Origin of the sequence: Parafrankia irregularis, assembly GCF_001536285.1 — a bacterium.
GTDB lineage: Bacteria > Actinomycetota > Actinomycetes > Frankiales > Frankiaceae > Parafrankia > Parafrankia irregularis.
Map to the genome: position 1 here is coordinate 1 of NZ_FAOZ01000042.1, position 57,318 is coordinate 57,318.

Below are 57,318 nucleotides of genomic sequence, written 5' to 3' on the forward strand. Positions count from 1 at the left end.
GGCTTCGAACTCACCCACGGACTCGAACCCTGCTGCGCATACAGAATATGCGCACGCTTCCACTGCTCAGCCACACTCGCGTTCTGCGGCAGACCCTTACCACCCACCGCATGCCACGTGCCCGGCATGAACTGGAACAACCCACCAGCCCCAATCGAGTTCACCACACGCGGATTACCACCGGACTCACACGGCACCACAGCACTCAGGAACCTATGCGCATCCGGCCGCGCCGCAGCACCCGCCGGCTGGGACATCGCGATACCGCCACCAATCGTCGCCGCCAACACCGGCGCGACCAGCAAAGCACGGCCACGACGGATGGAACGACGGTTCCTGCGAGCACCCGAAGTCATCAGGGACAAAATAAATACCCTTCCCCACACCTACGAAGTTAGCTGTCGGGTTCGAGCCGGAAAAGCCCGGCCACACAGTGCGTGACAGGTCGACCGCACTACGCGGCTTCACCCCGAGGACGCCTGCCTACGACGCCCGGGAACCTGGGTCCCCCGCTCCCGCCTACTGGATGTCGAAGCACCGGGCGAGGCGGGATTCGGCGTGCCACCCGATGTGCGCTTCCCAGGTCGGAAGCACGTCACCAACGTTACCCACCACCCGCCCGCGATTTCCAGGTCTCCGTGAAGAGCACCACTCAGCACCAGGAGGCCTTGAAAGCCGCTGCCGGCCTCCTCGACCCGGTGGAACGCCCCTTTCATGCCGCCGATATTCCATCAGCGTCAGCATCCCGCCACAGCGCAACTGGAACCACCGTGCACCCGGTGACCGCCGGACTCGGCTGCGCGACGAGAAATTCTCCGGCCCGCGGAGAACACATCACGCGAAACAGACAGAACGCCGCCTGGCCACAGGGCTTCCGGCCGGCGGTGCGCGGGGGATTTGTCAGTACTATCCCGCGATTGGCGACAGAGATGATGGTTGACGCCATCCGCCGATATTCGAAGTATAAGTCGCGACGCACGTCGCAGAGGAGCTCGCGATGGACAGCGCACCGCCGCCGCAGAAGACCAGCGAACAGCCACCGCCGATCCTGGTCGCGCTGGACGCGGTCAGCCGGCAGAACCCGTACCCCACCTACCGGTCGATCCAGGAGAGCGGAGCGTTCGTCCGCAGTGAGGTCCGCGGCTGGGTCACCACCATCATCACCGGGCACGCCGACTGCTCCGCGGTCTTCCAGAGCCCGGACCTGGGCAGCGGCTACTCGGCCGGCCTCCACGCGGGTGCCCATCGGTCGACCGGATCCGATGACAGCGGGCTGAAGTCCCTGCTCCGGAAGGACCCGCCGGAGCACACCCGGCTTCGCGGCCTGGTGAACCGTGCCTTCACCCCGGGTGTCGTCGCGACCTTGACCGCCGAGATCACCTCGATCGTCGACACCCTGCTCGACGCGGCCCTCGCGGCCGGCGAGGTCGACATGATCGAGGCGTTCGCGCGCCCGCTGCCGCTGTCGGTCATCTGCCGCCTGCTCGGCGTCCCGGCCGAGGACGAGCCGGTCTTCAGCGAATGGGTCGTCCCGCTCGTACGCGGTCTGGCCCCCGATCTGACCCTCACACCGGAGGACCTGCGTGCCCGCGCCGCGTCCACGCACTCCATCCAGGACTATTTCCGCGGCCTGATCGCCGAGGTCCGGGCGAAGCCACGCGAGGACCTGCTCAGCCAGCTCGTCACGGCCGGGCAGGACAACGACGTGCTCCCGGAGCAGGAGCTGCTCGACCTGTGCATCCTGCTGCTCCTGGCCGGGTTCGAGACGACGGTGAACCTGATCGGCAGCGGCATCGTGGCACTCCTGCGCAACCCCGGTCAGCTGGCTCTGCTGCGGGACGCACCCGAGCTCGTACCGGCGGCGATCGAGGAGATGCTCCGCTACGACCCCACGTTCCCCTTCCTGATCCGCACCGTGCTGCGGGACACCGAGCTGAACGGCCATCCGTTCAGCCGCGGCGACAGCGTGGTGCTGCTCATCGGAGCCGCGAACCGTGACCCTGACGTGTACCGCGAACCCGACCACTTCGACGTCGCCCGCTACGCGCAGACGACCAGCGCTCCCCGCCATCTCGGCCTGGGCCTGGGCATCCACTACTGCCTCGGCGCGCCGCTCGCGCGCGCGGAGGGCGCGATCGCACTGCGTGCCCTGCTCTCCCGCACCGAGAAGATCACCCTGCTGGACGAGCCCAGCTACCGGCCCAGCGCCTGGGTACGCGCGATGAGCCGACTGCCACTACGCCTCTCGGCATAGCCGGGCTCTCGGCGTAGCCGGCCTCCGAGCGCTAGTCCCGCTGCACCCGCGGCAGCGGGACGGCGCCGTGATGCGAGGTCAGCCCGCCGTCGGCGACGAGCGTCGTGCCCGTGATGTAGGAGGCCGCCGCGGAGGCCAGGAACCAGACGGCGCTGGCCTGCTCGTCCGCACGGCCCCAACGCTGCAGCGGGATCCGCTGGCTGCTGGCCTCCACGACCGCCGGCTGCGACAGGTACGGGGCCATCAGCGACGTCTCGGTCAGGCCGGGCGCCACCGCGTTCACCCGGATGTTCTGCGCCGCGTAGTCGACCGCCGCGGCCCGTACCAGATTGATCACCGCGCCCTTCGACGCGTGGTAGGCCCAGTTGCCGGGATCCGCCTGCAGCCCACCGCTCGACGCCGTCACGACGATCGAGCCCCCGCCGCCGGCCCGCAGCGCCGGTGCGACCGACCGGATGCCGATCGCCACACCACGGACGTTCACGGCGAGGATCCGGTCCAGTCGCTCGATCGCGCCGTCGGCCTCCCAGGGCACGGTCCCGCCGATGCCGGCGTTGAGGACGGCCACGTCCAGACGCCCGAAGCTGGCGAGCGCGAGCTCGGTCATCCGCGCGCCGCACTCCGGCGTCGAGACGTCCGCGACCAGCGTGACCAGCCGCGGGCGAACGGCTCCGTCGAGGCAGGCAGCGGGCTGCGACGCAGGCGGGGCGGGCGGGGCGGAGGAGGCAGGCGGTTCCGCGGAACCGGCGTCCGCGGCCAGATCTGCCAGCCCGGCCTCGTCCGCGTCGACCGCCACCACGCCGAACCCGCGGGCGGCGAACAGCTCGACGCAGGCCCGGCCGATGCCGGAAGCGGCTCCGGTGATGACGACAGCCTGGGCGACCACGTGACCTCCGCGCGTCTCCCGACCCGGCGCCGCCGGCTCGGCCTGACCAGATCAATCAGCCAGCCGAGTCTCGCCGACCGGCATGAACGGGACGGATCGACCAGGTGAGGGCCAGCGGTCGGCTCAGGGGCCACCGTTCGCTCAGGCCGCCACGGCAGAAACTGTCGAACCGTCAGCCATCCCTGCGGCACGAAGCCCGGTACCGCCCAACGTGGGCCGGCCGGCGATGCTGCGCGGCTGCTGCCGGGCAAGCTTGCCGGCGATCTGATCAGCGATCAGCTGCAGCCGTTCTATCGGCGGGGCCGGGTCGTAGCTCGTGTAATTAACGGTCACCTTGACGTGATCGACGAGGAAGAAGAGGGTGTCCGTCGCGATGTCGTAGGTGATTCCCCGGCCCCGTGCCTGCGTCGTCATTCGCACGTACCCGGTGGCTCCGGTCGGCGCCGGGGGGCTCAGGGTCCCGGTCAGCTGATATTCGAGCTCGTCGTCGCCGGCGGCGTTGCGCGCGTCCATTCTGGCCTGGGTCTCCTGGCCCAGGCAGTCCGCGAACCAGGGATTGGACCACATCACAGTATCGAAAACAGCCTGCTTCTCGGTCACTATCTCGGCGCCGGAAATGATGACCGTTCCGTCGTCATTGTCACTCACGAAGGTCGCGCCGAGAGCGGTTGCCTCGGGCTCGTTGTCGAGGTCCTCCGCCGACAGGCCGACGCAGTCCGCGAACTCAGGTGAGTACTGTTCCACGGACTGGGCAGCGGCGACGGCTTCGGCGGCGGCATCGGCATCGATGGGCACACCGGTGAAGCCGGCTGTCGCCGGGCCCTCGGTCAGCACAAAGTCCTCGGGCCACAGACCCAGCGCGCTCGGCGCTGACGTGGCGGGCCCCGGCGACGAACCAGCGCTCGACGAGGCCGTTCCCGAGGTGACCGCGGGTTCGGGCCTCCCAGTCGTGTCACCGTCACCTGAGCACGACGAAACGGTGAACGCGATGACCGCCAGGAGAATCCCGTGGCGCTTCAGCGGGAGCAGTCGCGGTCGACTCCCGGGGACCGAGGGCAGCACCTGGCCCGCGGTGTCCTTCTTCAGAACGGCATCGTGGCCCGCGGCCGACCCGCCTCGGGCCTCGGCCACCGCCCGTCCACCCAGTCGAAACAGATCACGAACAGCCATGTCTCGCCCACCCCCACGCATGCCAGCGCCGACACAACCACCGGCGCCCGCAACGTCACGAGAACGCTACGGGCGCACCGGTGTCGTCTACTCAGGTCACCGCGCCTCAGGCCGCCACCGGAAGCACGGTCGAGTGGCCGGCATCTCCTGCGGCACGGAGCCCGGGACCGCCCGACGTGGGCTGGCCGGCGATGCTGCGCGGCTCCTGCCGGGCCAGCTTCCCGGCGATCTGGTCAGCGATCAGCTGCAGCCGTTCCATCGGCGGGGCCGGCTCGAGGTTCGTGTACGTGACATTCACCTTAACGCGACCAACACGGAAGAGAAGGATGTCCCTCGCCATGTCGACGGTGACCCCCTGGCCTCGTATCTGTACCGCCAGGCGCACGTACCCAGCGGCTCCGGTCGGCGCCGGGAAAATCTGGGCCCCGGTCAGCTCGTATTCAAGCCCGTCGTCGTCGACGACGGGCCCGTCGGCTTCGGCCTGGACCTCCTTGACCATGCATTCCTCGAACCGGGGATGAGCCAGCAACGCGCGATCAGCGGCGGCCTGTTTCTCGGTCACCACTTCGGCGTATGACTCGATCGTCAAGGGCCTGTCATCGTCGCTCACGAAATTCAGTCCGTCATATGCGGCCTCGGGCTCATATCCGAGGTCTTCCGCCACCACGCCAAGACAGTTCGAGAGCTCGGCGGAGTTCAGCTCGGCCGAGCTCACCTCGTCGGCATCGGCGGGGGCACCAGTGAAGCCGGCCGTCGCCGGGCCTTCGGTCAGCACGTAGTCCTCGGGCCGCAGACCCAGCGCACGCGGCGCTGACGTGGCCGGTCCCGTGGGCCGGCCGGCGATGCTGCGCGGCTGCTGCCGGGCAAGCTTCCCGGAGATCTGGTCAGCGATCAGCTGCAGCCGATCCATCGGCGGGGCCGTCTCGTAGTTCGTGTACGTGACGGTCACCGCGACGTGATCGACGATGAAGACGAGGGTGTCCACCGCCATCTCGTAGGTGAAATCCTGCTCTCGCACCTGCAACGTCACACGCAGGTACCCAGCGGCTCCGGTCGGCGCCGAGGGACGCTGGACCCCGGCCACCTGATATTCGACCCCGTCGCCGTCGGCGCCGGACTCGTCGATTCGGGCCCGGGTCTCCCTGCCCGTGCAGTCCGCGAACCGGGGACTGGCCCACATCGCGCGGACGCCAGCGGCCTGCTTCTCGGTCACTATCTCGGCGTAGGACGAGATGAACGAGTCCCCGTCCTCACTCACGAAGGTCTCGCCGACAGCGGTTGCCTCAGGCTCGTAGTCGAGGTCGGTCGCCGACAGGCCGAGGCAGTCCGCGAACTCAGGGGTGTACCGTTTCGCGGGCTGGTCACCGGCGGTATTGGTCCCGGCGGGAACGCCGGTGAAGTATGTCGTCGCCTCACCCTCGGTCAGCACGTAGTCCTCGGGCCACAGACCCAGCGTGTTCGGCGCCGACGAGGCCGTTCCCGAGGTGACCGCGGTCTCGGGCCTCCCGGTCGTGTCGCCGTCACCCGAGCAGGACGACACGGTGAACGCGATCACCGCCAGAAGAAGCCCGTGGCGCTTCAGCGGGAGCGGTCGCGGTTGACTCCCAGGCACCGAGGGCGACAGCTGGCCCGCGGCCGGGCCGCCCCCGATCTCGCCCGGCGCCCGACCACCCAGTCGAAACAGATCGCGAACAGCCACGTCTCGCCCACCCCCACGCATGCCAGCACCGGCACAACCACCGGATGCCTCCCGCGCGGCAGGCACACGCAACATACGTGCTCTATCGGGACGGAAGGACAGCGAAGCTATCAGACTGCTGTCAGCCCGCTGTCAAATGACTGTCAGCGGACCCAATGAAGATCGGTTAGAATCGATATTTCACTACCAATAACCACCAGAATGCCAGGCAAAATCAATGCGCCCGCAACGTCACGAGAACGTTGCGGGCGCATTGATTGCCGCATACTGTGGATCAGATCTTGCCGCCCCAACAGCTCTTCGAGGCATACCAGGGGCTGGTGCCCTGCTGGGCGTACAGGATGTGGGCACGCTTCCACTGCTCGGCGGCACTGGCGTTCTGCGGCAGGCCCTGGCCGCCGACGGCGTGCCAGGTGCCGGGCATGAACTGGAACAGGCCACCCGCGCCGATCGAGTTCACCGCGCGGGGGTTACCGCCCGACTCGCAGGGAACAACCGCGCTCAGGAAGCGGTGTGCGTCCGGCCGGGCAGCGGCGCTCGCCGGCTGGGACATCGCGATACCACCACCGATCGTCGCGGCAAGCACCGGTGCGACGAGCAGAGCGCGGCCCCGACGGATGGAACGACGGTTCTTGCGGGCAGCCGAAACCATAGCGGACAAAGTTGTGTCCTTCCCCCACGCCTGCGAAGTTAGCTGTCGGGTTCGGGCTAGGGAATCGCCCGGCCGACCGGCGCGTTCAGATCGCGCCCGGTGGCTTCACCCCTGAGGACGTCCGAAGAGAAGGCTCATTCGACGTCCGGGAACCTGGGTCCCCCGCCCCTGCCTGCGGTTCTGTTAATCACCGGGTGTGGCAGGGTTCGGCGTGCCACCCGATGCGCGCTCCCCAGGTCGGAAGCACGGCCAAGACGTTACACACGAACCGCAAACCATTTCAAAGCCTTTGTGACGAGCGCCACATCCGGCACTGCGGCCTTGAATTCCACCGGCATCGCGTCCCCTCGGCCGCATATTCACCGTTTCCTCCCGGCGTCATTCGGCCAGGGTCAGCGATTCGGCACTATCGGTCGACCCGACCGCCACGCAAGGTGCGCGACGCGTTCGTGCCCGCGACCGAAATTCCGGCCGCGGCGACGAAGAATCTTCCTGAACCGAATTCCGACACATCATGAAGTCGACCGTTTTCGACCGCGCGGCGGGACGACGGCGGGGGTGATCGGCCGGACGGCGACGGAGGCCGGCAAAGGCCGGATCAGGGCTGGCCGGCGCCGACCTCGCCGTAGGCCACGACCGACAGGAACCGGATAGGCAGCTGGACCAGCTCCCGCGGCCCGTGCGCGCCCTCGCCGTCAAGCTGCAGCGCGTCGCCGGGGCGCATGACGTAGCTGGCATCGCCGTGGCCGTAGATCATCTCCCCTTCGAGCATGTAGAGCAGTTCGGTGCCCGGGTGTTGGAAGAGCGGGAACTCCTCGCTGCGCTCGGTCAGCGTGACGATGTGGGCCTCCATCCGCTTGTGCGGGCCGCGCAGTGCTCCGAGCAGGGTGTACTCGTGGCCCACCCTGGTCCCCCGCTGGGTGATCCGCGGCCCGGTGCCGGCGCGGGTGAAGACCGCCTCCCGGGCGGCGTCAGCACCGCGGAACAGGGACGTCACCGGCACGTCGAGCGTCTCGGCGAGCCGGTCGAGCGTGGTCAGGCTGCAGGAGATCGACGCGTTCTCCACCTTCGAAATCATCGCGCTGGACACACCGCTGCGCGCCGCGAGCTCGGCCAGGGTCAGCCCACGGTCATGGCGCAGGCGCCGGACGTTGCCCGCGATGGCACGCTCCAGCCGCCCCTGCCGGGACGCGTTCTCCTCCCCCACACCCGAAACACTAGCGATGGCGCCCTCTTTGCCCGATCCGTCCGGCAGCCTGCTCAGCTGACCGTCCGGCCGCCCGAGTGGCTGCCTGCTCGGCTGCCCGTCCAGCTGCCCGGGCGGCTCGCCGCTCAGCGCGTCTCCCCGTTCACCGGTCGGCGCCGGGGATCCAGGTGGTCCCGGCGAGCGGCACCCGGGCCATCGCCGCGGCTTCGACCGTCAGCGCGACGAGGTCCTCGGGCTCCAGATTGCGCAGGTGGGCCTTGCCGCAGGCACGGGCCAGCGTCTGCGCCTCCATGGTCAGCACCCGCAGGTAGTTCGCGAGTCGCCGGCCGCCCTCGACCGGATCGAGCCGGGCCGCGAGCTCCGGATCCTGGGTGGTGATGCCGGCCGGGTCACGGCCGTCCTGGAAGTCGTCGTAGTAGCCGGCCGCCGAGCCGAGCCGCTCGTACTCGGCCGCGTACCGTGGATGGTTGTCACCGAGCGCGATCAGCGCCGCCGTGCCGATGGCGACGGCGTCGGCGCCGAGCGCCATCGCCTTCGCGACGTCCGCCCCGGTACGGATGCCACCGGAGACGATCAGCTGGACCCTGCGGTGCAGGCCGAGCTCGTCCAGCGCCTGCACCGCCTGCGGCAGCGCGGCCAGCGTCGGGATGCCGACGTGCTCGATGAAGACGTCCTGGGTGGCGGCGGTGCCGCCCTGCATGCCGTCGAGGACGACGACGTCCGCGCCGGCGGCGACCGCGAGCTTCACGTCGTAGTAGGTGCGGCTCGCGCCGATCTTGACGTAGATCGGCTTCTCCCAGTCGGTGATCTCACGCAGTTCGAGGATCTTGATGGCGAGGTCGTCGGGGCCGGTCCAGTCCGGGTGCCGGCAGGCGGAGCGCTGGTCGATACCGGGCGGCAGGGTACGCATGGCGGCGACCCGATCGGAGATCTTCTGGCCGAGCAGCATGCCGCCGCCGCCGGGCTTCGCGCCCTGCCCGAGCACCACCTCGATGGCGTCGGCCTTGCGCAGGTCGGTCGGGTTCATTCCGTAGCGCGACGGCAGGTACTGGTAGACGAGGTGCTTCGACTGGTCTCGCTCCTCGGGGGTCATCCCGCCGTCGCCGGTGGTGGTGGACGTCCCGACCTCGCTCGCGCCGCGGCCGAGCGCCTCCTTCGCCTGCGCGGAGAGAGCCCCGAAGCTCATCCCGGCGATCGTCACCGGAATGTCGAGGTGCAGCGGGTACTTCGCGTTGCGGTCCCCGAGGATCACATCGGTGCCGCACCGCTCGCGGTAGCCCTCCAGCGGGTAGCGGGACATCGACGCGCCCAGGAACAGCAGGTCGTCGAAATGCGGCAGGGCCCGCTTCGCCCCCCAGCCGCGAATGTCGTAGACGCCGCTGCCCGCGGCCCGCTGAATGCCGGCGATGGTGGCGCGGTCGAAGGTCGCCGACTCGCGCAGGCCATAGGTGGCGGGCGACGAAGGATAGCCGGACATGAATCTCCTCAGGCTACGGACGATGTCCGCGGTCAGTGCGCCTTTTCCATCTCACGTTTGTCGAGCGCTGTAGCCACAGGCCGGAGTCGACGGTGGAAAAGGCTCAGTACGCGTCCGAGTTGTGGGCGGCGAAGTGGTAGAGCGTGCGGGCCGAGCCGTAGCGGCGGAACTCGGCCGGGTCGTACCCCTGTTCCCCCGGCTCCCCTGGTTTCCCGGGCTCCCCGAGGCCGGCGGCGGTGAGCAGCTCGGCCAGCTCCGCCCGGTGCTCGTCCCGCATCGGCTTCTCCACACAGTCCGCGCCGAGGGAACCGACCTTGCCGCGGACGTAGATCCGGGCCTCGTAGATCGAGTCACCGAGCCCGTCCCCGGCGTCGCCGCAGACCACCAGCCGCCCCGCCTGCGCCATGAAGGCGCTCATCGGACCGATGTCACCACCGACGACGATGTCGACGCCCTTCATCGAGATCCCGCAGCGCATCGACGCGGACCCCTCGATCACCAGCAGCCCGCCGTGCGCGGTCGCCCCCGCCGACTGCGACGCGTCCCCGCGGACCCGCACCAGCCCCGACATCATGTTCTCGGCGACCCCGGTGCCCGCGTTGCCGTGCACGACCACGGTCGCACCGTCGTTCATCCCGGCGCAGTAGTAGCCCACATGACCGCGGATGTCGATCGTGACCGGCGCGTTCACCCCGGCCGCGATCGCGTGCGCCCCCTGCGGCCGCAGCACCTCGAACGCTGCCGGAACGACATCCGCGACGCCGCCCGCAACGCGGTCCGACGGCCGCGCCAGGCCGGACGGCTGCCCGCTCGCGCCGCCCACGCCGCCCACGCCGCTCGCGCCAAGCGCGTGCAGCGCGGCGTTGAGCTCGCGGACCTTCGACGTCGACAGGTCGAACGTGCGGGTGTCCGTCACGCGGGTGTCCGCCCTGCTGGTAGCGGTGTCCGCCCCCGTCAGCGCTGCCATGCGTAGACCCTTTCCGGCTCGGGCTCGTAGATGCGGGCGGTGTCGATGCCCGGCAGGTCCGCCAGGGCGCGGAACTCGGACGCCATCGCCACCCAGGCGTCGGTCTCGGCGATGATCGCCGGCTTGCAGGCGATCGCGTCCCGGACGACCGCGAACCCGTCGGCGCTGGTCACCAGCAGCGTGTAGAACCCGTCGAAGCGCTCGCACAGCCCGCGCAGCGCCTTGTCGAGATCCTCACCGGCGGCCAGGCGGGCGGCGACGAAGCGGGCACCGACCTCCGAGTCGTTGTCCGAGTCGAACCGCACCCCCTCGGCCTGCAGCTCACGCCGGATCGTCGCGTGGTTCGCGAACGAGCCGTTGTGGACGAGGCACTGGTCCGGCCCGACGGAGAACGGGTGGCAGCCCTGCGGAGTCACCGCCGACTCGGTCGCCATCCGGGTGTGCGCGAGCCCCTGCCAGCCGGACGCGCCGGCCAGGTCGTAGACGCCGGCGAGCCGCCGCGGGTCACCGGTGCCCTTGTAGACGGTCAGATCCGTCCCCGACCCGACGATCAGCGCCGCGGGCAGCGCCCGACGCACCGCCGCGACCAGGTCGTCGAGGGGGACGGAGGCGGCGACCACGGTGGTGTCACCGGCCACGGTGACCAGCGGCGATGTCTGGGCACCTGCCCCTGGACGCGCATCCGCCCCTGAACCCGCATCTGCGCCGGCCAGCGCCGAGGCGATCAGCGTTCCGACATCCGCGGGTTCGGTGGACGTCCCGCCGAGCAGCAGTGAGACCGCGGCATGGCCTGGCGGACAGCGGCGGACGTCCCCGTAGACGGCGACGCCGGCCGAGTCGGGGCCGCGTTCGACGACCTGGCCCAGCATGGACTCCAGGAGACGTCCGAGCCGCGGGTACAGGTCAGGGTCACGCAGGTGGAGTCCGACGATCCCGCACACGGGCCGTCTCCTCTCTGTGTTCTCTTCGGTTCTGTGTTCGCTTCGGTCAGAAGGCGGTGAGGTAGCGGTCGTGCTCCCAGGAGCTCACCGTGCCGTGCCAGGCGAAGAACTCGTCCCGCTTCAGCTCGGCGAAGTAGGAGCTGACGCCGGCGCCGGCCGCGTCGAGCGCGCCCCGCACCACCGGGTCCGCGTCGAGCGCCTCGACCGCGTGCAGCAACGTCGGTGGCAGGGCGGGCCGGGCCGACAGCGTCGACGGCGCGGACGGCGTCGACGGCTCCCCCGCCTGGGCCAGGCCGGGCGCGCCCGGGTCGAGATCGAGCTCGATGCCGTCGAGACCGGCGGCCAGAACGACGGCGAGGGCCAGGTACGGGTTCGCCGAGCCGTCGGTGCCGCGCAGCTCGATGCGGTGCGGGTCGGGAACGCGCACGAAATGGGTGCGGTCGTTCCCGCCGTAGCTGGCCTGGCGCGGTGACCACGTCGCCCCCGAACGGGTCGACGTCGCACCGGTGCGCTTGTAGGAGTTCACCGTCGGGCCGAGTACGGCCTGCATGCCCGGCGCGTGCGCGAGAACGCCGGCCAGGAAGCGGCCCGCGAGGACCGACAGCCCGAACGGACCGCTCCGGGCCCTGTCCCCGCCGCCGCCGACGGCGCCTCCACCCCCGTCGCCGCCGCCGTCGCCGTTGCCGTTGCCGTTGCCGGGGAACAGTGCCTGGCCGGCGCGCCACAGCGACAGGTGCAGGTGCATGCCGGAACCGGTCTGGTCCGCGAACGGCTTCGGCATGAACGTCGCCGTCATCCCGCGCTGCTCCGCCAGCATCGAGATCAGGTAGCGGGCGGTGATGACCCGGTCGGCGGTGGTCAGCGCGTCGGCGTAGGCGAAGTTCTGCTCGAACTGGCCGTTGGCGTCCTCGTGGTCGTTGGCGTAGTTGCCCCAGCCGAGCGCGTTCATCGCCGTCGAGACGCCGGTGAGATGGTCGTACATCCGGGTCAGGCCACGGGCGTCGTAGCAGGGCCGGGCCGCGCCGTCGCGGGCGTCGGCGGGGGTCAGACGTCCGTCGGCGTCCCGGTTGACCAGGAAGTACTCGACCTCGGCGCCGGCGAACAGCTCCAGCTCACGCTCACGCGCCCGGGCCAGCATCGTCTTGAGGATGACCCTGGGCGCGAACGGCCACGGCTGCCCGTCGACATGCGGGTCACAGTGGACGAGCGCGAGCCCGTCCCGCACCTGCGGCAGCAGCGTGTAGCTGGCCAGGTCGGGCAGCGCGATCAGGTCGGGGTCGGCCGGCCGCTGCCCGATCGCGCCGACGGCGAACCCGGCGAACCCGACCCCGTCCCGCTCGAACTCGTCCGCGGCCTCGACGGGCACCAGCTTGGCGCACGGCTTGCCGGTGAGATCGACGAACAGCGCGAGCAGGAACCGGACCCCGTCGGCCCGCGCCCGCGCCGCCAGCTCACCGCCACCACGGCCGCTGGGCGCGGGCGGGGCATCGACCGGGCCGGGGAACACGTCGAGCGTCATCGGAACTCCAGATCGGGGACGTGCCGACTGCTCAGGCCGGCGGCGAGGCGGGCTCCTGCCCACTGAATCCATGTCTTGAGAGGAGAACTTCTCTCCCCACAGGAGAACAGCGCCGGGTTTCGGCTGGATGAACCCGCGTTAAGAACGCGCAGCACGAACCGTTCGCGACGAATCAGTCACGCCAGGCCAGCCCGCGAGCGCTGGGTGTCGCCGCTGAGCAGCACGCCGACGCTGACTGGCTGGCTGGCTGGCTCGGATCGGATCGTGGGTGGTGCTGACGCCAGCGGACCGGCCTGTGTGAGACTCCGACGATGATCGTCGTCTTCGAGAGCGAGCTGTGGGAGTGGGCGGCGCGGCGCCCCGACAGCTGGGTGTTCGTCAGCCTGCCAGTCGACGTGTCAGAGGAGATCCGGGATCTGACCGGCGGGCTGCGGCGCGGATTCGGCTCGCTGCGGGTGCGGGCCACGCTCGGCGGCAGCACCTGGCGGACGTCAATCTTTCCCGACAGCAAGCGAGGCAGCTACGTACTCCCCGTCAAACGCGCCGTGCGCAAGGCCGAGGCCCTGGAGATCGGGGACGTCACCTCCACAACCATCGAGCTCCTCGACGCCTGACTCCAGCCGGCCACGCGATTCAGATCGGCGCCATGGCACGGCTCGAGGAGCTGAGGACTTTCGACGCCCCAGACCCTGTCGCGGAATCGCAAGCTTCGGATCGGCCTTGCCAACGGATCGGCCTTGCCAACGGGAAAGCGTTGAGTATTTTTGCCGCTCAGATGTCCAAAATACTCACCGCTTCGGGTCGCGACTTCGAGCCGCCGCCAGGGTTGCCGTTGCCGATGAGCAAGATTTGAGGATTTCGGCTGTTCGAACGACCAAAATTCTCACCTTTTGTCGATCGCCAGGTGGCCCTGCGGATACTTTTGAGCTTTTTGTCCTTAATTGCTGGCACGGTGCGGCGCTTCGAAACTCCCAGCGGGTGGCAGGCGGTGAGTGGCAGCTGGTGAATAGCAGGCTCAGGACCTACCGCGGACCGGGAAGCGCCGCTCGATCGCGAGAAGAGCGTCGATCAGCGGCACGAGGTCGGTCTGGTCGAGGCCGGGCAGCGAGAACCGGAGCCGATTGTGGGCCGGTGAGGACGTGCTCAGCTCTCCTTCCACCTCCAGGTGCCCGTTCCGCTCGCACCGGACCTCCACCTTGATCCATTCTTCGAGCGTCACGAGCCGGGCGCTCCCCCGCAGCTTCCGGTGCAGGTTCTGCAGTTCCTTCCGGAACGAGCACAGCTCGTCTGCCCGCAACGCGGCGTCGAGGTCCGCGGTGAAACCCGCTATCCGGGCCGCGATGGGGCTGGTGAGCCAGTTTCCGTCCCAGAAGTCGCCGGCCCCGGGATACATCCGGTCGACAACGCGGATCAGGACATGGTCCGAACCCCTCCGCCCAAGCACGACATCCAGAAAATCGTCCCGCATGGCGGAAGTGTGGCATGTGGGCACGCCACACGGACTGCGACCACCCCTCCAGCACCGACCGGGCTGGGCAAGCTACGGGGCAGAAGTGCCACCGACTTGCGGCTTTCTCGCGTGCGATGAACGCTGGTACCCACCTTCGGCGAGGGGGCTCGACGTGACCGATGATCTGCTGGAGCTGGCCACCGACGCCTACATCTACGGATTTCCCCTGGTCTACAACCTCATGGAGGTCGAACGCATCTCCAACCAGGGCATGGGAACCATTGATCCGGCGCCGTTCAATGTGCTCAGCCACGCCTCGGATCTGGCCGGGCCGGCCGACAGGTTCGTCTCGATAAACAATGACACGATCTACTCCTTCGCACAGGTCGACGTGAGTGGTGGTCCGCTCCTGCTGCATGTTCCGGATACTTCCGGGCGTTACTACGTGCTGCAGTTCATCGACGCCTGGACGAACAACTTCGCGTATGTGGGCCGGCGGGCGACCGGGACGGCTGCGGCTTCCTTCCTGCTGGTCCCCCCGGGGTGGCGGGCCGGCGGGCCCGCCGGCGTCCCGGTGATCGAGTTCCCGACCGCGGTGGGCTCGATCGTGGGCCGATGGGCCTGTGACGGCCCAGCCGACCTGGCCAAGGTCCGAACTCTGCAGAGCAGGCTGACCCTCGAAGCCACCGCGGGCACCACCGGCGGCGCGGGTGCCACCGGCAGTACGGGCACCACCGGCAGTACCGGCACCACCGGCGCCGCCGCCGGGCTGGTGGGGATCCCTGCACCCACGGCTGTTCCGATCGAACTCGGTTTCTTCGAACGGATGCGAGCCTGGATGCGCGCCTTCCCTCCCGCGGGCCCGGACCTCGCCTACCAGCGACGGTTCGCACCCCTCGGGCTGCTGGACGAGACCTCGCCGTACGCCGACGCCCCGCCCGAGCTGGCCAAGGCGCTGACAGCCGGGCAGCACGCGGGCAAGCAGCGGATCGAGGACCGGCTACGGAAGGGCGGCCCGGCGCCGGTGGTCAACGGCTGGGCGATCACCTTCCACATGTTCGACTACAACCTGGATCACCTGGGGCTGGGCACGATCGACACCCCGGAGTGGAAGATCGATGACCGCGAGGCCGGCTATCTCGCCCGCGCGCTGGCCGCCCGGGCCGGCCTGTGGGGCAACCACGGTTACGAGGCCGCATACCCGATGACCTACACCGACTCGGACGGCGACCAGCTCGACGGCCACGGCCGCTACACAATCCGGTTCGACCAGGAGCCGCCGGTCGACGCGTTCTGGTCCATCACCATGTACGACCTGCCCGGGTTCCATCTGGTCGCCAACCGCGCGAACCGGTACTCCATCGGCGACCGCACACCTGGCCTGCAGCGCGACAGCGACGGGTCGCTCACCATCGTGATCCAGCACGACCCGCCCGCCGACACCCGCAACTGGCTGCCTGCCCCGGCAGGTCCGTTCCGTCCGATCCTGCGGCTCTACCAACCGAGAGCAGCCGTGCTCGACGGCACCTACCAGCTCCCCGCCATCACCAAGGCCGGCCCGCGGCAGACGATCTGACCCGACGCCGGGTGATCTCGAGGTAGCGCGGGTCGGGCGGGAGCGGTCCGGCGGGAGCGGTCGGATGATCGCCGCGGTGCCGCGGTGCCGCGGGCATCCGCAGAGCTCAGGGCTGCGGAATCTCCACCCGATCACGCACGTAGAGCGGGTTGTGGGCGATCACGGCCCGCGGGGTCAGACCAGCGCCGGACACCCGGTAGCGCACCCGCCCGGAGACAGCTTGGGCGATGGAGCCGATGAAGGCCTGGGCCGCGGTACGCAGCGGGCCGAGCCACCGGCCCTCAACGGCCTCATGTACCCAGATCTGCTCCAGGTGGATCTTTTCGCGCAGGGTTGCCGCGTCCACGCTGGCCTGCTCCAGGCGGCGGTAGGCGTCGAGGAGCAGATGCGCGGCAGGCATCTCCCGCACCTCCTGCACCTTCTGCCCGTTCGCTATCTCCTCCAGCCCGATATACCTGCCGAGGCCGTACGCGCCGACCAGGGCGTTGAGGGAACGGACCAGGTCGGCCGCTGGAAGCGCCCGTCCGTCGAGCGCGACCGGCACGCCGCGCTGAAAGCTCACCTCCACCTCCACCGGCTCGGTGGCCGTGGGCGTGGTCCACTCGTAAAGCGCTTCCGGGACGTCGATCCGCTCCGGGTCGTCGAGGCCATCGGCTTCGAACTCACGGCACCACAGGTTCACGTCCGTGCTGTACCGAGCGGATTCGGGCCGGGAGCGTTCCACCAGCTCCAGCAGCCCGCTGTCGGCGAGTTTGAGTAGCTTCTTCTCTCGTGATGGCGCGTCGACGACGAACGGGGAACCGTAACTGCCCGCGAAACGCAGTGCCGCGAAGGTCTGGTTGAAGCGGCGCAGGCTGTTCTGCGTGCCGTCCGCGGTGTGCAGTACCGCGTCGTAGCCCTGTTCATGGGCCACCGCGGTGGCCACCTGGACCATCAGCGGTCGGGTCAACGACGCCGAGATCGGATGGGTGCCCAGGTAGACGGCCTGGGCAGCGATCGCCGGGAAGGCATAACCCGTGAGGAACTCGTCCGTCTGGTCCAGCACCAGGTGGTCGAATCCGAGCCGGTCACACACCCGCCCCGCCCGTAGGCCATCACCGCCGCCAAGCTCGATGGTGAGCGCGAGCACAGACGCCGACGGCAGCACGGACGCTATGTGATGAAGCAGATAGGTACCGTCCAGCCCACCACTGAACAGGCAGATCACCCGGTTTTTCCGCAGGAATCTCTCGTCTATGTCCGCCAGGTCCACGACAATCTTGCTCATGGCTACTCTTCTCGAATTTGACGTATTTTCTGAATGATGAGATTCGCGACGAAGAAGCAGTCGGCGGCCAGATCTCCATCATTCACGGGGGTCACGAAGGTCTCCAGCGCCGCCATCGCGGCAGGGTATCTTTCCTCAAGCCGTAGTTCGTTGACGACGTCACCAAACTCAACCGGCCCGGCGAGACGGCCGGAGTGAAATGCCTCTCGAGCCCGAGTGACGGCCTCGGAGTACTCCCGCCGGTCCCGGTGGTAACTGCTCACTATGAGTGCTCGTAGGGCGGTAAAGAAGGAACCCCGATCGAAGGTGACGAAAAAGGAGTCTTCTTCTCCGCTGACGCCCTCGTGCTCCACCGTGCTCACATGAGCCGATGCCGGCATGGTGAGCTGCGCGGCTCGCTGCTGTTCCGGCAGGTTCATCATGAGCGCCGAGATCTGTGGCAGGGACTCGTTCAGAAAGCCCTTGATGTAGCCACGCCAGAAAGCGGCGAGCGCCGGTGCTTCGGCCGGGTCGGCGGACCGCAGGAAGCTCCGGCCCACAGTGATCTTCCAGGCATCGTCCGTGACGCTGTCGAGCGTGTACGTACCCCATCCACCGGTGCGGTCCCAGTAGTTCCACAACGCCACGAAGGCCTTCGGGCCGATCGGCACGAAACGACCACCACGCAGCACGAACTCGACCAGGTCGCTCGCGGCACCTGCCCCGATCTTCTGCGCCGCGTTCTCCAGCAGGTCCACGCGGTCCGGGAGCAGCAGCCGGAGCAGCTGGACAACCGTCTCGGTGCGGAGGATGACGTGCCGGACCCCGGCCCGGCTGATCACACCGTCCTCGGCCGAGAGACTGAATTCCGGCAGCATGTCACCCAGCCGTTTACCGGCCTCACGCAGCAGGGGATGCGTCCCGTAGGACGACCGGTCGATCGTGAACAGTGGCTGGAACGACTCCGCGAGAAATCCGAGGAAGCCCTGTACCTGCACCCGGGAGGACGAGTTCCCGGCGTCGATCAGGTCGCGGACACCCTCGAGGTCCGAGTCGAAGACGGCGTAGGCCTGGGCGGGCGCTGGGGCGTTCATCTCCCCTACTACGCGCGCGAGGTCGACCGTCACCCGGAACGCGAGGTCCGCCGGGCTGGTGAACAGCCGTGCCGGGTGCCGACGGCGCAGCTCGTCACGGAAGTCCGCCTGGTGCTCACGCAGTTCGTCGGACGGCACGATGTCATGCGGGACGGGCAGGCTCTCATCCGCCAGGTAGACGAGAACCCGCTTACCCGTGGCCCGCGCGTAGTCGTACTCGGCCATTGCCACGGACCTGGTCGGATACTGGGAGGGCACACCGAACGTGTGCCCGAAGATACCGATGAAAACCGCACAGGCGTCCACGGCCTCCGTAGCCGGATGCTCGGGCTCCTCGACCCGGGCGCCGACCGTGGTCACCACCACGCCGTGGTCGGTCATGCTCCCGTCGATCGCGTCGGCGACAGCCCGTCGGTGATCCGTGAGGTCGACGTATGTACCCCCGACGAACACTGTGATCCCGAGCCGCGCGGGCGCCGGCAGCTCGGCCGGGCGGGCATCCGCCGGCCCTTCGAGAATCTTGATGGCCAGTTCCTCGATGGCCTCGTTCTCGTAGTTCTCAATCGTGTCCGGATGCAGCTTGAGCGCCTCGGCGAGCTGGCGGCGGCGTGCGGTGAGATAGCCCGGGTCGCGGCCAGGCCACGTCGCCGGCGTGGAGGAGTCCGCCGCCGGCTCCGGTACCGCGAGCGCGTTGCGCAGCGAATGCGCCTTCGCACCTGTTCCCAGGTCGACCAGCAGCGCACGCAGCAGATCGAGGGCCGCGGTCACCGATTCGGTGCGGCCAAGAAGCCGGTTCCAGTCCTGGAGCGCGACGAGCAGGGTTCCGCGTTGAGCCAGAGCGGCCAGTGACAACCCCCGACCCCTGCGTAACTGTGTCAACTCCACGACAAGAGATTTCCGGGTCCCTTCCCCATTGGTTCCCGTTTCGTTCCGGATCACTGGCACCCCCTTTTTCTTCCCGCTCACATCCGGTCAATCTCCGCTTGCCGATCACGCTGACATCAGCAACTCTAGGGACTGTACGACACGGTGCAGCGCCGGACCACAGCCGGCACCGCCGAGCAGAAGCAGCCGAAGGGAGTAGTCCAGATGACCCAGCTTCTCGTCGTGCTGCTCGCCGTATCTCTCGTACTGGCGATCGGCAGCGTATTCCTTCTCACTCTTTCCAGGTTCACCGACGAGCGGCGTGACGTGGCGGATGTGGAACGGCTCCGCGCAGCACAGTACGTCATCGCCCAGGGCGGGCAGCAAGACGGCGACGTCACCCGGAAATAACGCTGACGCCCGATCACACGGAAATAGCGCCTGTTTCACAGCGCGACATTTTCGTCGCCCCGGTCCGCCGGAAATCTCCGGTGGACCCGCGCCTCCGCCGTACATCCCGGTTCTGCCGATCGTGCCTCGGGGGGACGATCGGCGTCAGGCGGCTCCCGCCGCCTCTGCCCGTGGCCAGCCGAAACGCGCCGGCCACGGGCAGGCACGCTTTCCGGACTGTTCTCGGCCGCGTGCTATCGGGCCGCGTGCTATCGGGCCGCGGTCAGGGCGGCGCGGATCATATGGGCGGGGTCGCCCAGGTGGTAGCGGTGTTCGCTGGCCTCGATGTTGTCGAGGAACTCCTGGTAGCGCACCGCGTAGGAGACGTTGCCCAGCGGTGCGGCGAGGGTGAGCGCGCGGTGCGGGTCGCAGCCCGGCCGGCACTGCGACCAGGCGGTCGCCCACACGTCGGCGACGTGTTCCCACAGATCGTCGGGCAGGAACTCGCGGGGCCGCAGGCCGTCCAGCACCGGGTGGCCCCGGTGGCTGTCCGCGAAGTCGACGGCGACACCAGCACTGCTGCCGGTGCCGGTGGCGGCACCGGCGTTCTGGTTGTCCGATCTCCAGTTGCCGGGGTGGAAGTCACCGTGGACGAGGGTGAGCGGCAGGCCGCAGGCGGCCAGTTCGGTGACGAGATCCGGCAGGCGCGTGGCGAGGTCGCGGGCAGCGGCCAGCTCGGTGGCGGTCAGCTCTGCCCCGGCCGCACCGTCGAGCAGGCGGTCGAACTGGCCGATCAGGGCATGCGGAGTCCGGTCGGGCAGGTCCGCGGGCATCAGCTCGGGCTGCTCGGCCAGTGCCGCCTGCGCCCGCACGAGCCGACGGATCGTGGTCTCGATGTCCGTCCGCGACGGGTTCCAGCAGTCGCGGCCCGGCACATGTTCGAGCAGGATCCGTCCCGCGGGCACATCCGCGGCCACCACGGCGGGTACCAGCGACGGGTCGATCCGGGCGAACGCCGCGATCACGTCGGGCTCCCTGGCGGCGAACGGCGGTGTCGTCTTCAGCCAGACCAGCCCGGCAGCCGTCGGGATGCGGAACAGGCCGGAGAGGTTCCAGGTCCTGACCTGTTCGGCGGCGCCGACCGGCGGGCGCCCCTCGGCCCGCAACGCCGCGTCCGCCCAGCTCAGGGCGTCCTGAAGGCCCTCCCTGGTGGCCCAGGTCGCCCGGCCCGCCGCGGGCGCCACCAGACTGTCGTGGTCGATCGGCACCACGGTGAGGCGGCCGTCGGGCGGACGCCTGGAGGCTTCGACGTGGTAGGTGACGTGTCCGTCCCGTGCCCCTTCGCCGTTCTCGACATCGATGAGCCGCAGCACCGTCACCCGCACCCCGAGTTCGCGGCCGAGGCGGCGTACGACCGGGCCGACGTCCGCCCACCAGGGGCTGTCGGCCTCGAACGGCCCGAGACCGCCCAGACATTCGCCGCCCGTCGTCACCACCGCGCTGAACGTCCGCCCCGTCCTGCGTTCCACCCGCCCAATGTCACGACGGTGCGGCGTCAGGGCAAACGGTTTTCCGGAACGGTCGTTGACGGCGCGGTGCTGCCGCAGGCCTGAACAGGCAGGCCTGCGGCAGCGTCACGATGGACGGGTGTGTCGCCTGGTCACGCTGCCAGGCGCGACCCGCAGTAGTTGGGGTCGACCACCTCGAAGCTCCGCCCGCTGGCCGCGACCCGGACGAAGGCGTAGCACTCGCGAAGCTGCCCGAAGTCGGCCTCGAAATCGGTGGTGGGGACCAGTCCACCGGCGGTGTAGTCGTGAACCCCACGCAGCCCGTCGATGAAGCTCTTCCGCGTCGGGCACGGCCCCGCTTCCTGCAGGCCGCGGATGAACATGTCCGCGTTGATGTAGGCGGCGAGCGCGGTCGTCTGGTTCGGGTCGGTGGTCTCCGGCGCGTGCAGCGCCATGGCTTCGTGGTAGGCGTCCAGAGCGGGGCTGTCGAGCTCGAATGGCGTGAACGGCTCGAAGAAGGTGAGGCCAGCCAGGGACTGCCCATGCTGCTCCAGCAGCGCGGCATCGGGTGCCGTGGCCGCCAGCACCACCTTGAGCTGCACTCCGGCCTGACGGGCGGCGCTGATGACCTCGACGATGTCGGCGGCAGAACCACCGGTCACAACAGTGTCGATGTTCTCCGCGACCATCCGCTGCGCCAGGCGCGCAGCGCTCGTGACGCCCGGCAGGAACTCCACGACCGGGTTCGCCTCATCGACCTGGACACCCGTTGTGCGAAGGCTGACCACCAGCTGACTGTTCAGATCAGTCCCGGTCAACCTGGTGGTCGGCCCGATGACCAGCGCCCGCGTGCCGCCGTGCTCCTTCACGAACCGACCGAAGGTGTCGACCGACGAGCCCTTGGTGGTCAGGTAGCCGAAGGCGAACATGTTTCGGTAGGCGGTCCAGACCTCTTCCGCCGAGATTCCGATGATCGGAATGTTCTCGTCGGCGAGATATTTCGCGGCACCTGACGTCGACGCGCTGGACTCGAGGATCGCAAACGCGTCGTAGTTCTCCACAAGATCCCGGCTGACCGCCAGGTTCCGAGCGGGGCTTCCTTCGTCGTCACGCCACTGGGCGACTATCTGACGGCCGTTCACCCCACCCTTTTCGTTCTCGACCGCGAGACGCGCCTCGAAACCGGCACGCGACGGTGAGAACGCGGCTGACAGCACACCGCTATCGGTATAGACGACACCGACCCGCACCTCGCTGCCGGTGACTCCGGCGGCCACGCAGGAATCTTCGGCGACCGGCGCCTGCGGCGACCCGGAACAGGCGGCCAGCGTGACGACCAGCGATGACACGAGCACCACACCGCACAGGCGGCGAGCGCGGCCAACGACAGCGCCACGGGAACAGGCGGGTAAGCGTGTCGACACTCCCGGTAACACATCGCCCCCACAAGGTAATCAGCCAAAGGTTGACGGAGAAGCTCCGGCCGGCAACGAAACGGCGGTCTCGTCGTTGGACCGGGTACCCGAAGCAGCGATCTGAGACCGGGCACGATTCTGCCTGGTCATCGCGCGACGAGCCAGGACGAAAGCGGCAGATCGGGGCAGATCATGCTCCAGTCCTGCGACGACCGAGGCTCGGCGCGCCCCCGTACTGTCTGACGAAGGCGCTGAAGCCGCCGCCGGAGGTCTCCGTCGGCCCGGTGAGGAGTTTGCGGTGTTCCGTTCACCTCGTTCACGTCCGGCTGTCTCGCTCGCCCGACTGTTCACTTCCTCGCTCGCCACGCTCGCAGCCGCCGGCACGCTGTTGGCTGGCTGCGGGCCCGGCGATACCGACGGCGCTGCACCACCCGGGGCCGCTGCACCACCCGGGGCAGAGCCACACCGGTCAGGCGCACCCGGAGCAGGCACACCCGGGACGGACGCAAGCGGGACGACGTCCGATGCGCGGGATCTGCGGCAGGTGGCAACAGATCTCACCTCGCCCTGGGGGCTGGCCTTCCTCCCGGACGGCCGTGCCCTCGTCGCCACCCGGGACAGCGGGCGCATCCTGATCGTGCCCGCGGCGGGCGGAACGCCGACGGAGGTGACGACGCTGCCCGTGCGGCATCGCAGCGAGGGCGGTCTGCTCGGGCTCGCGGTCTCGCCACGGTTCGATCAGGACCACTGGGTCTACGCCTACTACACCTCGGCGGCGGACAACCGTGTCGTGCGCTTCCAGCTCGACGGCGACCGTGCGGGCGCACCCGAGAACGTGCTGACCGGGCTACGCGCCGCACCGAACCACAACGGCGGGCGGATCGCGTTCGGCCCGGACGGCCAGCTCTATGTGGCCGTCGGCGACGCCGGCGAGCCTGCCACGGCGCAGGACCCGACGAGCCCGAACGGAAAGATCCTGCGGATCACCGCCGACGGCGGGATACCCGCCGACAACCCGGACCCGTCGTCAGGCGTGTACAGCCTCGGCCACCGCAACGTGCAGGGCCTGGCCTGGGACTCGGCCGGGCGGCTGTGGGCATCCGAGTTCGGGCAGAACACGTTCGACGAGATCAACCTGATCCGGCCGGGCGGGAACTACGGCTGGCCGGTGGTGGAGGGCACCGGCGACGCGGCCGGCGGGCGCTACACCAACCCACAGGTCACCTGGTCGACCGACGAGGCGTCCCCCAGTGGCATCGCGATCCGGGACGACGTCCTCTATGTGGCCGCGCTGCGCGGTGAGCGCCTGTGGGTGATGGACCTGGCCGGCGGCCGCGTGGCCGGGGCGCCCCGGGCGCTGTTCACGGGCGAGCTCGGCCGCCTGCGCACCGTGGAGCCGGCGCCCGACGGCAGCCTGTGGCTGATCACATCGAACACCGACGGCCGCGGCACTCCCGGCGCGGGCGACGACCGGATCCTCGCTCTGCGTTGAGCCGCCCCGATCCGCTCAACGCGGAGCGGCTCGGGGCCAGCCGGGTACAGGACCGCCTGGATGCAGGGCCGCGCAGGCCAGCTGGGCTCAGCCTCGGATCGGCCCCACATCAGATCGGCCCAGCCTCGCTCAGGTCAGTGCCAGTCGCCTATCTGGACGTCACGCGGAGCCGGCGCCCCCTGCCCGGTCTCCACCAGGGACTTCAGGCTCATCAGGTACGAGCCCCACTTGGTGCTGCAGTGGTACATGAACTCCACCGGCTCCTTCCAGCCCTGATGCCGGAACAGGACGATCGTGTAGTCGCCGGACTGCTGCAGGTCCCAGTCGATCGTCGTCCCGACCCACTCCTCGGGTCCGTCGACCACTCGCCACACCACCCGCTCGGACGGCCGGGTTTCGACAACCTCCATGTCGAAGCCACCGGGCAGGAACCGGAACTCGAGCACACCGCCGACCTCGGCTGTGCCCTTCGTGTCGTCCGTCCACCAGCCGGCGAGACCCTCGACGGTCGTCAGCGCGTCGTACACCTTCTTCGGCTCCGTGGTCCGGACACCGATCCTGTGCAGAATGTCCACGATTCTTCGTGCTCCTCTTTCTGGTCAGCTTTGCTGTTGGTTCTGTGGCTTCTGTTGGTTCTGCTGGTTCTGCTGGGCACGTTGGATCGCCTCGGCGATCCTCTTGATCCGGCGCAGGCGGGCGTCCCAGGCCGACCCGACCGAGGCGAGCTGGGCGACCGCGCGGGCGAGCTGGGCGTCGTCCACTCGATAGCGCTTCTCCCGGCCCACCGGCGTCGCCTGGACGAGCCCGGCCCGGTCGAGGACGCCGAGATGCTTGGCCACGGCCTGGCGGGTGACCGGCAGATGTTGGCTCAGGGTGGTCGCTGTGCCGCCACCGTCGGCGAGCAGCAGGTCGAGCATGCGGCGCCGGGTCGGATCCCCGATGGCGGACCAGAGATCGTCGTCGATGGCCTCGGCCACCGCAGTGCTCACGGACGCACCCGCAGCGTCGCGACGTACGAGACGAGCCGCGGCAGGAAGTGGGCCCAGCCGCTGACGTGGTCGTTGTAGTGATGCTCGAGGACGGCGGCCTCCCAGCCCATCTCGCGGAAGCCGGTCTCGGTCATCCGCAGCAGCGTTCCGTCGCCGGACGGCGAAAGGTCGAACGTGACCAGCAGCGAGTTGCCCTCCGCCGCCGGCTCCCCGGCCGGATGCGTCCAGCGGAACGAGAACATCCGCGGCGGCCGGGCATCGATGACGGTGACCGGCACCACCGTCCCGCCGGCGTCGCGGTCGCCGAAGACGATCTCCCCCACGGCCCCGGGCACCGGCTCGAACCGAGCGTCGTCCGGCCACCACTCCTTCAGGTGCTCCGGACTGCTCACGACGTCGAAGACGATCTCCGGCGACGCCTCGATGAAGATCTCGCGCTCGATGGATCCGAACTCCATGCCAACCTCCAGCAACCTTTGGTTGCACGTCACCATAGGCGGCGGGGCGGCTTCATGCAACCATCAGTTGCGCTGTCGGCAAGTCCACGCGTCCAGCGCGGATACCGGCGGCCCACGGAGGCGGGGCGGGGGCGGGGCGACCCGCCGTAACAGACCGAGCGGTCACGCTGTCGCACGTCGATCCGGGCGAACGAGGCGCTTCCGCGGGTCTGAACAGGCAGGCCCGCGGAAGCGTCACGGCGGACGGCTACACCGCCGGGTCACCCAGACAGGCGGGTCCCGCAGTAGTTGGGGTCGATCACCTCGAAATGCTTCGCGTCGGCCGCGACCCGGACGAATGCGTAACACGCGCGAAGCTGCCCGAAGTCGGCTTCGAAGTCGGTGGTGGGGACCAGGCCACCTGCCGTGTAGTCGTGTACCTGGCGCAGCCGATCGATGAAGCCCTGCCTGGTCGGGCACGGCCCGGCCTCCTGCAGGCCACGGATCAGCATGTCCGCGTTGATGTAGGCGGCAAGTGCGACCGTCTGGTTGGGATCGGAAATCTCCGGCGCGTGCCGTGCCATCGCCTTGTGGTAGGCGTCCAGCCCGGGGTTTTCGGACTCGAACGGCGTGAACGGCTCGAAGAAGACCAGGCCAGCCAGTACCTGCCCGTACTGCTCCAGGAGCGCTGCGTCGGGGGCCGTGGCAGTCAACACCACCTTCAGCCGCACACCGGCATTGCGAGCGGCACTGACGACCTCGGCGATGTCGGCGGCAGCACCGCCGGACACCACCGTGTCGATCTTCTGGTCGACCATCCGCTGTGCCAGGCGCGCGGCGCTCGTCACCCCCGGCAGGAACTCCACGACCGGGTTCGCCTCGTCGATCTGGACACCCGTTCCGCGAAGGCTCTTCACCATATGGCTGTTCAGGTCAGAGCCGGTCAGCCTGGTGGACGTCCCGATGACCATGGCCCGCGTGCCACCGTGTTCCTTCACGAACCGACCGAAGGTGTCCACGGGCAGGCCTTTGCTCGCCAGGTAGGCGAAGGCGAACATGTTCCGGTAGGACGACCAGACCTCTTCCGCCGAGATGCCGATGACCGGAATCTTCTCGTCGGCGAGGTACTTCGCGGCGCCGGAAGTCGTCGCGCTGGACTGGAGGATCGCGAACGCGCCGTAGTTCGCCACGAGATCCCGGCTGACCGCCAGGTTCCCCGCGGTGCTCCCCCCGTCGTCACGCGGCTGGTAGACGATCCGGCGGCCGTTCACCCCACCTTTTTCGTTCTCGACCGCAAGGCGTGCTTCAAATCCGGCACGCGCCGGGGCGAAGGGAGCCGACAACGCACCGCTGTCCGTGTACACAACACCGACCCGCACTTCACTGTCAGTGACTCCTGGTGATGCGCAGGAACTCGCGTCGACCTGACCCCGAGGCTGCCCGGTACAGGCGGCGAGGGCTACGAGCAGCACGGACACGACGGCGGCGCCACCTATGCGGCGCACACGACTCACGACAGCTCCGCGGGAACAGTCGATAGGTACGCCGATACCCCTGTCAGCACCTTGTCCCCCCGCAAAAGTAACCAACGGGCAATACGAGCCCGCCGAACAGACAGATACGGAGACCCGACCTCCGGATAGGGGGCTGGAACCAGCGCCCCACAGCGAGACCGGATCACGCCCGGCTATCTAACAACAAAACCGACCAGGACGATTCGTCGGGCTGCCATCGGCCGGGCGCAAGGCCGGTCGACTCTCTCCTCGAGCGGCTCAGTGCCAGTCGCCGATCTGGACGTCGCGGAGCCGGCACACCCTCGCCGGTCTCCACCAGGGTCCCGACCAGAATGTCCATTATCGTCGCAATTCTCCTTATGGCCAGACACACGGCACGCGGACAGCAGCCCGGCGATCCCCATGGGCCACGGCAGGGAGCTCGGCCCATGCCGACGAAAGCCAGGACCCGGCGACCGCCGGGCGAAATGGCTGCCTCGCCGGCGGCATCTGAGCAGAATGCTGGGACATGACATCCACCAGACAGCTTTTTCTGGACGTCGCGACATCAGCCGCCGCGCTGCTGCGCGCTCCTGCCGTCGCCACTCGCTGGAATGCGGACAGCGCCCTGCCGAAGTTCACCGTCAGCGGGCTGGCCGGTCATCTCGCCTGGCAGGTCACCATTGTTTCTCGGCTGCTCGCCGACCATGAGCCCGAGGTGAAGCCCACCAGCCTCCTCGAGCACTACACCCAGGCGGTATGGATTGGCGCTTCCCTCGACGACGATCTCAACGTGGGCATCCGCCAGATCGGGGAGGCGACGGCCGCGGGCGGCCCGGACGAGCTCGCAGCTCGCGTCGAGGCAGCCATCGAGGAACTGAACGGCCTGCTGCCGGCCGAGCCTGCCGGCCGGATCGTGCGCATGGCGTCGTTCGTACTGTCCCTTGACGACTTCCTGACCACCCGAATCCTGGAGATCGCCGTGCACTCTGACGATCTGGCCGTCAGCGTGGGCGTGCCGACGCCGGAGCTGCCGGCAGCTGCCACCGACGCGGTCCTGGTGCTGCTGACCCGCCTCGCGGCCCACCGGCACGGGCCCACCGCGGTCCTGCGCGCGCTCAGCCGCCCCGAGCGTGCCCCGGCGACGATCGCGGGAATCTGACATTCCACATTCCAGGTCGAGAGGGACAAAAAGCGCGCCGACTGCCTTTGGTGAACCGCAAGAAAGCAGGATTTTGGTCGTCGGAACGACCAAAATCCTTCGCTCTTGCGACTCGCCAAACCGGGCCGCCGGGCCACCGGGCGCGCGGGCGCGCGGAGTCACCGCCACAACCGAGTGGAGCCGCGCATCAGGGCACGTCGTCGTAACCCTCGCGGAGGGCGAACCGGGTCAGCTCGACCCGGTTGCGGAGCTGAAGCTTCGCAAGCACGTTGTGGACGTGGTTCTGCACCGTCCGATGCGACACGCCCAGCTGGCGGGCCGCGTCCCGGGCGGACAGGCCCTTCGCGACCAGCCTGAGCACCTCGACCTCCCGCGCGGTGAGGCGCGGTTCGGCAGCCGAGCCCGTGCCCGCAGCCGAGCCCGGCTCCCGGGACGCCCGGGACGCCTCGCCGAGGACGAGCGCGGCCAGCCCCGCGGTGAAGACGGCGGTCCCTCGCGCGGTGCGGCGAACCGCGTCGACGAGCTCCTCAGGACGGGCTGACTTGAGCAGGTACCCGGATGCCCCGGCCTTGACGGCGTCCAGCACGTCGGCCTGTTCCCCGGAGGCGGACACGACGAGCACCGACACCGGCGCTCCGGTCAGGGCGTTCGGGGCCTCCGTCGTGCCGACCAGGGCGCGGATCACCTCGACGCCAGGACCGTCCGGCAGCCCCAGGTCCAGGACGAGGACCTCGGGCCGGGTCGCCGCCAGGACGCGCAGCGCCTGCGCGACGGAGCCCGCCGTGCCCACCACCGAGAAGCCGGCTTCGGTGAGATCCCGGCTCAACGCCTCCCGCCACAGCGGGTGATCGTCGACGACGACCACCCGGCCGCCCACGCCAGCCCGGTCGGCGCCGGTTCCATCGCGGGTACCCGTGCCGGCATCACCGTGGGACACGCAGCTCGACCTCCGTCCCCTCACCGGGGCGCCCGGTGACGGCGACGTCGCCGCCGAGCTCACGGATCCGCCCGCGGACGGACACCGCGAGCCCGAGCCGGCCCTGCGCGGCGGCCTGCTCGGCCCGCCCGGGCTCGATGCCGATCCCGTCATCGCGAACGGTCACGACAACCGAACCGCCGTCGTCCTCAAGCAGGATCCACGCCGACGCCCCGGGGCCGGCGTGCATGGCCACATTGTCCAGCACAGCACGGACGGCCGCGACGATCTCGTCCGCATGCCTCCTCGGCAGAGGCACCGGCACGCCCGGAGTCGAGACCGTCACCTGCAGCGGCAGGTCACCGCCCGCGCCCGCGGCCATCGCCGGCTGCCTCCGGGTGATCGCCATCAACAGGCCCCCGAGATCCGCCTCGGCGGGATCGGGCCGCGAGGATCCGCCCCTGCCGCCTGGCAGGCCTGCCAGGCCTGCCAGGACCGCCCGGACCGCCCGCCTCCCAGCGCCCTCTGGACCTTCCGGATCTTCTGGATCGACCCGCACGGCCGCGCCCGGCGACCGCAGCAGGTCACGCAGCGCTGTCTCCTGATCGGCGGCCAGCCTGGCGACGTCGGCGGCGGGCAGGCCTCGCTCGGCCTCACGGGCGATCAGGGAGAGGACCTGCAGCACTCCGTCGTGGACGTCGCGGGCGAGCCGCTCCCGCTCGGCGTCCCCGGCCCGCGCGGCCAGCAGGCGCGCCAGGGCCGACTCGGCGCGGAACGCGGTCTGGCTGAGGTAGCCGACAACGGCTCCCGAGACCACGAAGAGAACCGCCGGACGTATCGAGGCCTGGCTCACCGAGCCGGTCGCGACGAAGGACGCCACGGCCAGGACCACACCGCCGGCGACGCCTCCCACGGTTCCACCGACGAGCGCGGCGCTGAACACACCACTCGCCGTCCACAGGGCGGGAAGGACATCCCGGGACCCGGCCGGGCTCACCGCGCCGGCGGCCAGCAGGACCGCGACGCACACCACGACATCCGCCGCGACCAGGTAGTCGCGCAGCCGAGGCCACCGGCGGTCGGCCGCGGGCGCGAACAACGACATGACCAACGACCAGAGGGTCACCGCGACGAACCAGAGCAGACCGGGGACCGCGGACGTGCCCTGCCCGAGGTCACGCCCGACCGTCACGACCGCGTAGCACGTCGCCACCAGGCGGAAGACCGCGAGTGAACGCCACAGCGCGCCGCGCACACCGTTCGGCCCACGGAGGCGGGCCGAACCCGGTGGCCTGCGCACCGAACAAGTCTCGCAGACAGTGACTGATCCCGCTTTCCACCAGGAGTTGGCATGGATCACCCTGGCCGGTCAGCCGCGGGCCGTCGGTGCCGTCAGGGCCAGGGCCGTCAGGGAAAGGGCCGTCAGGGAAAGGGCCATCAGGGAAAGATGAGTACGGATACTCAGGCCGGGTGGGGCGGCCGGGCCGACACTGTGCTCATGACCACCGCCAAGGCCCCCGTACCCCGGACGACGACCGCTTTCATGGTCCAGGCCACGCTTTCCTTCAGCATCTCGGTGATCGCGGTCCTCTATGCGATCGCGCATCTTCCGGGCGATGCCTGGATGCGTGGTTTCCTTCTGCTCGGCACGCTGTACATCGTCACCTCGACGTTCACGCTCTCGAAGTGCGTCCGTGACCACCAGGAGGCCTCCGCCGTCATCAGCCGGGTCGACCAGGCGCGGCTGGAGCGGCTCATGGCCGAGTACGACCCCTTCAAACAGCAGTTGACGCCCTGACCACCACGCCGGTGGTCAGCCGGCCGGCAGGTCGCGGCGCCGCAGCCCCGCGAGGCCGGCCACCACGAGCAGGGCGGCGAGAACGGTGAGCAGCGACAGCGGCAGGACGGGCACCGATCCACCGACCGAACGGCTGGTGTGGGTGAACGGTGAGACGTCCAGCAGCCAGTGGCTCGCCCCCGCCGCGGTGCCGAACAGGCCGATCAGCAGGCAGCCGGCCCATGCCGCCCAGCTCACCGCCCACAGCCGGGGGAACACGCCGAACAGCATCACCGCGATCGCCGCGAGCACCGCGACGGCGGGCAGCTGCGGCGCCGCGAGCCGCACCAGGTGCGACAGCGAACCACCGACACCGACACCGGCGCCGTCATCGCCCCCGCCGCCATCGCCACCACCACCGCTCAGCCCGTGGACCAGCCCCGTGACGATGCTGGCGGTGAACAGTGCCGCGGTCGGGCCCAGCGCGGCGAACACCAGGTGGGACGCCGCCCACCGCAGCCGGCCGGCAGCCGTGGCCAGCACGGGCTCCGCCCGGCCGGCGATCTCCTCGGCCCGCAGTCGCAGCACGGCCTGGATCGCGTAGCCCGCGACGAGCATCGCCGTGATCGACATCACGGATGCGAAGTAGGCGTCGATGATCCCGGACCGGCCGCCCAGCCGGGTGAAGACGTCCCGCAGCCCCGGGTTGTCCCCCACCAGATCCCCGACGCTGCCGGCGACACCGCCGAACACCAGGCCGAGCAGGGCGGAGCCGGCGACCCAGCAGACAAGCAGCCCCCGGTGCAGCCGCCAGGCGAGGGCAAGCGGCGAACGCAACGACGGCGACGCCTGCGCCGGCCCCGGACGATCCGGGAACACACCGGCCCCGAGGTCGCGCCGCGTGGACAGCGCGACAGCCACCCCGACGAGAACGATCACCATCCCGACGGCGGGTACGCACACCCACCAGTGCCGCGCGCCGAACGGGTAGCTCCGCTGAAGAAGACCGATCGGCGACAGCCAGGAAAGCCAGGCCCACCCCGCCAAACCGGCACCATCGCCACCGAGGCCGCCGCCGACGCCACCACCGCCACCTACGCCACCGCCGTCGCCGACGACACGCATCGCGTAGGCCGCGGCCACGACCGCGCACGCGATCCCGCGAGCACTGCCGGCACCCGTGGTGACCTGCGCGGCGACCGCCCCGACCGCCGCGAAGACCCAGCCGCCGAGGGCCAGCGTGAGCCCGAAGGCCAGCGATCCGCCCGTGGGCAGGCCACGGCCGGACAGGCTGACCGTGACGATCACGGCGAGGACGAGGTTGGCGGCGAGCAGGACAGCCAGCGCCGCGGCGAGGCCGGAGTGCCGGCCGACCGCGGTCGCGCCGACCAGTTCCCGGCGCCCGGCCTCCTCCTCGGCCCGGGTGTGCCGGATGACGACCAGTGCGCTGATCAGACCGATGACAACCGGCAGGAATCCGGCCCGCCAACACACCAGCTCACCGAGGCTGGAGCCACGCAGCGGACCGTACAGCGCGATGAGGGCTCCGTTTCGCGCACTCGTCGCGGCGAACTGCTGCCGCTCGGCGGCCGTCGGATAGAGGCCCGCGAAGGATGCCGCCAGGGCGGCCGGCAGGATGCCGAGGACGAACACCCAGCACGGCAGCAGCACCCGGTCACGGCGCAGGATCAGCCGGATCTGCGTTCCGGTGCCGGTCAGGTGGCTCATGGCCGCGTGCCTGAACGGTCCTGCGTACCTGAACGGTCCTGCGCGCCCGCGCGGTCGTAGTGCCGCAGGAACAGCTCCTCGAGGGTTGGTGGCTGGCTGACCAGACCGCGCACGCCGGCGGCGGTGAGCCGCAGCAACGCCGCGTTGAGGGCGTCGCCGTCCGCCTCGAAGCTGACCCGGTTCCCGGCCACGTCCACGTTGTGAAGGCCGGGGACGCCGCGCAGACCACCGAGAACGTCAAGGGCGTCCGCCGGGGCGGCGAGCTCGGCGCGGACGGACGTGCGGGTCAGGTGGCGCAGCTCGGCGAGGGTGCCGGTCTCGACCGAGCGACCGTCCCGGATGATCGTGACGCGGTCGCACAGCGCCTCCACCTCAGCCAGGATGTGGCTCGACAGCAGGACGGTGCGCCCGTCACGCCGCTGCTCCTCCCGGATCAGCTCGCGGAACGTCTCCTCCATCAGCGGATCGAGGCCCGAGGTCGGCTCGTCCAGCATGAGCAGCTCGACGTCCGAGGCGAAGGCGGCGACCAGCGCGACCTTCTGCCGGTTCCCCTTCGAGTAGGAGCGGCCCTTCTTGCGCGGGTCCAGATCGAAGCGTTCGAGCAGGTCCGCCCGCCGCCGTGGATCGAGCCCGCCGCGCAGCCGCCCGAGGAGGTCGATCGCCTCGCCACCGGACAGGTTCGGCCACAGCGTGACGTCGCCGGGCACATACGCCAGCCGGCGGTGCAGCGCGGTCGCATCCCGCCACGCGTCCCCGCCGAGCAGGCGCACCGTGCCCGCGTCGGCCCGGACCAGGCCGAGCACGATACGCAGCGTCGTGCTCTTGCCGGCACCGTTGGGGCCGAGGAAGCCGTGCACCTCACCGGTGCGCACGGTCAGGTCCAGGCCGTCGAGGGCACGGGTGCGACCGAAGGCCTTGACCAGCTGCTCCACCTCGATCGCCGCGGTCACTGCCGGCGCTCCCCGTCCTGCGCCCGCGACGGCTCCCCGTCCCGGGCACACAGCGGCTGCTCATCCGGGGCACCCACCGGCTCCTCGCCGCGCGCAGGCTCCGGCTCCTCGCCGCGCGCACGTGCCGGCCGGCGGGCCTGGATCTCGTCGTACGCCGCCCGCGCCTGGGCGGCCTGCTCCGCGCTGAGCAACGAACGTGAGTGGATGTCGACGACCGCCCGGCCGAGCCGCACCTGCCCGTCGACGTCGAGCATGTCGGTTCCGAGTGCCCGCGAGACGTGGTCGTGCAGGATGAGCAGGCCGGTCTGCATCGCGACCAGCGCGGCCGCGAAGGCCCGCGGGTCGTCGTCGTCATCGGGCCCGGGCCCGGCCAGCCGGCCGGTCGCGATCCACCGCTCCGTCTCGGCGACCATGGCGTCGAACAGGCCGGCGGCTGCCGCGGAGCCGTCGACCATCGACCGGGCCACGTAGCGCTGGAGCAGCAGCAGGGTGGGATGGACGGCGACCATGAACGTCGGATCGGCCAGCCGGCCGGCCACGACCGCCTCCTCCTTGATGGCCATCGCCCGTTCCAGCGCATAGGTGTCGCAGGCTTCGCGCAGCGCCTCCTTCGCTCCGAAGTGGTGGCGCACCAGGCCTGACGACACCCCGGCCGCCTCGGCGACACCTCGGATGGTCGTGGCCTCGAAGCCCTGTTCGGCGAACAGGCGCAGGGCCGCGTCCCGGATGCGCGCCCTGGCCGTCAGGTCCTCGAACGCCGGACCCGCCCGGCCGTGGACGTCGTCACCGCCAGCATCACCATCGGTAGCTCGTGTGATCGCCACTTTCCGCTCGGCCATGGCGCTTCAACCACCTCTCCCGCATCCATCACTCCTGCGGCCAGGCTGTCGCTATACGCATGAGCAGCTTACTACACAAGTGTGTAGCCGACCGAGCCAAGGGCGGTCCGCACCGCTCGGCGCCTGTCACCAGGGCACGACTCCGGCGTCCTCGAAGAAGCCGCCGGACGGGCCATCGGCGGGGACGGTCGCGAGCCGGATCGCGATCGCCGCGCCCTGCTCGGGGGTGCGGATGCCGCGGAAGCCGTTGAGGTCGGTCGCGGTGTAGCCGGGGCAGACCGCGTTGATCAGGATGTTGGTGTCCCGCAGCTCCTTGGCGTACTGGACGGTGACGGCGTTGAGAAACGTCTTCGACGGCGAGTACGCGGCGGAGATCGGGCCGGTCATGCTCACGTCGGCGGATTCGCTCTGCCGGGTGATGGATCCGACGCCGCTGGACATGTTCACGATCCGCGGCGACGCCGAGCGGCGCAGCAGCGGCAGCATCGCGTTGGTGACGCGGATGACTCCGATCACGTTCGTCTCCACGACGGCCCGCACGACCGCGGGGTCGACCATGGTGGGCTGCTGCGGCATTCCGCCGGTCACCCCGGCGTTGTTCACGAGGACGTCGAGGCGGCCGGCGCGTTCCTCGACGAGTGCCGCCGCGGCGGCGACGCTCCCGTCGTCGGCCACGTCGAGCGGCACGCCGAAGACGTCGAAGCCGGCCGCGCGCAGCTTCTCCACGGCTGCCTCCCTGCGCCCGGTGTCCCGGGCGCCGACGCCGACGCTCCAGCCGAGCGCGCCCAGACCGGCCGCGATCTCGTACCCGATGCCCTTGTTCGCGCCGGTGACCAGCGCAGTCGTCCGTCCGGGCTGCTCGTTCCGTTCGTTGCGTTCGCTCATGGGTCGATCCTCGGGGCGCGTCGGCGGGACCTCCAACACCGTCTGGGTGGGCAGCGATACCTCAGCGGCATCGATCCGGCAATCGGTGGCGGTACCGTCAGCTCATGGAGACGCGGGAGCTGCGTTACTTCATCGCCCTCGCCGAGGAGCTGCATTTCGGGCGGGCCGCGCAACGCCTCGGGATCACGCAGCCGCCGCTGTCACGGGCGATCAGCCAGCTGGAGCGCCGACTCGGGGTGACGCTCTTGGAACGCAGCAGCCGCAGTGTCACGCTGACCGAGGCCGGGGCGGTGCTGCTGCGGGAGGGCCGGGCCGCCCTCGACGCGGTCGACGCCGCGGACCGCCGGACCCGCCGCGCCGCGCTCGCCGGAACAGGCGAGGCCGACCTGGTGCTCGTCACGAAGGCCGGCGCGTCCGGTGAGCTGCTGGCGAAGCTGCTCGACGCGTACGCCGCCGAACCAGGCGCGGCCACCGTCGACGTGATCCTCTGCGGGATCGCCGAGCAGGAACGACTGCTTCGCGACGGGCGGGCCGACGTGGCGCTGCTGCACCGGCCGTACGACTCGACGGTCGGGTTCGACACCGAGGAACTGTGCACCGAAGGTCAGGTCGCGCTCCTGCCCTCCGGGCATTTCCTCACCGGCCGGGCCAACCTGCGGATGGCCGACGTCGCCGCGCTGCCCGGCCTGCCGATGCCCCGCTGGCCGGGCCGTAACGGCACCTACCCCGACGGCCCCGGCCCGCAGGTTCGGGACCACACGCAGCTGTACCAGCTGATCGCGCTCGGCCGGACCTGCACCGTCCTGCCGGAGTCCTGCCGCGTCAGCCTTCGCCCCGACATCACCGCCGTCCCCGTGCTGGACGCACCGCCGGTGACGACGGTGATCGCGTGGCCGCCGCACAGCCGCTCCCGAGCCCTCGCCGGACTGGTCCGCGCCGCCACCCGTCTCTGACCACCGCACCACCCACACCTGGGGAACAGCCCGGACATCCGGCGCCCCGTCACCCGTCCCGTCCCGTCCCGGCTCGCTCGCCCGCCCCGGGCCGGGCGAGGGCAGCGGCTACGGCGTGTTGGGGACCTCCGTGAACTCGACCATCAACGTCGTGGGCACGAAGTCGTCGTCGCCCAGGTACTCGATGAAGATGGCGTTCGCACGGGGCGCGGTGAACGGAGCCGTGCCCGACCATGACGGGTCGATCTCGAGCGTCGCACGCCCGTTCGCGTCGAGCGTCGCCTCGAACGAGGGCAGGCCGAAGTTCTCCCTGTTGCGCACCTTGCCGGACGGAGTCCCCGATACCCCGGGAAGGCCCTTCACCTCGATATCCACGGAGTACGACTCCGCCCAGACGACAGTTCCACCGGGAATCGACGCGATGATCTGCGCATTCGCGATGTTCGCCGCCATCGTGCGCCGGTCCGGCCGGTAGGTCGCGTCGCCGCTGTAGTCGAGCGTCAGGGTGTGATAGCCGGGAGCGAGAGTGATGTCGAGGCCGCCCATGGAGTACGGATCCATGTCGCCGTGCTTGATGGTCACCGTCCCGAGGAGAGCGCTCCCCTCGTACACCTTGATGGTTCCGGTCGGCCAGGGAGTGCCGGCGCCCGGGACGGTGGCCACACCGACATCGATCCCACCCTGACGCACGTTGCCTGCGGCCTGCACGGCGATCCGCGTGTCAGCCGCGGACGGCGACGCGCTCGGCTGGCTGGTCGTCGGCGCGGGCGTCGTGGGTGTCGTGGGCACCGGCGTCGACGTCGGGCCACCGGCGGTCGGCGTCGCGCCGCGCGTCGGGCTCGGCGCGGGCGTGGTCGTCGTGGGTGTCGGCGCCGCGGTGACGGTCGGCCCACCGCCACCCGGGCCAGAAGCGGTCGGCTCACAGCCCGCGACAAGAAAACCACAGGTCACAGTTGCGGCGAGGACAAGCAATGACGGCCCGCCGGACATCGAGCGGGTAAGCAGCCGAAAGCCCATACACACCTCCAGGGTCAACGGGAGGCGCGCGGCCGGGCTCCGAGCTTGGGCCCGCATGCCTTGCACGTCCCTGGAACAGAAACCGTTCCAAACTGCATGAGAAGCACACAGACTAGAAGCGTGGCGTAGACCCTGCGCGCCTGGCTACCGACGACGTAGCGATCCCGGATCCCGGGCTGACTGCGCCGGGGATCCGGGATCCGTCGAACTCGAAGCGGACCGGTACCGGTTGACGGGGCCCGACGGGTCCGTCAACCGGTGGCTGGCGTCCTAACAGCACTGCCCTGACTAACGGCGCTGTTTTGACTAACGGCACTGTCCTGGCTAACGGCACTGTCCTGACCGGACGCCGTTGACGGTGTTGCCCTGCTCCCGCACGGTGGGGATGTTTCCGGTGCAGCTCAGCCCGCCGCCGATACGGTTCGCGGTGATGGCGGGGACCGGGTCGCCGGGGTCCGGTCCGTCACCGCTGTTGTCCCTGACCGTGAGTGGCCCGCTGATCGTGGTGCCACTGACCGACAGTCCGCCGGTGTTGGCGCTCACGGTGACGGTGCCGTTGATGGTGTTGCCCGCGCAGGGCAGGTAGTCCGAGCCGATCAGGACGAGCCCGGTACCGCTCTGCACCGTGACGGAACCGCTCACCGAGGACTGGCACAGCGTGAACGCAGCAGCCTGGTTGACCGAGAGCGCCCCGGCGATCTCGCCGCCGGTCACGGCGAGCGCGCCGCCGGGGTTTACCGTCACCGGGCCCTTCTGCTGGCCGCCGGGCCCGATGCACAGGGACTGGTCGGCCGCCACGGTGATGGCGGCCTTGTGCACGGCGGTGATGCAGGGCTGGCTGAAGCCGACCGTGATCGTGGTCGGTGCCGTGGTGGTGCTGGGCTTGAAGGTCGGGCCCCCGCTGTAGCGGGCCGTGATCTGGTGGGTACCGGGCTGCAGGCTGGTGGTGCGCAGGACGGCCTGCCCCGCGGTCACCGGAACGACCGCCAGGAGGGTCTCCCCGTCGGAGAAGCTGACCGCACCGGTGGGGCTGCCGGCATCAGACACGGCCGGCCGTACCGAGGCCGTCAGCTCGACGGCCCGGCCGAACAGGGGACTCGGGGTGCTCGCCGCCAGTGACGTCGCCGACTCGTGATCGAAGTCGGCACACAACGCGAATCCGAGCGCGGGTGCGTCACCTGTCCCGCTCGAGCCGCCGGCCGCGATGACCGCACTCCAGGAGGCGGGGTTCGTGGCACCGTTGACGGCGGGATCACCCAGTGCGTCGCTGGGATAGCTCCCGCGCAGATGGGTGCCGCCGGTCACCGGCCCCGAGGTCGGGCCCTGCAGCAGATGCACACCGCCCCCGATGAGGGTGCGGCCGGTCGGGCAGGTCGCAGTGGTGATCGCGTAGCTGCTGCCCTCCTGGGGGCCGAGCCGCTCCGTCCGGACCACCTGGACGTCCATCTCACCGGGCTCGGCGCACACCGCGTACGCGAAGGTCTGCGGGGGCACGTCGAACCGCCCGTTGGCAACGCCCATACCGGTCCAGTACCGGGGGTTCAACGCCCCGTTCGGGAGCGGGTTCCCCTGGGCGTCGCTGGGGAAGCTACCCACCGCCTTCAGGGTGGCCGCTTCCGGCGGCAGCGTGTGCGAGCCACCACCCACCACGACGGTTCCCTCCGGACACGCGGCGGTGACCAGGACGTTTCCCGCTCTGAGCGGGCCGGGGACGGAGGCGACCGAGACCACCCGGTGGTTGAGCTGCGTTCCCTGCGCGCACACCGCGAAGCTTGTGATCTTGTCGCCCTCTTCGGCCTGCCCACCGAAGTTGCCCACGGCCGCCCAGAACTGCGGGTTCTGCGCGCCGGTCGTGCTCATGGTCCCGCTCACGTCGCTGGGGAAGGACCCCTTCGCGCGCAGGCCGTTGATCGGGGGGACGGGGTCGGTGGCATCGACCTTGCTGCCCCACAGCCCCCCGCTGACCAGCACGCTGCCTTCCGGGCACGCGGTCACCGCGGTCGCGAACGCCGACGACGCCGGCGGTACGGGAAGGTCGGTGGTGGCCACGTGGATCACCGGCTCCCGCGGGTCCGGCGGTTCCTGCGGGTCCTGCGGATCGGTCGGACCCGGACTGGGATCACTGTTGTCCTTGACCGTAAGTAGGCCGTTCGTCGTGTTCCCGATCACCTGTACGCCGCCGGTGTTGCCGGTCACAGTCAGGCTGCCCTTGATCGTGTTGCCCGCGCAGGGCAGATGGTCCGAACCGATCAGGACGAGACCGGTGCTGCCCTGCACCGTGACAGGACCGCCCACCGTGGACTGGCACAGCGTGAACGCGGAGGCGCCGCTGCTGGAAACCGTCCCGGCGATCTCGCCACCGGTCACCGCCAGCGCGCCGCCCGGTTCGACGTTCATCGGGCCCTTCTGCAGGCCACCGGGACCGATACACAGAGCCTGCTCAGGCCGCACCGTCATCGCGCTCTTGTGCACCGTGGTCAGGCACGGCTCACTGAAACCGACCGTGATCGTCGTCGGTGCCGTGGAGCTGGGGTGGAAGGTCGGGCCTCCGCTGTAGCTCGCCGTGATCGAATGGGTTCCGGGCTGCAGGCTGGGAGTACGGAGAACGGCCTTTCCCCCGGCGTTCAGGGGAACGGTCGCCAGCGGCATCGTCTCGTCGGAGAAGGTGACGGTTCCGGTCGGGGTGCCGACATCGCGCAGCGTCGGCAGCACGGAGGCCGTCAGTTCGACCGGCCGGCCGAACAGCGGGCTCGTGGTGTTCGTCGCCAGCGACGTCGTCGTGTCGTGGTCGAAGTCGCCACACAGCGCGAACGTGCTCGCGACCTGATCGCCCGTCCCGCCGGAAGCACCGGCGACGATGGTGGAACTCCACGACGACGGACCGGTCGACCCGTTGCCGGCGGGGACGCCCGCCTGGTCGCTGGGATAGCTGCCGCGCAGGTACGCGTCAGGCGCGTACGCCCCACCCGCGCCTCTGCTCAGATGCTGCCCTCCGCCCAGCAGAGCGAGATCCGCCGGGCAGCTGGCCGTGTAGGTCACCTGGCCGTTGCCGGCCGGCGGGCCCAGGCCGTCCTTGCGAACCACCCTGACATCCATGTCGGCGGGCTTGGCGCACATGACGCTCGCGATGGTCCGCGTGGTCGTCGGGGCCGCCCCGCTGCCGACCACCACCGCCGTCCAGTACCGAGGGTCCGCCGCCCCGTCCGGGAGCGGATTCCCCTGGGCGTCGCTGGGAAAACTGCTGACCGTCGTCATGCCGGCAAGCGACCCGCCTGACGCCATCAGCCCGCCGCCGCCCACCGCCACTGTTCCGCCGGGGCACGGGGCCGTCACCTGGACGGCGCCCGCCTGGGTCGGGCCGACCGCGAGGCGTGCGACGACCGACAGCTGGCCGAGCAGCCTCGCCTCCTCCACACACACCGCGAAACCGGAGACCTTGCCACCGTCCCCGGGCGGACCGGTGACATCGCCGACGGCCGCCCAGTACTCGGGAATCTCCCCGGTGCTGTCCTCGATCCGGGTCCCGTTCGCGTGGCTGGGGAAGGTCGCCTTCGCGCGCAGCCCGCTGGCGGCGGTGACATCGGTTCCGCTGGCCAGCGCACCTCCGCTGAGCAGCCGGCTGCCCGCCGGGCACGAGGTCACCGCGGTCGCGGAAGCCGACGGTGTGGCCGGGACGGTGAGCTCGGCGGAGGCGACCCGGATCACCGGTTCCCGCAGTTCCTGCGGTTCAGCCGCCGCGGCCACGACAGGCGCTATGACGGTGGGCGCCACCGCGGCGACAGCCACCACGAGAGCGGACAGGGCGACGGCCACTCCCCGCGATCGCCCAGATCCCACCGACCGTCTACCTCGAGCCCTGCCCCAGTCCCTGCGTCGCATCGCGCGAGCCCCCCTGACGTCAACTGGTCGGTACACAGGCGCAGCAAGTCCCCGTACCCGACGTTGCTTGCGGCCCAGCCGATCGATGGCGCGGCACCGCAGACGCCGGCGACCACACCGGTCACGGACCGTCATCCGTCTCGGCGAGCAGCACGGTACTACTTGTAGAACCGCAAAAACAACAACTTCCGACGAAATAATCCTCATATGCGGAAGCAGGAGATCGGTGGCAGTGCTCCGCGGATCCAGCACATCGGGCAGCTCGACAGGCGGGGCGATCCACCCAACGCCGCCCCACCTGTCGAGATCATCTTGTCGCTCTGTGTTACGAACGTGCCGCGCTGTGCGTGTCGATCAGTTGCCGGTCAGGCACAGCGCCCAGACGTGGGATGTGGTGGCACCTGTCGAGCCGCTTCCGCCGGTGTGCGTGAGGGACGTCCAGTGCGCCGGCGAGGTGGTGAGCGGATTCCCGCTGCTGTCGCTGGGGTAGCTGCCGTTCAGGTGGTCGCCCTGGGTTCCGGGTGCGGTGAAGTCGGAGGTGGTGATGTCACCGCCGCTGATACCGGCGCCGCCGCTGATCAGCGTTCCGTCTTCTTCGCCGCATCCGACCGTGGTCTCGTGCAGGTCGGTGTTGCTGGTGGGACCACTCGAGTCGTCGTATCGCACGGTGACAGTGACGCCGCTGACGTCGATTTCATCCCCACTGCAGATCGCATACGCGTACGTGACGTTGCTGGAGCTCGTGCTCATACCGCCGTACGAGCCGCCCGCGGCCCAGGAATCCGGGTTGGTCTCCCCGTCGGCGGCGGCGATGGCGCCGTTGTCGTGAGTACCGAGGCCTGTGCCGTCCAGGAAGGTGGGGTAGCTGACGATTGGCTTGAGGGGCCCCACGGTGCCCGGGAGAGTTCGCGCGCCGCCGCCCAGCAGACGGGTGCCCTCGGGGCAGGTCGCCACCGCCAGGTCGATTGTTCCCGGGGCGGTCGGCCCCGCGACGTGGTCCATCACGATCTGGGTACCCGTGATCGTGCCACCCGGATCCAGGCACATCGCATACGGAGTCGACCCGAAGGCGGCATCGAAACCGCCTCCCGAACCACCCGTGGCACCGACCGCTCGCGCCTGGGTCGCATTGGTGCCGACGACCCCGTCCGAGTAGGAGTTCGGGAGGGTGTACTCACTGGTCCCGTTGAAGGGGACGATTCCCTTGACGTGCAGATTGCTCTGCGCTGCCGCGGTACCGATGGTCTGGAGAATGCCGACTCCGGAGACCACGTCGTCGGTGTCGCCGCCGCTCCGGCAGTTCGCGTCGCTCGTGTTCTCCGTGTTGGCTGTGCCCGGCCCGGACGCGGGGGTCGCGGTACGTACTGTGATGGTGGTCGCCGCGTAAGCGGTTCCAGGCAGCGTGACGGCCAGCGCGGTACCCAGAACGAGTGCCGCGACCAAGGGGGATCGCAGGGACTTCTTCGCCATCGCCTTCTTCCTCAATACCCGAATGGACAGGTCTACCAGCCACGGCGGGAAAGACATCACGAACTGCTCACGGCGATTCCAAGGTGGACCGAAGAATCGAAGAACCCCGGACGGGACCACCCCTCGGCGCTTCTCACCGAAAACGCTGTGGCACGTGAGACACCAGGCGAGTACCAGCCGAACGACCGCTTGGCTGGCTCTCCACGTCCGGGGTGACGTCGCCCGTCGCCGGACTCTCGCCGCACACCTCTCAGGTGACCGACCCGAACGAGGTGACGACGAGCGCAACAGATCTTTCCCGCGACGCAGCCCGCGCCAGGAGCAGATCTTCCGGTACGGAACATACCCGGCCAGCACCGTACCTGCGGTGTGATTGCGATAATTCATCCGCATCCACGCCACGGATCCTGCCGTACGCCGCGAGGGTCGGACGGGCGTACGCGGCATGCGCCCGGCGTCGACAGGCCCGAAGACGGATGTCCGACCGAGGCCGTGCGCGTCGGGGCACCAGGGATTCCTGCGCCGCCGCACAGCGCTAGCAATTCACCACCAATAGGACAAATACGGACACGGAGTCACTCGGCAATCCGCAAGAAACGAGGATTTCGGCTGCTGCGGCAGCCGAAATCCTCGTTTCTTTCCCTGAGGCAGCGGCGGCAGCAGAAGTGGCCATTGCCGGGCAGCCCTCATCCGGATCCCATCGCGGCCAGGCTCGCCGCATCCGGCGAACGACCGAGACATTTCTGGCCGCAGCCCTCGCGCGGCGTCCGGAATCAGCGCCCAGAGTGCGACGACAGCCCGGCGGCTGTGCCCTGTCGCCGTCGCCGCGCGGACTCATCGCAACGTCCTGCAGCACCGGTCTCTCGGGCCTGCGACGTCCACGCTCTGCTCGTGAGCACGCGGGTGTGTACCTCTCAGGACGTAGGAGCCGTGACCTGAGAGGTACGTGGCGGTCGCCGAAGATCGGTCTGGCGGTGGTCGGCGGCGGCCCCGAAGATCCCTAGCGTTCTGGGACGTCAGCCGGCAGCCGGCCGGACGTCGACGACGGACGCGGGGTACACATGATCGAGGCGCGTGGGCTCACCAAACGCTACGGGGAGAAGGTCGCGGTCGAGGATCTCTCCTTCACCGTCAGGCCAGGGGTTGTCACCGGCTTCCTCGGGCCGAACGGTGCCGGCAAGTCAACCACCATGCGGATGATCCTGGGCCTGGACCAGCCGACCGGCGGCACCGCGCTCATCGACGGCCGGCCCTACCGGGAGCTGGCCGCACCGATGCGCCACGTCGGGGCCCTGCTGGAGGCGCGGGCGATCCACACCGGGCGCAGCGCCGCCAACCACCTGCTCGCGCTCGCCCAGACGCACGGCGTCGGCCGGCGGCGGATCGACGAGGTAATCGAGCTGGTGGGCCTGCGCGACGTCGCCCACAAACGGGCCGGCGGCTTCTCCCTGGGGATGGGCCAGCGGCTCGGCATCGCCTCCGCCCTGCTCGGCGACCCGTCGACGCTGATCCTCGACGAGCCGGTGAACGGGCTGGACCCGGAGGGCATCCGCTGGATCCGCGACCTGCTGCGCGGGTTCGCCGCGCAGGGCCGCGCCGTGCTCGTCTCGTCGCATCTGATGAGCGAGATGGCGCTGACCGCCACCGAGCTGATCGTGATCGGGCGGGGCCGGCTGATCCAGGAGACGTCGGTCGCCGACTTCGTCCGCGCCGCCTCCGGGAACCGGGTGTTCGTCCGTTCGCCACATGCCGCGGCACTCGCCGAAATGCTGGTCCGGGAGGGCGCGACGGTCACCGCGGCGCCCGACCCGGCGGCGTCCCTGCCGCCCGCCGGTGCCCCGGGCCGCCAACCCGCCGCCCCACTCGGCCACAGGCCCGACCCGACGCTCGATCAGGCGTCCGCGGCGATCGGGACCGCCGAGACGATCGAGGTCGTGGGCCTGGCCAGCGCGCGGATCGGCGAGCTGGCCCGCGCCGGCGGGATCGCCCTGCACGAGCTCACCCCCCGCCTGGTCTCCCTCGAGGACGCGTTCATGAACATCACCCGCGACGCCGTCGAGTTCACGAACGCGGCACCGGCCGGTATCGGAGCGAACCGATGAACACCCAGTTCTCAGATCCACGGGACGGTCGGACGATCACAGCCCCCGCCGGCGGCAGGGACGTCGCGGACCCGGCGAACGCGACCCGTTCAGCGAACGGGACCCGTTCACCGAACGAGACCGGCACCGTCGGCGCGCGCCGAGCGGTGAACGCCGCGGGCCCCGCGGGTGACGTCGTCTTTCTCGGCCTGGTCCGATCCGAGTGGACGAAGTTCCGGTCGTTGCGGTCCACCTGGTGGACCCTGGCCCTCACCGTTGTCGCGATGATCGGCCTCGCGGTCCTGCTCTGCGCGATGGCCACCGACGGGACCACCCTCGACCCGGAGAACGCCGACTTCGACGCGACCGCCCCCAGCCTCGGCGGCGCGCTGCTGGCCCAGATCACCATCGGCGTCCTCGGTGTGCTGATGATCACGGGCGAGTACACCACCGGGATGATCCGCGCGACGCTGACCCTGGTTCCCCGGCGGCTACCGGTGCTCTGGGCCAAGGCCGTCGTGTTCGCCGGTGTCGCGTTCGCCCTCACGCTGGTCACGGGTCTGCTCTCGTTCACCGTCGGCCAGGCGATCCTCGCCGGCGATGATCTCAGCGTCTCGATCGGCTCGCCGGGTGCGGCGCGGGCGATCGTCGGCTGCGCGTTCTTCCTGACCGCGGTGGGGCTGCTCGGCCTCGCCATCGGCGCACTGCTGCGCAGCACCGCCGGTGCCGTGTCGGCGCTGCTCGCCGTCCTGCTCGGGCTACCGATGGTGGTGGGCCTGCTGCCTGCGAGCATGCAGTCGATCAACCGGTATCTGCCTGCCTCGATCGGCGAGGTCCTCATCTCCACCCAGGGCTCCGGCGACTCGTTCTCCCCCGGCACCGCCGTGGTGATGATGACCGTCTACCTGGTGGTGACGCTGGTCGCCGCCGCCATCGTCCTGGCCCGCCGGGACGTCTGACCACGGCCACCTCCGAGCGCGCCCGCGGGACGGCGACACCGATCGGGCCCCGCCAGCGGGTGGCGGGTCACGGGCCAGCGGGTCACGGGCCAGCGTGTGACGGGCCAGCGGGTGACGGGCCAGCGGTGGACGGCGAGGGTGTGGGCGAGAGGAGGATGAGCGGCATGAGCACGGCGGAGCCGCCGGATGTCCCCGGTGTGGTCTTCGGACGGATGCGGCACGGGCGGGTAGGCCGGGCCCTGCGGGCCCATCCGGTATTCGTCGACTCCGCCCTGGCCTCGATGCTGGGTCTCGTCGCGCTGCCGCCCACTGTCGATCTGGCGGGTCCGTCTGTCGGGGCGCTGCTGCTCATCGTCGCGTCGGTCGCGCCGCTGTGCGTCCGGCGGCGCCACCCGATCGGAGTCTTCGCAGCCTGTTCAGCAGCCGCAGTCCTCCAGCTTCTTCTGTGGGTTCAGAACTTCGGCACCTTGTCGCTGCTGATCGCGTTCTACACGGTCGCCGCACGGCGGCCTCGGCGGCTGGCGGCAGCTGCGGCCATGGCCCTCACCGCGCTGGTCGCCTGGTTCTGCGTCGGCCTGCCCGACGCCCGCTTCTACGACCGGATCGCTGTCGCGGTCTTCCTCGGCGCGCTCGGGATCACCGCCGGTGTGCTCGGCGTCAACATGAACACCCGGCGGGCCTACCTCACCGCCCTGGCCGACCGCGCGGCCAGGCTGGAACGGGAGCGGGACCAGCAGGCCAGACTCGCCGCGGCCCGGGAACGGGCCAGGATCGCCCGCGAGATGCACGACATCGTGGCGCACAACCTCTCCGTCATGATCGCGCTGGCGGACGGGGCCACCTTCGCCCTGCGCGGCCCGGCAGCGCCTCCTCCTGCCGCGCTCTCCGATCCGTCCCGTGCGTCCAGCCCGGCCACAGCCGCAGTCCCAGCCACGAACGTGGACGAGGGGATGGCGCGGGCGACGCGGGCGGTCGAGCAGGTCTCGGCCACCGGCCGTGAGGCGCTCGCGCAGATGCGCGGACTGCTCGGCGTCCTGCGCGACGAGCGGACCGAGATCGAACCGCCGCCCACCGTGGCGTCCGCGGCCTCCGTGGTCGGGGTGAGAGCAGGAGCCGGGGTACGAGCGGGAGCTGGGCACACGGCCGGCATCGCAGACCTGACCGCGGCCGCGCTCGCGACCGCGTCCGCCATCACCGATCCGACCGGCCCCGCCGAGACCGCGCCACAACCGGGAATCGGCGACCTCGACGACCTGATCGACCAGATCCGGCAGGCTGGACTGACCGTGCGACTCACCAGTGCGGGAAGGCGCCGAACACTCACCGCCGACGCGGAGCTCACCGTGTTCCGCATAGTCCAGGAGTCGCTCACCAATGTTCTCAAGCACAGCGGGCCCGGCACGCGGGCACGGATTCTGCTGCGTTACGACGCCGTCGGTGTGGAGGTCGAGATCGTGGACGACGGCCGCGGCGTGCCGGCCACCGGTCCGGCGCCGACCGGCGGACGCGGAGTTCAGGGCATGCGGGAACGCGCCGCTCTGCATGGCGGGACACTGACCGCGGGGCCGGTCACCGGGCGGCACGACGGATGGCGGGTCACCGCTCGGATCAGGGCCGCGGACAGTTCCAACCCGACCGGCCCGCACCATCCGGACACGGCGCAGGAAACGCTGGAGGCGGGGAAATCTTGACGACGACCGTGCTCCTGGTCGACGACCAGCCACTGCTGCGGATGGGCTTCCGCATGGTGCTCGACTCGCAGCCGGACCTCAGGGTGGTCGGCGAAGCCGGGGACGGTGCCACCGCCGTCCGGCTCACCGCCGAGCTGGCCCCGGACGTCGTCCTGATGGACGTGCGGATGCCGGGTGTCGACGGCATCGAGGCGACCCGGCAGATCGTCGCCTCCGGCGGCGCTTCGAAGGTGCTCATCCTGACCACGTTCGACCTCGACCGATACGCCTTCGCCGGGTTGCGGGCCGGCGCCAGTGGATTCCTGCTCAAGGACGTCCCGCCGGACGACCTGCTCGCCGGCATCCGCACGGTCGCCGCCGGGGACGCCGTCGTCGCGCCGAGCACCACCCGGCGGCTGCTCGACGGTTTCGCGCACCGCCTGCCCGACCTGGACGACACCGGGTCGGGTCCCGGTCACCGCCCGTTTGGGGCAGGACCCGGCCGGGACGGAGCGGACAGGCTCGCTCGGCTCACCGACCGCGAGCGCGACGTCCTCGGGGAGGTCGCGGCCGGCCTGTCGAACGCGGAGATCGCCAGCCGGCTCGTCCTCGCCGAAGGCACCGTGAAAACCCACGTCGGCCGCATCCTCGGCAAACTCGAGCTTCGCGACCGGGTACAGGCCGTCGTCTTCGCCTACGAGATCGGCCTCGTCCGGCCCTCGGCCAACCCACCCCGCCACCCGGACTGACCGCCCGCCCTGCTTCCATGGTGGAAAGGTGCTGATGAGGAGGCCGGGGCGCGGTGCTCAGAGTGGCGACGGTCAATGTGAACGGCATCCGCGCGGCCAGGCGGCGGGGAATGGGCACGTGGCTGGAGGACCGGCGCCCGGACATCCTGTGCGTGCAGGAGGTGCGCGCCGACGACGCGATCCTGGCGGACGCGGTCGGGCCGGGCTGGCACATCATCCATGAGGCGTCGACGGCGAAGGGCCGGGCCGGGGTCGCGATCCTCGCCCGGATGGTGCCGGCGGACGTCCGCCTGGGGCTCGGTGACTTCACCGGCACCGGTCGATGGGTGGAGGCGGATTTCTCGCTCGATGGCGATCTCGGGTTGCTGACGGTGGTGTCCGTCTACGTACACACCGGCGAGGCGGACACACCCCTGCAGGATGAGAAGTACCGTTTCCTCGCCGCGATCCGGGAACGCATGGCGAAGCTGGCCGCGGACGGTCGGCACGTGCTGGTCTGCGGTGACCTCAACATATGCCACCGCGAGATCGACCTGAAGAACTGGAAGGGCAATCTCAGGAAGGCCGGATTCCTGCCCCAGGAACGAGCCTGGCTCGACCAGTTGTTCACCGATGACGGCTTCGTGGACGTCGTGCGGAATTTCGCGGGAGAGCAGCCGGGCCCATACACGTGGTGGTCATGGCGAGGCCGTGCCTACGACACCGACGCCGGCTGGCGCATCGACTATCTGATCTCCACCGGCCAACTCGCCGAACGGGTCCAGGCCGCCGCCGTGGACCGGGCACCGACATACGCCCAACGCTGGAGTGATCACGCGCCGGTATACGTCGATTTCGGCGTATAGGAGTTTCGACGGGTAGGAGTTTGGCCGTGCTTCGGCACCGTGCCACGACTCGAAGAGTCGAGGATTTTCGTCACCCCAGAGCATGCAGCAAAATCCCGAGCTTCGAATTTTTGGCTGCTACCGAGCAAGAGTTGAGGATTTTGGTCGTTCCGACAGCCAAAATCCTCACTTCTTTCTAATTGCCAAACGACCCTGCGCCCCTTTCGTCTCCTGTGCGGTGAACTGTCGATGCGGCGCACCGCCACCTTCCACCCGCCTGCGGACTGTCTGCGCTCCACACGGACTGTCTGCGCTCCACAGGCCGGCTGGCGGGCCCGCGATCCGCCGGCACGGGATGGCGGAGCGTGACCGCAGCTCGGATCAGCCGGCGCCCCGCCACGACACCGACGGCTCGGCGGCACCGAGTCGTCGGCCGGGGACCCTGGGACCATCGGACTCGCCTCTAGATTGCTAGCATGCTAGGGTAGCGACCGTGGGCGACGAGGACGTCAAGCAGTTCAACGTGTACCTGCCGATCGGGCTGATCAAACAGGTCAAACACCATGCCGTCGAGTCGGGGCTGTCCCTCTCGGCGCTCGTCGCCGAGGCCTTGCGCGCCTACCTCGACGACGCCCGCGGGCAGCGACCGCAGTGAGCCTTTTCCGTCCCATGATCCACGGTCACCGGATGCACAGGTCCGGATCGACGACGGAAAAGGCCCAGTCATCTGGATCGGAGACCTGACATGACGACCGAAGGAATCGAAGCCGTCTTCCTGGAGACCCACAACTGGGGCAGGGCGGCAGGATTCTTCCAGGCACTGGGTTTCAGGCTGGAGTTCGACACCGGCCACAACTCCGGCCAGCTTCGCAACGGCGACGGCCCCTACGTCTTCATCGCGGAGATTCCCGAAGCCCGGGAGCTCCAGGCGCCGCGCATCGTGCTGAAGGTGCCTGACGCGGACGCATTCCAGCCCGACCCCGCCGTCGAGGTCGTCACCCCGTTCGAGGACACCCACTGGGGCACCAGGGAGATGACCGTCCGTGACCCCGACGGGCGCCTCTGGAGTCTCCAGGCCCCCGGCGGAGCTGACCTGGGAGACGCGAACGCATGACAGGCGCAGGCCCGCGCAGCAGCGCACCGGATAGCACCGCGCCGGACAGCACCGCGCCGGACAGCGCCGCGCCGGACAGCGCCGCGCCGGACAGCGCCGCGCCGGACAGCACCGCCGTTCGCGTCGCCCTCTGGCGGGCGATGCACGTCCAGGTCGACTCGCCACCGCACGTCCTCGCCGACGAGATCGGCCTGAAGCTGGCCGCCCCCGACGGCGACTGGCGCGCCCGGCCGGACATGGACCCGCGGGCCACCAGCGGATTCCGGGCGTCGATCGTGGCCCGCGCGCGTCTCATCCAGGACCTCGTCGCCGAGGAAGCAGCCCAGGGCGTCGACCAGTACGTCGTTCTCGGCGCCGGTCTGGACACGTTCGTCCAGCGCGAGCCGGAGATCGCCGCCCGCCTGACCGTGTACGAGGTCGACCAGCCCGGCCCCCAGGCGTGGAAGCGCCAGCGCCTGATCGACCTGGGCTACGGCATCCCGGACGGGCTGCGCCTGGTCCCCGTCGACCTTGAGACGGACGGGGACTGGCCCGCGCACCTGGCCGCCGCCGGTTTCGACGCCACGCGGCCAGCCGTCGTCGCCTCGACCGGCGTGACCATGTATCTGTCCAAGGAGGCCACCGCCGCCACCCTGCGCCAGATCGCCGGACTCGCCCCCGGCTCGACGGTCGCGATGACGTTTCTGCTGCCGCCCGAGCTGCTCACCGATGACGCCGACCGTGCCGGGCTCGCCGCGTCCAGGAAAGGCGCGCAGGCCTCGAACACCCCGTTCATCAGCTTCTACACACCCGGCGAGATGCTCGCGATGGCCCGCAAGGCAGGTTTCCAGGACGTCAACCACATATCGGGCACGGTGCTCGCCGAGCGCTACTTCACCGGCCGTACCGACGGCCTGCGCCCATCGAGCGGAGAGGACGTCCTGGTAGCCAGCACCTGAACCCGCTTTCACCTCAGGCCCCGCGCGCCCTTGGCAGCGGCTTCATCCGCCTCCGCCCCTGCCCACGCTCTACGGAGCGCAGTCCGCCTCAGGGAGCAGGCGGTCGACGAGATCCCGCGCGACAGCGTCCGCGGCGGAATCGGGGTCGATCGAGACGGTGAGGCGGTCGAGCATCAGGCCGTCGATCGCGTAGTGGAACAGCGCGATGTCAGCGGCGTCGCCGGGCAGTCCGGCCGCGGTGTTGAAGGCGACGTCCGCGGCGAAGGCGTCCCGGAACCAGGGGGTGAGGCGCTGCGCGACCTCGGGGCGACGGGCTGCCTCCAATCGCAGCTCGAACAGGGCGATGGTCAGGTCGCGGTGGGTGTTCATCCGTCGGACGATGTCGCTGATGTAGTCGGCGAACAGCTCTCGCGAGGGCTCGCGCCTGCCCAGGCGTTCCAGGACCGCCGGCTCCGGCGCCAGCCGTTCACCGATCCGGCGGACGATCCCGTCGAACAGGTCGGCGCGCGAGCGGAAGTAGTTGGACGAGGTGCCGATCGGGACGCCGGCCTCGCGGTCAACCGCTCGATGGGTGAGACCTCGGGCGCCTTCCCGTGCCAGGACGGCGAGTCCGGCGTCAGCAAGTTCCGTGCGTCGTTCGTTGTTGCGGGCCACGACAAGGAGGGTAGCGCCAACCACGACACCTGTCGTACAGTTCAACCACGACAGGTGCAGTGGAAAGGGGATTCATGCGCGAGCTCGTCTACTACGTCGCGGTCTCGCTCGACGGTCGAATCGCGGCGCCAGACGGCGACTTCTCGGCGTTCCCGACCTCCGGCGACCACATGGACTGGATCTTCCGGGAATACGCGGACACACTGCCGGCGCCCGCGCTGACAGCTCTCGGGCTGACCGCCGACAACTCCCGCTTCACGACCGTGCTGATGGGCTGGGAGACCTACGACGTAGGCCGCCGGGTCGGCCTGATCGACCCCTACCCACACCTGGAGCAGGTCGTCTTCACCCGTCGCCACGCGAACGAGCGGGTTCCGGCGAACGTCCGTCTGGTCTCGTCCGACCCGGTAGCAGAGGTGGAACGGCTACGCAGGCGAGATGGGGGGAACATCTGGCTCTGCGGGGGTGGCACGCTCGCGAACGCACTGGCCGAGCAGATCGACCGGCTGGTGCTGAAGGTGAACCCGGTCGTTCTCGGCGCGGGAATCTCGCTGTTCGAGGGCGACTGCCGGCCGCGTCCGGCGCGGCTGGTCGCATCCACCGCCTTCGACTCCGGGGTCGTCGTCAACGAGTACGACCTGCGCCGTTCGGCGTAGACGAACCGGCGACGACGACACCCGGGCGGTGCCCGACGGCGGCCAGGCGGCGTCGGCCAGGCGGTGTCGGCCAGGCGGTGTCGGCCGATCCTCGGCCACGTACCTCCTGGCCCGGGCCAGTCGCCCCCGGGGGCAGCGGCCTGGAGGTCATCGCTCGCCTGTGGCCTGGGTGGTGGGTGGTGTGGAGCGTTCCGGCCGGCGCGGAGCGGGGATTATGGCGCCGACGCCCGCGCCGGGACCGTCTCACAGGCGTCACCCTGGGCACCCGCCAGGCGCGCGGCGGCGATCATGGCATCGAGCGCGTCGCGAGCCGCGAGCAGGTCATCGATGGCGGCGCTGATGCGGTCACGATCCTCAACCAGGATGGGAGCCAGGTCCTCGCAGACGGGCACGAGCTTCTCACCATCCTCGATCATGCAGGGCAGTACCTCGGCGATCGTCGTCGTGTTCAGGCCCGTGGCGAGAAGCATTCGAATCTGGCGGACCGTGCGGACGTCGGCCTCCAGGTATTCGCGGTATCCGCTCGGCCGCCGTACCGGTCGAAGAAGATCTCGTTCCTCGTAGTAGCGAAGCATGCGTTCGCTGACACCGGCTCGCCGGGCGAGCTCCCCAATCCGCACGTGACCCTCACCACCGATCCTTGACTCTCACATCGATGTCAGACCCTACGGTGATCGACATGACAATACTCGACTCGACCAGTGACGATCAGTACCGCGTGACCGTGCTCGGTATCGGTCGCATGGGCACCGCACTGGGCAGGGCGCTTCTGGCCGCTCATCACCGGGTGACCGTCTGGAACCGCACTCCGTCCAAGGCCGACGACCTTGTCGACATGGGCGCGGTACGCGCGGAGACGGCCGCCGCCGCAATAGCGGCGAGCCCCATAACCATCGTCTGTGTGGCGGACTATGACGGGGTTCAGAACGTGTTGGGCGCCGGGAGCGCCCTGCTGCCCGGACACACCGTGGTCAACCTCACCACTGGGACGCCCGAGGATGCTCGCGCGATGGCAACGTGGGTCACCGGACGCGGCGCGGATTACCTGGACGGGGCGATGATGGCCGTCCCCCAGTCTGTCGCCACGCCCAGCGCCTTCTTCTTGTACAGCGGCTCCCAACATGCCTTCGACCACCATCGGCATACGCTGGACGCCCTGGCAACCAGCCACTACCTCGGTGAAGACCCTTCAGCGGCGGAGCTGTGGGACCTCGCCCTGCTCGGCAGCGGATACGCGGCCCTCACCGGTTTCCTCCACAGCCTCGCGCTGCTCGGCACCGCGAATGTCTCGCCGTCCCGGTTCGTGCCCCTGGTTTCGCGATGGCTGTCCGGGCTGACCGAGTACATGTCCGAGCTGGCGCGGGAAATCGAGTCCGGTGACTATTCGACCGGTGTTTCACCGGTTGGCATGAACCAGGTCGCGGTTGAGAACCTGACCCGCCTCAGCGAAGATCTCGGCATCGACTCCGAAGTGCACCGTCCACTCCAGGCCCTGCTTGGTCGTCATGTCGCGCAGGGCCACGGCCACGAGAGCTTCTCCAGCTTGTTCAAACTCATGCAAAAACGTCCGTGACCACCCCGAACAGACAGATCCGCCCTCCCGACAGGTGGCGATGCTGCTCCACCAACCGTCAATGACGCCCGCAGCGGAAAGGACGCGTGACGGGCGAAGCAGAAGCCAGGTCTTCCGTGGCGGCCTTGGAGCTGACGGGCGGGACACTGATTCCGATCCGGGTCATGAGGCGCCGAGGGCCCGTCGGTGCCTCATGACCCAGGACTGGAAACTGGTGGGAGGACGGCCCAGGACAGCGGCCACATCGTCGGTCAGGATGGCATTGTGGCCGGCGCGGACCCAGGCGGCGCCGGTAATGATCATATCGACGGCGGATCTGTCCATCCCGGCTGCGAGCATCTCGTCGGCTGCCCGCTCAGGACTTACTGCGACGGTGTCGATCCGGCGTCCCACCGCCCGCGACAGGCAGGTCACCTGTTCGGTCATGGTCAGCAGCTCTGGTCCCGTCAGTGTGTAGATCCTGCCGATGTGCGTCGACGACAGGAGGGCCTCGACCGCGACGGCGGCGACATCATGGGGATCGACGACTCCGTGCCGGCCTGGTCCGGTGAGATCGAGCACGGGCCGCCCCTGGTCGGCAGCCTCGACCCAGCGCAGGGCGTTCGAAGCGAAGCTGGACGGGCGCAGAATCGTCCACGCCATACCGCTGTCGCGCACCGCTCGCTCGGCCGCCAGGTGCGATGCACCGACCACATCGGCGCCGATCTTTTCACCTGTGCCGATCGCGGACAGTTTCACCACCTTGCGCACTCCCGCCGATCGCGCTGCGTCGATTATGGCCAGGTCGTGGCGCGTGGTTGGTGAGGCCGGTGCGGTGAGCAGGAACATCGTCCGGACCGTGGCCACCGCTTGGCGCAGCGACGCGGGTTCGTCGAAATCCGCCCGGACGACCTCCACTCCCGAACGCGTCGATATCTTTTCCGGGTCACGCGTCACGGCGCGGACCCGCTGTCCGCGGACCGTCAGGATGTCGAGCACCTTGCTGCCTATGGTGCCGGTGGCACCGGTTACCAGGATCACGGGCATGACGATGTCCGGCCGGACGCCGGCGCGGCTAGGAAGTTTCGGCAAACCACTGCGGTGCGCGGTCGCCTACGGTAGGAACCGTGTTTCTCGACGAACGTTCGATACCGATATCGGGTGCGCTTCGCCGGTGGGTCTCCGATATCAGCATCACGACGCTGCCCTTCCACGAGCACGAGCGCACGGTCGTCGAGCCGCCGGATCATTCCGCCGCGCTGGCCCTGCGCATCTTCCCGGGCAGGCACAGCGACCTGGTGATCATGGGGCCCCGAACACGCGCGCTCTACCATGTCGGCGAGCCGGGTCCGTTCTGTGTCAGGGCCAGGATCCGACCCGGCCACGCCGCCGCTCCGTGGCTGGCCTTCGCGACCGTGCTGTCCCGCTGAGCGAACTGTGGGGCGAGCCTGGCGCCCGGCTCGCGAAGGAACTCGCTGGCGTCGGTTCCGATCCCACCAGGATCGAGGAAGGGTTGCTGCTCGGACGGATCGAGCAGGCGTTCACAAGCACGCTCTCCGCCGTGGCGCCCCGGCATCAGGCCCGCGGCGACCTGGCGAGCCGTGCAAGCCAACTACTGACCGGCTGCGGCGCCACAGACGGTGGACCGGAACAGGTGTCCGCCACTGCGACTCGGCTCCATGTGAGCGAACGCAGCCTGCGGCGGTCCGTTGTGATCCGCACCGCCCCACCACTGACGCCATTGCCTGGCGGACGTCTGAGTGAAGTTCGACTTGCCCGTATGAAGCTAGTGGAGCTAGCATCATACGTGTCATGTTGTGGCGACTGGATCCGAATGAAGGCGCGCTCGGCGCGCAGATCGAGGCGAACGTGCGACGCGCGATCCTCGAAGGAACACTGACGGAAGGCGAACGGCTACCTACCGCGGCGGACCTCGCGGCCACGCTGGGCGTGAACGCGAACACCGTGCTCACGGCATACCGCGCGCTGCGCCACGAGGGGCTGCTGGAGTTCCGACGCGGACGCGGCGTGACCGTCCGCGCCGGCCACACCGATCAGCACGTGATTCTCGACGCCGTGCGGCGACTGGTCGAGGTCGGGCAGACCTACGGTTATTCGACCAGCCAGCTGGCCGAGCTGGTCAGGCGCGCATGAGCAGCGAAGACGTCTACACGAGTGTCGTCACGGGCTGGCGGAGCGCGTTCGCAGGAGTAGTCGGCTCGATGTGCGTCACCGCCGTAGCACTGGGCCTCGCAGGCATTTCGGGGCCGACCTTCGAGGCCGCGCTCGGTGCGATCGCGGTCGTCAGCGCCGGGCTTGCCGGCCGTCTCGCGACCGCGCGACTGCTGATCTCAGGCGACGGCGTACGTGTCGGTGCCGGCCTGCGCGGACGGGCGCGTTGGATTCCACGCGAACGCATCGCGAGCATCGGGACGGCACACCTGTCGTGGCCCGCCGTGTTCGGAGTCGGGCTGCCGCTGTCGCGGCTGATGACCCGCCTCACCGTGCGTCCCGGCCCCACCGTCACGCTGAGCCTGACCTCCGGCGAACGCCTGTGGATCAGCGCCGCGAACCCGGCCTCCGCCGCGGCACTCCTCGCCGCGTTCGGAGTCCCCAGCACAGCAGGAGGTGAACCGTCAATCATGACCAACCGACGGCCCTGGTTCGGGCCCAAGCGCATCGGCTGGGGCTACCGCCCCGTGACCTGGCAGGGCTGGGCACTCACCCTGTCCCTCGCCGTCCTCGTAGTCGCGCTCAGCATCGTTCTCGGAAGCTGACGCCGGCCCGGGAGCCTCCGTCGGTATCCCCCGCCGGGTTGCCCTCGGCGCCTGGTGACGTCGCCACCAGGCTCATCCAGTGGAGGCCGGCCGGTCGGATCCATACATTGACGCATGGGACCCACGTAACCGGGAGGCCGCCGATGACGGTGGCTGGAGCGGTAGCAGGTGTCGGTCTGGCGCTCGCCGGGTTCCTGCACTGCGTATGGGTGTTCTCCACATGGCCGCTGTCCAGCCGTGACGAGTACGCCAGGGTGGTCGTGGGCGTCGAGGACGAAACCCGGGCACCCTCAGCTCCCTTGACCCTGACCGTCGCGCTGCTCCTGCTGACGGCGTCCTATCTGGTCGCGGCGCGTTCCGACCTGATGCCATCTGGCGGTCCGGCGTGGATTACCGACGTCGGCGCGTGGGTCATCGCCGTGGTGCTGCTGATCCGAGGCATTGGCGGGCTCGTCGTGTCCGGGTTCGGTCTCGGCGAGATGCCGCCGGAGTTCGCACGCTGGAACCTGCGCATCTACTCCCCGCTGTGTCTGGTTCTCGGCGTGCTGGCCACCGCCTGCGCCCTGGGCTAGCAGGTCATGGACGGCTCACCCGGAGTAGCCGAGCCGCACCCGACGCCCGGCGACCAGGCCGAGTTCTCGGGACGGACGACAGGTCCCTTGGCGGCGCTTCGAGCAGCGCGGAGAGTCGCTATGCCGCGCTTATGAGTACGTGTACTCATGACCGATGTCGAGGTGGCGGATGTACTCGACCGTATGAGGCACATCAGGGCACATATCGCACCGGTCACCGTGGCGGCGGCCATGACGGCGTGCGGGCTGGTCGCCGGATGTGACCGCGCCCCGGACACGACGGCCGCTCCGCTGCCGCCGAAGGTGTCCGCGCCGGCCACCCTCGCGGCCGACGGCACGGTTCCATGGGTGGACGAGCCGGCGGCCGACTCCGAGTTCACCCGGCCGGCGCGCCTCCGCTGGACCATCACGACGGACCGTCACTGCCAGGCCTCCGACCTTGCCGCCGTCCTCCCCGCCTGGCAGGACCG

55 protein-coding genes and 2 riboswitches (1 of these 57 only partly in view) are annotated in these 57,318 nt (G+C 69.8%); of the genes, 23 read left to right on the forward strand and 32 right to left on the reverse strand.

Annotation, left to right across the window (positions count from 1 at the left end):
- Positions 1-356: transglycosylase family protein (locus AWX74_RS34990; protein ID WP_091285747.1), on the reverse strand; the 356-nt coding region annotated here is incomplete at its 3' end.
- Between the two features lie 12 nt (positions 357-368).
- A riboswitch (cyclic di-AMP (ydaO/yuaA leader) is annotated at positions 369-569 on the reverse strand.
- A gap of 428 nt (positions 570-997) precedes the next feature.
- On the opposite strand from AWX74_RS34990, the gene AWX74_RS34995 reads away from it, so the two are divergent.
- Entirely contained in the window at positions 998-2,254 is a 1,257-nt protein-coding gene (locus AWX74_RS34995; protein WP_091285602.1) for a cytochrome P450, read from the forward strand.
- 31 nt (positions 2,255-2,285) lie between these two features.
- Here AWX74_RS34995 and AWX74_RS35000 read toward each other — a convergent pair whose 3' ends face one another.
- The 9 genes from AWX74_RS35000 to glnT form a co-directional block, all read right to left on the reverse strand.
- Positions 2,286-3,140 carry an SDR family NAD(P)-dependent oxidoreductase gene (locus AWX74_RS35000; protein WP_091285605.1) on the reverse strand — a complete coding sequence of 285 codons (855 nt, stop codon included), beginning with the start codon at positions 3,138-3,140 and terminating at the stop codon, positions 2,286-2,288.
- 141 nt (positions 3,141-3,281) lie between these two features.
- Positions 3,282-4,310, reverse strand: a complete 1,029-nt coding sequence (locus tag AWX74_RS35005) for a hypothetical protein (RefSeq protein WP_131799615.1) — start codon at positions 4,308-4,310, stop codon at positions 3,282-3,284.
- Positions 4,311-4,416: 106 nt separating this feature from the next.
- Entirely contained in the window at positions 4,417-6,009 is a 1,593-nt protein-coding gene (locus tag AWX74_RS35010) for a hypothetical protein (protein WP_165615919.1), read from the reverse strand.
- 274 nt (positions 6,010-6,283) lie between these two features.
- Complete coding sequence (locus AWX74_RS35015) at positions 6,284-6,661, reverse strand: transglycosylase family protein (RefSeq protein ID WP_091285613.1); 378 nt, start codon at positions 6,659-6,661, stop codon at positions 6,284-6,286.
- A gap of 12 nt (positions 6,662-6,673) precedes the next feature.
- A riboswitch (cyclic di-AMP (ydaO/yuaA leader) is annotated at positions 6,674-6,851 on the reverse strand.
- Positions 6,852-7,259: 408 nt separating this feature from the next.
- Positions 7,260-7,868 (reverse strand): helix-turn-helix domain-containing protein, encoded by a 609-nt coding sequence (locus AWX74_RS35020; RefSeq protein ID WP_242666566.1) that lies wholly within the window; start codon positions 7,866-7,868, stop codon positions 7,260-7,262.
- Positions 7,869-8,010: 142 nt separating this feature from the next.
- Positions 8,011-9,345, reverse strand: a complete 1,335-nt coding sequence (locus AWX74_RS35025) for an FMN-binding glutamate synthase family protein (protein WP_091285617.1) — start codon at positions 9,343-9,345, stop codon at positions 8,011-8,013.
- Between the two features lie 103 nt (positions 9,346-9,448).
- Complete coding sequence (locus tag AWX74_RS35030) at positions 9,449-10,312, reverse strand: glutamate synthase (protein ID WP_091285619.1); 864 nt, start codon at positions 10,310-10,312, stop codon at positions 9,449-9,451.
- A complete protein-coding gene (locus AWX74_RS35035) occupies positions 10,300-11,253 on the reverse strand; it encodes a class II glutamine amidotransferase domain-containing protein (RefSeq protein ID WP_091285621.1) in 954 nt (317 codons plus the stop codon). The genes AWX74_RS35030 and AWX74_RS35035 overlap by 13 nt, the downstream gene beginning before the upstream one ends.
- Positions 11,254-11,299: 46 nt before the next feature.
- A complete protein-coding gene (gene glnT / locus AWX74_RS35040; RefSeq protein WP_091285624.1) occupies positions 11,300-12,772 on the reverse strand; it encodes a type III glutamate--ammonia ligase in 1,473 nt (490 codons plus the stop codon).
- Positions 12,773-13,083: 311 nt separating this feature from the next.
- Between glnT and AWX74_RS35045 the strand changes: the two genes are divergently transcribed.
- Positions 13,084-13,386, forward strand: coding sequence for a DUF1905 domain-containing protein (locus AWX74_RS35045; protein WP_006539631.1), 303 nt, complete (start codon positions 13,084-13,086; stop codon positions 13,384-13,386).
- 401 nt (positions 13,387-13,787) lie between these two features.
- Here AWX74_RS35045 and AWX74_RS35050 read toward each other — a convergent pair whose 3' ends face one another.
- Positions 13,788-14,216, reverse strand: coding sequence for a WapI family immunity protein (locus AWX74_RS35050; RefSeq protein ID WP_091285627.1), 429 nt, complete (start codon positions 14,214-14,216; stop codon positions 13,788-13,790).
- A gap of 178 nt (positions 14,217-14,394) precedes the next feature.
- On the opposite strand from AWX74_RS35050, the gene AWX74_RS35055 reads away from it, so the two are divergent.
- Complete coding sequence (locus tag AWX74_RS35055) at positions 14,395-15,798, forward strand: DUF1254 domain-containing protein (RefSeq protein WP_091285630.1); 1,404 nt, start codon at positions 14,395-14,397, stop codon at positions 15,796-15,798.
- 106 nt (positions 15,799-15,904) lie between these two features.
- On the opposite strand, the gene AWX74_RS35060 is transcribed toward AWX74_RS35055, so the two are convergent.
- Together AWX74_RS35060 and AWX74_RS35065 are read right to left on the reverse strand one after the other, a co-directional pair.
- Entirely contained in the window at positions 15,905-17,065 is a 1,161-nt protein-coding gene (locus tag AWX74_RS35060) for an argininosuccinate synthase domain-containing protein (RefSeq protein WP_091285632.1), read from the reverse strand.
- A 2-nt stretch (positions 17,066-17,067) separates the two neighbouring features.
- Complete coding sequence (locus tag AWX74_RS35065) at positions 17,068-18,990, reverse strand: DUF4062 domain-containing protein (protein WP_165615920.1); 1,923 nt, start codon at positions 18,988-18,990, stop codon at positions 17,068-17,070.
- Between the two features lie 237 nt (positions 18,991-19,227).
- On the opposite strand from AWX74_RS35065, the gene AWX74_RS35070 reads away from it, so the two are divergent.
- The gene (locus tag AWX74_RS35070; RefSeq protein WP_114476453.1) at positions 19,228-19,413 is read left to right on the forward strand and encodes a hypothetical protein; all 186 of its coding nucleotides are present in this window, start codon (positions 19,228-19,230) and stop codon (positions 19,411-19,413) included.
- Positions 19,414-19,661: 248 nt separating this feature from the next.
- Here AWX74_RS35070 and AWX74_RS35075 read toward each other — a convergent pair whose 3' ends face one another.
- On the reverse strand, positions 19,662-20,921 hold the full coding sequence (locus AWX74_RS35075; protein ID WP_242666567.1) for an aminoglycoside phosphotransferase family protein: 1,260 nt from the start codon (positions 20,919-20,921) through the stop codon (positions 19,662-19,664).
- A gap of 131 nt (positions 20,922-21,052) precedes the next feature.
- Complete coding sequence (locus tag AWX74_RS35080; protein ID WP_242666568.1) at positions 21,053-22,249, reverse strand: ABC transporter substrate-binding protein; 1,197 nt, start codon at positions 22,247-22,249, stop codon at positions 21,053-21,055.
- Between the two features lie 610 nt (positions 22,250-22,859).
- Between AWX74_RS35080 and AWX74_RS35085 the strand changes: the two genes are divergently transcribed.
- The gene (locus tag AWX74_RS35085; RefSeq protein WP_091285639.1) at positions 22,860-23,807 is read left to right on the forward strand and encodes a PQQ-dependent sugar dehydrogenase; all 948 of its coding nucleotides are present in this window, start codon (positions 22,860-22,862) and stop codon (positions 23,805-23,807) included.
- A 134-nt stretch (positions 23,808-23,941) separates the two neighbouring features.
- On the opposite strand, the gene AWX74_RS35090 is transcribed toward AWX74_RS35085, so the two are convergent.
- The 4 genes from AWX74_RS35090 to AWX74_RS35105 form a co-directional block, all read right to left on the reverse strand.
- The gene (locus tag AWX74_RS35090) at positions 23,942-24,382 is read right to left on the reverse strand and encodes an SRPBCC family protein (RefSeq protein WP_054568377.1); all 441 of its coding nucleotides are present in this window, start codon (positions 24,380-24,382) and stop codon (positions 23,942-23,944) included.
- A 24-nt stretch (positions 24,383-24,406) separates the two neighbouring features.
- Complete coding sequence (locus AWX74_RS35095) at positions 24,407-24,796, reverse strand: ArsR/SmtB family transcription factor (protein WP_242666569.1); 390 nt, start codon at positions 24,794-24,796, stop codon at positions 24,407-24,409.
- Positions 24,793-25,254, reverse strand: coding sequence for an SRPBCC family protein (locus AWX74_RS35100; protein WP_091285642.1), 462 nt, complete (start codon positions 25,252-25,254; stop codon positions 24,793-24,795). The genes AWX74_RS35095 and AWX74_RS35100 overlap by 4 nt, the downstream gene beginning before the upstream one ends.
- A gap of 260 nt (positions 25,255-25,514) precedes the next feature.
- Complete coding sequence (locus AWX74_RS35105) at positions 25,515-26,747, reverse strand: ABC transporter substrate-binding protein (RefSeq protein ID WP_091285644.1); 1,233 nt, start codon at positions 26,745-26,747, stop codon at positions 25,515-25,517.
- A gap of 508 nt (positions 26,748-27,255) precedes the next feature.
- Here AWX74_RS35105 and AWX74_RS35110 point away from each other — a divergent pair.
- Entirely contained in the window at positions 27,256-27,888 is a 633-nt protein-coding gene (locus tag AWX74_RS35110) for a maleylpyruvate isomerase N-terminal domain-containing protein (protein ID WP_091285648.1), read from the forward strand.
- A 187-nt stretch (positions 27,889-28,075) separates the two neighbouring features.
- Here AWX74_RS35110 and AWX74_RS35115 read toward each other — a convergent pair whose 3' ends face one another.
- Together AWX74_RS35115 and macS are read right to left on the reverse strand one after the other, a co-directional pair.
- Complete coding sequence (locus tag AWX74_RS35115) at positions 28,076-28,825, reverse strand: response regulator (protein ID WP_397311965.1); 750 nt, start codon at positions 28,823-28,825, stop codon at positions 28,076-28,078.
- Positions 28,812-30,104 (reverse strand): MacS family sensor histidine kinase, encoded by a 1,293-nt coding sequence (macS, locus tag AWX74_RS35120; protein ID WP_242666570.1) that lies wholly within the window; start codon positions 30,102-30,104, stop codon positions 28,812-28,814. The genes AWX74_RS35115 and macS overlap by 14 nt, the downstream gene beginning before the upstream one ends.
- Positions 30,105-30,251: 147 nt before the next feature.
- On the opposite strand from macS, the gene AWX74_RS35125 reads away from it, so the two are divergent.
- Complete coding sequence (locus tag AWX74_RS35125) at positions 30,252-30,602, forward strand: YiaA/YiaB family inner membrane protein (protein ID WP_091285654.1); 351 nt, start codon at positions 30,252-30,254, stop codon at positions 30,600-30,602.
- 15 nt (positions 30,603-30,617) lie between these two features.
- Here the strand turns inward: AWX74_RS35125 and AWX74_RS40995 are convergent, their stop codons facing one another.
- The 4 genes from AWX74_RS40995 to AWX74_RS35145 form a co-directional block, all read right to left on the reverse strand.
- Complete coding sequence (locus AWX74_RS40995) at positions 30,618-32,309, reverse strand: ABC transporter permease (protein WP_091285657.1); 1,692 nt, start codon at positions 32,307-32,309, stop codon at positions 30,618-30,620.
- Positions 32,306-33,259 carry an ABC transporter ATP-binding protein gene (locus AWX74_RS35135; RefSeq protein WP_091285660.1) on the reverse strand — a complete coding sequence of 318 codons (954 nt, stop codon included), beginning with the start codon at positions 33,257-33,259 and terminating at the stop codon, positions 32,306-32,308. Before AWX74_RS35135 ends, AWX74_RS40995 begins: the two co-directional genes overlap by 4 nt.
- Positions 33,256-34,098: a TetR/AcrR family transcriptional regulator gene (locus tag AWX74_RS35140; RefSeq protein WP_091285663.1), complete on the reverse strand. Its 843-nt coding sequence runs from the start codon at positions 34,096-34,098 to the stop codon at positions 33,256-33,258. Before AWX74_RS35140 ends, AWX74_RS35135 begins: the two co-directional genes overlap by 4 nt.
- Before the next feature lie 126 nt (positions 34,099-34,224).
- Positions 34,225-34,983 carry an SDR family oxidoreductase gene (locus tag AWX74_RS35145; RefSeq protein ID WP_091285666.1) on the reverse strand — a complete coding sequence of 253 codons (759 nt, stop codon included), beginning with the start codon at positions 34,981-34,983 and terminating at the stop codon, positions 34,225-34,227.
- A 104-nt stretch (positions 34,984-35,087) separates the two neighbouring features.
- Here AWX74_RS35145 and AWX74_RS35150 point away from each other — a divergent pair, with 104 nt between their 5' ends.
- A complete protein-coding gene (locus AWX74_RS35150; RefSeq protein WP_091285668.1) occupies positions 35,088-35,936 on the forward strand; it encodes a LysR family transcriptional regulator in 849 nt (282 codons plus the stop codon).
- 108 nt (positions 35,937-36,044) lie between these two features.
- Here the strand turns inward: AWX74_RS35150 and AWX74_RS40435 are convergent, their stop codons facing one another.
- The 3 genes from AWX74_RS40435 to AWX74_RS35165 all read right to left on the reverse strand — a co-directional run bounded on the left by AWX74_RS40435 (position 36,045) and on the right by AWX74_RS35165 (position 42,302).
- Positions 36,045-36,953: an Ig-like domain-containing protein gene (locus tag AWX74_RS40435; RefSeq protein WP_165615921.1), complete on the reverse strand. Its 909-nt coding sequence runs from the start codon at positions 36,951-36,953 to the stop codon at positions 36,045-36,047.
- Between the two features lie 324 nt (positions 36,954-37,277).
- Positions 37,278-40,790, reverse strand: coding sequence for an Ig-like domain-containing protein (locus AWX74_RS41820; protein WP_242666571.1), 3,513 nt, complete (start codon positions 40,788-40,790; stop codon positions 37,278-37,280).
- Positions 40,791-41,186: 396 nt separating this feature from the next.
- Positions 41,187-42,302: a hypothetical protein gene (locus AWX74_RS35165; RefSeq protein ID WP_091285673.1), complete on the reverse strand. Its 1,116-nt coding sequence runs from the start codon at positions 42,300-42,302 to the stop codon at positions 41,187-41,189.
- A 1,061-nt stretch (positions 42,303-43,363) separates the two neighbouring features.
- Between AWX74_RS35165 and AWX74_RS35170 the strand changes: the two genes are divergently transcribed.
- The 7 genes from AWX74_RS35170 to AWX74_RS35200 all read left to right on the forward strand — a co-directional run bounded on the left by AWX74_RS35170 (position 43,364) and on the right by AWX74_RS35200 (position 49,699).
- Positions 43,364-44,404: an ATP-binding cassette domain-containing protein gene (locus AWX74_RS35170; protein ID WP_091285675.1), complete on the forward strand. Its 1,041-nt coding sequence runs from the start codon at positions 43,364-43,366 to the stop codon at positions 44,402-44,404.
- The gene (locus AWX74_RS35175) at positions 44,401-45,342 is read left to right on the forward strand and encodes an ABC transporter permease (protein ID WP_091285677.1); all 942 of its coding nucleotides are present in this window, start codon (positions 44,401-44,403) and stop codon (positions 45,340-45,342) included. Before AWX74_RS35170 ends, AWX74_RS35175 begins: the two co-directional genes overlap by 4 nt.
- A gap of 164 nt (positions 45,343-45,506) precedes the next feature.
- Positions 45,507-47,033 carry a sensor histidine kinase gene (locus AWX74_RS35180; protein WP_091285680.1) on the forward strand — a complete coding sequence of 509 codons (1,527 nt, stop codon included), beginning with the start codon at positions 45,507-45,509 and terminating at the stop codon, positions 47,031-47,033.
- A complete protein-coding gene (locus AWX74_RS35185) occupies positions 47,030-47,761 on the forward strand; it encodes a response regulator (protein WP_091285682.1) in 732 nt (243 codons plus the stop codon). Before AWX74_RS35180 ends, AWX74_RS35185 begins: the two co-directional genes overlap by 4 nt.
- Before the next feature lie 53 nt (positions 47,762-47,814).
- Entirely contained in the window at positions 47,815-48,606 is a 792-nt protein-coding gene (locus AWX74_RS35190) for an exodeoxyribonuclease III (RefSeq protein WP_091285685.1), read from the forward strand.
- A 472-nt stretch (positions 48,607-49,078) separates the two neighbouring features.
- The gene (locus AWX74_RS35195; RefSeq protein WP_091285688.1) at positions 49,079-49,240 is read left to right on the forward strand and encodes a ribbon-helix-helix domain-containing protein; all 162 of its coding nucleotides are present in this window, start codon (positions 49,079-49,081) and stop codon (positions 49,238-49,240) included.
- Between the two features lie 90 nt (positions 49,241-49,330).
- Positions 49,331-49,699 (forward strand): VOC family protein, encoded by a 369-nt coding sequence (locus tag AWX74_RS35200; protein WP_091285691.1) that lies wholly within the window; start codon positions 49,331-49,333, stop codon positions 49,697-49,699.
- On the opposite strand, the gene AWX74_RS42730 is transcribed toward AWX74_RS35200, so the two are convergent.
- Positions 49,581-49,937: a pentapeptide repeat-containing protein gene (locus AWX74_RS42730; protein WP_479724508.1), complete on the reverse strand. Its 357-nt coding sequence runs from the start codon at positions 49,935-49,937 to the stop codon at positions 49,581-49,583. The genes AWX74_RS35200 and AWX74_RS42730 overlap by 119 nt on opposite strands.
- On the opposite strand from AWX74_RS42730, the gene AWX74_RS35210 reads away from it, so the two are divergent.
- Positions 49,840-50,637 (forward strand): class I SAM-dependent methyltransferase, encoded by a 798-nt coding sequence (locus AWX74_RS35210; protein WP_479724509.1) that lies wholly within the window; start codon positions 49,840-49,842, stop codon positions 50,635-50,637. The genes AWX74_RS42730 and AWX74_RS35210 overlap by 98 nt on opposite strands.
- 69 nt (positions 50,638-50,706) lie before the next feature.
- Here AWX74_RS35210 and AWX74_RS35215 read toward each other — a convergent pair whose 3' ends face one another.
- On the reverse strand, positions 50,707-51,315 hold the full coding sequence (locus AWX74_RS35215) for a TetR/AcrR family transcriptional regulator (RefSeq protein WP_207550485.1): 609 nt from the start codon (positions 51,313-51,315) through the stop codon (positions 50,707-50,709).
- A 50-nt stretch (positions 51,316-51,365) separates the two neighbouring features.
- On the opposite strand from AWX74_RS35215, the gene AWX74_RS35220 reads away from it, so the two are divergent.
- Positions 51,366-51,947 (forward strand): dihydrofolate reductase family protein, encoded by a 582-nt coding sequence (locus tag AWX74_RS35220; protein WP_091285699.1) that lies wholly within the window; start codon positions 51,366-51,368, stop codon positions 51,945-51,947.
- Positions 51,948-52,159: 212 nt separating this feature from the next.
- On the opposite strand, the gene AWX74_RS35225 is transcribed toward AWX74_RS35220, so the two are convergent.
- On the reverse strand, positions 52,160-52,567 hold the full coding sequence (locus AWX74_RS35225; protein ID WP_091285702.1) for a MerR family transcriptional regulator: 408 nt from the start codon (positions 52,565-52,567) through the stop codon (positions 52,160-52,162).
- Positions 52,568-52,626: 59 nt separating this feature from the next.
- On the opposite strand from AWX74_RS35225, the gene AWX74_RS35230 reads away from it, so the two are divergent.
- Entirely contained in the window at positions 52,627-53,520 is an 894-nt protein-coding gene (locus tag AWX74_RS35230; RefSeq protein ID WP_091285765.1) for an NAD(P)-dependent oxidoreductase, read from the forward strand.
- A 162-nt stretch (positions 53,521-53,682) separates the two neighbouring features.
- Here AWX74_RS35230 and AWX74_RS35235 read toward each other — a convergent pair whose 3' ends face one another.
- The gene (locus AWX74_RS35235) at positions 53,683-54,546 is read right to left on the reverse strand and encodes an NAD(P)H-binding protein (RefSeq protein WP_091285707.1); all 864 of its coding nucleotides are present in this window, start codon (positions 54,544-54,546) and stop codon (positions 53,683-53,685) included.
- An 80-nt stretch (positions 54,547-54,626) separates the two neighbouring features.
- Between AWX74_RS35235 and AWX74_RS35240 the strand changes: the two genes are divergently transcribed.
- From AWX74_RS35240 to AWX74_RS35260, 5 genes are all read left to right on the forward strand, one after another.
- Entirely contained in the window at positions 54,627-54,929 is a 303-nt protein-coding gene (locus AWX74_RS35240; RefSeq protein ID WP_091285714.1) for a hypothetical protein, read from the forward strand.
- 382 nt (positions 54,930-55,311) lie between these two features.
- Complete coding sequence (locus tag AWX74_RS35245; RefSeq protein WP_091285721.1) at positions 55,312-55,653, forward strand: GntR family transcriptional regulator; 342 nt, start codon at positions 55,312-55,314, stop codon at positions 55,651-55,653.
- Entirely contained in the window at positions 55,650-56,276 is a 627-nt protein-coding gene (locus tag AWX74_RS35250; RefSeq protein WP_131799618.1) for a hypothetical protein, read from the forward strand. Before AWX74_RS35245 ends, AWX74_RS35250 begins: the two co-directional genes overlap by 4 nt.
- Positions 56,277-56,419: 143 nt before the next feature.
- The gene (locus AWX74_RS35255) at positions 56,420-56,848 is read left to right on the forward strand and encodes a DUF3995 domain-containing protein (RefSeq protein WP_091285727.1); all 429 of its coding nucleotides are present in this window, start codon (positions 56,420-56,422) and stop codon (positions 56,846-56,848) included.
- A gap of 147 nt (positions 56,849-56,995) precedes the next feature.
- Positions 56,996-57,318, forward strand: partial view of a DUF4232 domain-containing protein gene (locus AWX74_RS35260; protein ID WP_091285730.1) — the start only. Its footprint extends 829 nt past the window's final position; the window shows 323 of its 1,152 coding nt (coding positions 1-323); it begins with the start codon at positions 56,996-56,998; the stop codon falls past the right edge of the window.

Excerpts from the sequence above, each read along its gene's own strand:
- AWX74_RS34995 (WP_091285602.1), top strand. The coding sequence starts at position 998 with ATGGACAGCGCACCGCCGCCGCAGAAGACCAGCGAACAGCCACCGCCG.
- AWX74_RS35005 (WP_131799615.1), bottom strand. The coding sequence starts at position 4,310 with ATGGCTGTTCGTGATCTGTTTCGACTGGGTGGACGGGCGGTGGCCGAG.
- AWX74_RS35015 (WP_091285613.1), bottom strand. The coding sequence starts at position 6,661 with ATGGTTTCGGCTGCCCGCAAGAACCGTCGTTCCATCCGTCGGGGCCGC.
- AWX74_RS35025 (WP_091285617.1), bottom strand. The coding sequence starts at position 9,345 with ATGTCCGGCTATCCTTCGTCGCCCGCCACCTATGGCCTGCGCGAGTCG.
- AWX74_RS35030 (WP_091285619.1), bottom strand. The coding sequence starts at position 10,312 with ATGGCAGCGCTGACGGGGGCGGACACCGCTACCAGCAGGGCGGACACC.
- glnT (WP_091285624.1), bottom strand. The coding sequence starts at position 12,772 with ATGACGCTCGACGTGTTCCCCGGCCCGGTCGATGCCCCGCCCGCGCCC.
- AWX74_RS35045 (WP_006539631.1), top strand. The coding sequence starts at position 13,084 with ATGATCGTCGTCTTCGAGAGCGAGCTGTGGGAGTGGGCGGCGCGGCGC.
- AWX74_RS35060 (WP_091285632.1), bottom strand. The coding sequence starts at position 17,065 with ATGAGCAAGATTGTCGTGGACCTGGCGGACATAGACGAGAGATTCCTG.
- AWX74_RS35070 (WP_114476453.1), top strand. The coding sequence starts at position 19,228 with ATGACCCAGCTTCTCGTCGTGCTGCTCGCCGTATCTCTCGTACTGGCG.
- AWX74_RS35100 (WP_091285642.1), bottom strand. The coding sequence starts at position 25,254 with ATGGAGTTCGGATCCATCGAGCGCGAGATCTTCATCGAGGCGTCGCCG.
- AWX74_RS35110 (WP_091285648.1), top strand. The coding sequence starts at position 27,256 with ATGACATCCACCAGACAGCTTTTTCTGGACGTCGCGACATCAGCCGCC.
- AWX74_RS35125 (WP_091285654.1), top strand. The coding sequence starts at position 30,252 with ATGAGTACGGATACTCAGGCCGGGTGGGGCGGCCGGGCCGACACTGTG.
- AWX74_RS40995 (WP_091285657.1), bottom strand. The coding sequence starts at position 32,309 with ATGAGCCACCTGACCGGCACCGGAACGCAGATCCGGCTGATCCTGCGC.
- AWX74_RS35140 (WP_091285663.1), bottom strand. The coding sequence starts at position 34,098 with ATGGCCGAGCGGAAAGTGGCGATCACACGAGCTACCGATGGTGATGCT.
- AWX74_RS35145 (WP_091285666.1), bottom strand. The coding sequence starts at position 34,983 with ATGAGCGAACGCAACGAACGGAACGAGCAGCCCGGACGGACGACTGCG.
- AWX74_RS35150 (WP_091285668.1), top strand. The coding sequence starts at position 35,088 with ATGGAGACGCGGGAGCTGCGTTACTTCATCGCCCTCGCCGAGGAGCTG.
- AWX74_RS40435 (WP_165615921.1), bottom strand. The coding sequence starts at position 36,953 with ATGGGCTTTCGGCTGCTTACCCGCTCGATGTCCGGCGGGCCGTCATTG.
- AWX74_RS35165 (WP_091285673.1), bottom strand. The coding sequence starts at position 42,302 with ATGGCGAAGAAGTCCCTGCGATCCCCCTTGGTCGCGGCACTCGTTCTG.
- AWX74_RS35170 (WP_091285675.1), top strand. The coding sequence starts at position 43,364 with ATGATCGAGGCGCGTGGGCTCACCAAACGCTACGGGGAGAAGGTCGCG.
- AWX74_RS35175 (WP_091285677.1), top strand. The coding sequence starts at position 44,401 with ATGAACACCCAGTTCTCAGATCCACGGGACGGTCGGACGATCACAGCC.
- AWX74_RS35180 (WP_091285680.1), top strand. The coding sequence starts at position 45,507 with ATGAGCACGGCGGAGCCGCCGGATGTCCCCGGTGTGGTCTTCGGACGG.
- AWX74_RS35200 (WP_091285691.1), top strand. The coding sequence starts at position 49,331 with ATGACGACCGAAGGAATCGAAGCCGTCTTCCTGGAGACCCACAACTGG.
- AWX74_RS35210 (WP_479724509.1), top strand. The coding sequence starts at position 49,840 with ATGCACGTCCAGGTCGACTCGCCACCGCACGTCCTCGCCGACGAGATC.
- AWX74_RS42730 (WP_479724508.1), bottom strand. The coding sequence starts at position 49,937 with ATGTCCGGCCGGGCGCGCCAGTCGCCGTCGGGGGCGGCCAGCTTCAGG.
- AWX74_RS35220 (WP_091285699.1), top strand. The coding sequence starts at position 51,366 with ATGCGCGAGCTCGTCTACTACGTCGCGGTCTCGCTCGACGGTCGAATC.
- AWX74_RS35230 (WP_091285765.1), top strand. The coding sequence starts at position 52,627 with ATGACAATACTCGACTCGACCAGTGACGATCAGTACCGCGTGACCGTG.
- AWX74_RS35235 (WP_091285707.1), bottom strand. The coding sequence starts at position 54,546 with ATGCCCGTGATCCTGGTAACCGGTGCCACCGGCACCATAGGCAGCAAG.
- AWX74_RS35245 (WP_091285721.1), top strand. The coding sequence starts at position 55,312 with ATGTTGTGGCGACTGGATCCGAATGAAGGCGCGCTCGGCGCGCAGATC.
- AWX74_RS35250 (WP_131799618.1), top strand. The coding sequence starts at position 55,650 with ATGAGCAGCGAAGACGTCTACACGAGTGTCGTCACGGGCTGGCGGAGC.
- AWX74_RS35255 (WP_091285727.1), top strand. The coding sequence starts at position 56,420 with ATGACGGTGGCTGGAGCGGTAGCAGGTGTCGGTCTGGCGCTCGCCGGG.